This is a genomic window from Streptomyces sp. NPDC054961 (assembly GCF_053609145.1).
Genome location: NZ_JBSGWY010000046.1, coordinates 1,594 through 48,786, shown reverse-complemented (window position 1 = coordinate 48,786; position 47,193 = coordinate 1,594). Strand labels below are relative to the sequence as shown.

General features: G+C 73.1%; 35 protein-coding genes and 2 pseudogenes. 21 read left to right on the top strand and 16 right to left on the bottom strand.

The window, feature by feature from the left end; all coding sequences use genetic code 11:
* Positions 1-117: 117 nt before the first annotated feature.
* The 3 genes and pseudogenes from ACWF9Z_RS30715 to cbiE all read right to left on the bottom strand — a co-directional run.
* A pseudogene (locus tag ACWF9Z_RS30715) lies at positions 118-957 on the bottom strand (cobalt-precorrin-6A reductase); the annotation flags it as partial.
* Entirely contained in the window at positions 947-1,696 is a 750-nt protein-coding gene (cobM, locus tag ACWF9Z_RS30710; RefSeq protein WP_453607483.1) for a precorrin-4 C(11)-methyltransferase, read from the bottom strand. The gene cobM and the pseudogene ACWF9Z_RS30715, both read right to left, overlap by 11 nt.
* Positions 1,693-2,976, bottom strand: coding sequence for a precorrin-6y C5,15-methyltransferase (decarboxylating) subunit CbiE (gene cbiE, locus ACWF9Z_RS30705; RefSeq protein ID WP_453607482.1), 1,284 nt, complete (start codon positions 2,974-2,976; stop codon positions 1,693-1,695). Before cbiE ends, cobM begins: the two co-directional genes overlap by 4 nt.
* Positions 2,977-3,259: 283 nt before the next feature.
* Between cbiE and ACWF9Z_RS30700 the strand changes: the two genes are divergently transcribed.
* From ACWF9Z_RS30700 to ACWF9Z_RS30685, 4 genes and pseudogenes are all read left to right on the top strand, one after another.
* Positions 3,260-4,222 (top strand): oxidoreductase, encoded by a 963-nt coding sequence (locus tag ACWF9Z_RS30700; protein WP_453607480.1) that lies wholly within the window; start codon positions 3,260-3,262, stop codon positions 4,220-4,222.
* 194 nt (positions 4,223-4,416) lie between these two features.
* Entirely contained in the window at positions 4,417-5,889 is a 1,473-nt protein-coding gene (locus tag ACWF9Z_RS30695) for an FAD-dependent oxidoreductase (RefSeq protein WP_453607477.1), read from the top strand.
* Positions 5,890-5,898: 9 nt separating this feature from the next.
* A complete protein-coding gene (locus ACWF9Z_RS30690) occupies positions 5,899-6,276 on the top strand; it encodes a VOC family protein (protein WP_453607475.1) in 378 nt (125 codons plus the stop codon).
* Between the two features lie 110 nt (positions 6,277-6,386).
* Positions 6,387-6,644: pseudogene (locus ACWF9Z_RS30685) on the top strand (tRNA (adenosine(37)-N6)-threonylcarbamoyltransferase complex transferase subunit TsaD); the annotation flags it as partial.
* Here the strand turns inward: ACWF9Z_RS30685 and ACWF9Z_RS30680 are convergent.
* The gene (locus ACWF9Z_RS30680) at positions 6,628-8,979 is read right to left on the bottom strand and encodes an immune inhibitor A domain-containing protein (RefSeq protein ID WP_453607472.1); all 2,352 of its coding nucleotides are present in this window, start codon (positions 8,977-8,979) and stop codon (positions 6,628-6,630) included. The pseudogene ACWF9Z_RS30685 and the gene ACWF9Z_RS30680 sit on opposite strands and share 17 nt — an antisense overlap.
* Before the next feature lie 262 nt (positions 8,980-9,241).
* On the opposite strand from ACWF9Z_RS30680, the gene ACWF9Z_RS30675 reads away from it, so the two are divergent.
* Genes ACWF9Z_RS30675 through ACWF9Z_RS30665 form a run of 3 tightly spaced genes read left to right on the top strand, consistent with a single transcriptional unit; the run spans position 9,242 to position 17,756 of the window.
* Complete coding sequence (locus ACWF9Z_RS30675; RefSeq protein ID WP_453607469.1) at positions 9,242-10,540, top strand: hypothetical protein; 1,299 nt, start codon at positions 9,242-9,244, stop codon at positions 10,538-10,540.
* Positions 10,537-14,010: a VMAP-C domain-containing protein gene (locus ACWF9Z_RS30670; RefSeq protein ID WP_453607467.1), complete on the top strand. Its 3,474-nt coding sequence runs from the start codon at positions 10,537-10,539 to the stop codon at positions 14,008-14,010. The genes ACWF9Z_RS30675 and ACWF9Z_RS30670 overlap by 4 nt, the downstream gene beginning before the upstream one ends.
* Entirely contained in the window at positions 14,007-17,756 is a 3,750-nt protein-coding gene (locus tag ACWF9Z_RS30665; RefSeq protein WP_453607464.1) for an SAV_2336 N-terminal domain-related protein, read from the top strand. The genes ACWF9Z_RS30670 and ACWF9Z_RS30665 overlap by 4 nt, the downstream gene beginning before the upstream one ends.
* A gap of 3 nt (positions 17,757-17,759) precedes the next feature.
* On the opposite strand, the gene ACWF9Z_RS30660 is transcribed toward ACWF9Z_RS30665, so the two are convergent.
* The 12 genes from ACWF9Z_RS30660 to ACWF9Z_RS30605 all read right to left on the bottom strand — a co-directional run bounded on the left by ACWF9Z_RS30660 (position 17,760) and on the right by ACWF9Z_RS30605 (position 31,440).
* Positions 17,760-18,548 (bottom strand): class I SAM-dependent methyltransferase, encoded by a 789-nt coding sequence (locus ACWF9Z_RS30660; protein ID WP_453607461.1) that lies wholly within the window; start codon positions 18,546-18,548, stop codon positions 17,760-17,762.
* A gap of 207 nt (positions 18,549-18,755) precedes the next feature.
* A complete protein-coding gene (locus ACWF9Z_RS30655) occupies positions 18,756-19,544 on the bottom strand; it encodes a hypothetical protein (protein ID WP_453607459.1) in 789 nt (262 codons plus the stop codon).
* 14 nt (positions 19,545-19,558) lie between these two features.
* Complete coding sequence (locus ACWF9Z_RS30650; protein WP_453607456.1) at positions 19,559-20,821, bottom strand: VWA domain-containing protein; 1,263 nt, start codon at positions 20,819-20,821, stop codon at positions 19,559-19,561.
* Between the two features lie 77 nt (positions 20,822-20,898).
* Positions 20,899-21,738, bottom strand: coding sequence for an enoyl-CoA hydratase/isomerase family protein (locus tag ACWF9Z_RS30645; protein ID WP_453607454.1), 840 nt, complete (start codon positions 21,736-21,738; stop codon positions 20,899-20,901).
* The gene (locus ACWF9Z_RS30640) at positions 21,735-22,982 is read right to left on the bottom strand and encodes a cytochrome P450 (protein ID WP_453607451.1); all 1,248 of its coding nucleotides are present in this window, start codon (positions 22,980-22,982) and stop codon (positions 21,735-21,737) included. The genes ACWF9Z_RS30645 and ACWF9Z_RS30640 overlap by 4 nt, the downstream gene beginning before the upstream one ends.
* A 104-nt stretch (positions 22,983-23,086) precedes the next feature.
* On the bottom strand, positions 23,087-24,511 hold the full coding sequence (locus tag ACWF9Z_RS30635; protein WP_453607448.1) for a cytochrome P450: 1,425 nt from the start codon (positions 24,509-24,511) through the stop codon (positions 23,087-23,089).
* 10 nt (positions 24,512-24,521) lie between these two features.
* Complete coding sequence (locus tag ACWF9Z_RS30630; RefSeq protein ID WP_453607445.1) at positions 24,522-25,082, bottom strand: GTP-binding protein; 561 nt, start codon at positions 25,080-25,082, stop codon at positions 24,522-24,524.
* 3 nt (positions 25,083-25,085) lie between these two features.
* Positions 25,086-25,484 (bottom strand): DUF742 domain-containing protein, encoded by a 399-nt coding sequence (locus tag ACWF9Z_RS30625; protein WP_453607443.1) that lies wholly within the window; start codon positions 25,482-25,484, stop codon positions 25,086-25,088.
* On the bottom strand, positions 25,477-26,319 hold the full coding sequence (locus ACWF9Z_RS30620; protein ID WP_453607440.1) for a roadblock/LC7 domain-containing protein: 843 nt from the start codon (positions 26,317-26,319) through the stop codon (positions 25,477-25,479). The genes ACWF9Z_RS30625 and ACWF9Z_RS30620 overlap by 8 nt, the downstream gene beginning before the upstream one ends.
* A complete protein-coding gene (locus ACWF9Z_RS30615; RefSeq protein ID WP_453607437.1) occupies positions 26,316-27,515 on the bottom strand; it encodes an ATP-binding protein in 1,200 nt (399 codons plus the stop codon). The genes ACWF9Z_RS30620 and ACWF9Z_RS30615 overlap by 4 nt, the downstream gene beginning before the upstream one ends.
* 657 nt (positions 27,516-28,172) lie before the next feature.
* Complete coding sequence (gene tal / locus ACWF9Z_RS30610; protein WP_453607435.1) at positions 28,173-29,294, bottom strand: transaldolase; 1,122 nt, start codon at positions 29,292-29,294, stop codon at positions 28,173-28,175.
* A gap of 277 nt (positions 29,295-29,571) precedes the next feature.
* The gene (locus ACWF9Z_RS30605; protein WP_453607432.1) at positions 29,572-31,440 is read right to left on the bottom strand and encodes a helix-turn-helix domain-containing protein; all 1,869 of its coding nucleotides are present in this window, start codon (positions 31,438-31,440) and stop codon (positions 29,572-29,574) included.
* A gap of 389 nt (positions 31,441-31,829) precedes the next feature.
* Between ACWF9Z_RS30605 and ACWF9Z_RS30600 the strand changes: the two genes are divergently transcribed.
* From ACWF9Z_RS30600 to ACWF9Z_RS30535, 14 genes are all read left to right on the top strand, one after another.
* Entirely contained in the window at positions 31,830-32,540 is a 711-nt protein-coding gene (locus ACWF9Z_RS30600) for a methyltransferase domain-containing protein (protein ID WP_453607430.1), read from the top strand.
* 154 nt (positions 32,541-32,694) lie between these two features.
* The gene (pabB, locus tag ACWF9Z_RS30595) at positions 32,695-34,821 is read left to right on the top strand and encodes an aminodeoxychorismate synthase component I (protein ID WP_453607427.1); all 2,127 of its coding nucleotides are present in this window, start codon (positions 32,695-32,697) and stop codon (positions 34,819-34,821) included.
* Between the two features lie 239 nt (positions 34,822-35,060).
* On the top strand, positions 35,061-36,314 hold the full coding sequence (locus tag ACWF9Z_RS30590; protein WP_453607425.1) for an IS701 family transposase: 1,254 nt from the start codon (positions 35,061-35,063) through the stop codon (positions 36,312-36,314).
* Positions 36,315-36,419: 105 nt separating this feature from the next.
* Positions 36,420-37,460, top strand: coding sequence for a hypothetical protein (locus ACWF9Z_RS30585; RefSeq protein WP_453607423.1), 1,041 nt, complete (start codon positions 36,420-36,422; stop codon positions 37,458-37,460).
* A 365-nt stretch (positions 37,461-37,825) separates the two neighbouring features.
* Positions 37,826-38,344 (top strand): PhzA/PhzB family protein, encoded by a 519-nt coding sequence (locus ACWF9Z_RS30580; RefSeq protein WP_453607420.1) that lies wholly within the window; start codon positions 37,826-37,828, stop codon positions 38,342-38,344.
* A gap of 50 nt (positions 38,345-38,394) precedes the next feature.
* Positions 38,395-39,567 (top strand): 3-deoxy-7-phosphoheptulonate synthase, encoded by a 1,173-nt coding sequence (locus ACWF9Z_RS30575; RefSeq protein ID WP_356656149.1) that lies wholly within the window; start codon positions 38,395-38,397, stop codon positions 39,565-39,567.
* 32 nt (positions 39,568-39,599) lie between these two features.
* The gene (locus tag ACWF9Z_RS30570; protein ID WP_453607418.1) at positions 39,600-40,223 is read left to right on the top strand and encodes an isochorismatase family protein; all 624 of its coding nucleotides are present in this window, start codon (positions 39,600-39,602) and stop codon (positions 40,221-40,223) included.
* Positions 40,220-42,190, top strand: coding sequence for an anthranilate synthase family protein (locus tag ACWF9Z_RS30565; RefSeq protein WP_453607416.1), 1,971 nt, complete (start codon positions 40,220-40,222; stop codon positions 42,188-42,190). The genes ACWF9Z_RS30570 and ACWF9Z_RS30565 overlap by 4 nt, the downstream gene beginning before the upstream one ends.
* Positions 42,191-42,282: 92 nt before the next feature.
* Positions 42,283-43,119, top strand: coding sequence for a PhzF family phenazine biosynthesis isomerase (locus ACWF9Z_RS30560; protein ID WP_453607413.1), 837 nt, complete (start codon positions 42,283-42,285; stop codon positions 43,117-43,119).
* 114 nt (positions 43,120-43,233) lie between these two features.
* The gene (gene phzG / locus ACWF9Z_RS30555; protein WP_453607410.1) at positions 43,234-43,869 is read left to right on the top strand and encodes a phenazine biosynthesis FMN-dependent oxidase PhzG; all 636 of its coding nucleotides are present in this window, start codon (positions 43,234-43,236) and stop codon (positions 43,867-43,869) included.
* A 207-nt stretch (positions 43,870-44,076) separates the two neighbouring features.
* The gene (locus tag ACWF9Z_RS30550; RefSeq protein ID WP_453607407.1) at positions 44,077-44,457 is read left to right on the top strand and encodes a nuclear transport factor 2 family protein; all 381 of its coding nucleotides are present in this window, start codon (positions 44,077-44,079) and stop codon (positions 44,455-44,457) included.
* Positions 44,458-44,499: 42 nt separating this feature from the next.
* Positions 44,500-44,868, top strand: coding sequence for a YybH family protein (locus ACWF9Z_RS30545; RefSeq protein WP_453607405.1), 369 nt, complete (start codon positions 44,500-44,502; stop codon positions 44,866-44,868).
* Between the two features lie 47 nt (positions 44,869-44,915).
* Complete coding sequence (locus ACWF9Z_RS30540) at positions 44,916-45,728, top strand: class I SAM-dependent methyltransferase (RefSeq protein WP_453607403.1); 813 nt, start codon at positions 44,916-44,918, stop codon at positions 45,726-45,728.
* 129 nt (positions 45,729-45,857) lie between these two features.
* The gene (locus tag ACWF9Z_RS30535; protein WP_453607400.1) at positions 45,858-47,045 is read left to right on the top strand and encodes an MFS transporter; all 1,188 of its coding nucleotides are present in this window, start codon (positions 45,858-45,860) and stop codon (positions 47,043-47,045) included.
* Positions 47,046-47,193: the final 148 nt, after the last annotated feature.

The following is a 47,193-nucleotide window of genomic DNA, read 5'->3' as shown; positions in this document are numbered from 1 at the left end:
GGGTCCCGGGCCGCGCCCCCCGGCCCGGGGGGGGCCCCGGGGCCCGGGGCGGGGGGGGGGGGGGGGCCGGCGGGGGCGCCCCCCGCGGGGCGGCCCGGCGGGCAGGGGCCGGCCGCCGAGCCAGTGGCGGACCTCGGCGAGGGATCCGGTGGTGCGCACGCCCGTGGGGACCGGGGGGCGGCGGACGACGAGGACCGGGATGCCGGCCTCGCGGGCGGCGGCGAGTTTGGGGGCGGTGGCGGAGCCGCCGCTGTCCTTGGTCACCAGGAGGTCGACGCGGTGCCTCGCGAGGAGGTCCCGTTCGTCGTCGAGGGTGAACGGGCCGCGGGCGAGCAGCACTTCGAGGCGCGGCGGGGCCGGGGCGTCCGGCGGGTCCACCGAACGCACCAGGAACCAGGGCTCGGTGAGGTGCGCGAAGCTGTGCAGGCCCATCCGGCCGGTGGTCAGGAAGACGCGGGAGCCCAGGTGCGGCAGGAGGGCGGCCGCCTCGGTGAGCGAGTCGGCGAAATGCCAGTCGTCGCCGGGGCCGGGGGTCCACCCGGGGCGGCGCAGCGCCAGGAGCGGGACGCCCGAAAGGGCCGCCGCTCCGGCCGCGTTGAAGCTCATCCGCTCCGCGAACGGGTGGGTGGCGTCGACCAGGTGCGTGACCCCGTGGGCGGTGATCCAGGCGGCGAGCCCGGCGGGGCCGCCGAAGCCGCCGATCCGGGTCTCGCCGGGCGGCAGCACCGGGGAGGAGACCCGGCCGGCCAGCGAGGTGGTCACCCGGTACGGGGCCGCGGGCCGGGCGGTCAGGGCCTCCGCGAGGCGGCGCGCCTCGGTGGTGCCGCCGAGGATCAGTACGTGCGGACGGCCGGGGACGCGAACGGGGCCCTCGCCGGGGCCGGGGGTGCCGGCGGAGGAGCCCGGACCGGCGGTGTCCGCCGCGCCGGGGCCGGGACGCGGAGGGTCAGCAGGCATGCCGGTCGCGCTCGGCGGAGTACAGGTGGCTGTCGCGGAACTGCTCGGCGCCCAGGGTGCGGCCCACCAGGATGACGGCGGTGCGGACCAGCCCGGCCTCCTTCACCTGACCCGCGATGTCGGCCAGCGTGCCGCGCAGGATCAGCTCGTCGGGGCGGCTGGCCATCGCGACCACCGCCGCCGGGCACTCGGCGCCGTAGTGCGGCAGCAGCTCGTCGACGACCCGCTCGACGTAGCGCGTGGCCAGGTGCAGGACCAGCAGGGCTCCGCTGCGGCCGAGGGTGGCGAGGTCCTCGCCGGGCGGCATCGGGGTGGCCTGCTGGGCGATCCGGGTCAGGATCACGGTCTGGCCGACGGTGGGGACGGTCAGCTCCCGCTTCAGCGCGGCGGCCGCCGCGGCGAAGGCCGGGACCCCCGGGACGACCTCGTAGGGGATGCCGGCCGCGTCGAGCCGCCGCATCTGCTCGGCCACGGCGCTGAAGACGGAGGGGTCGCCGGAGTGGAGCCGCGCCACGTCCTGGCCGGCCGCGTGCGCGCGTACGCACTCGGCGACGATCTCGTCCAGGTTCAGCTGCGCGGTGTCGACCAGGCGGGCGTCCGGCGGGCATTCGGCGAGCAGTTCGCGCGGGACCAGGCTGCCCGCGTACAGGCAGACGGGGGCCGCGGCCAGGGTCCGGGCGCCGCGCACCGTGATCAGGTCGGCGGCGCCGGGGCCCGCACCGATGAAGTACACGGTCATATCGTCTGATCCACCATTTCGGACTCTGCGGGATGGGGCTTGGTAACGGACCACTGGGTGACGGGCATCGCCTGACGCCAGCCGGTGAAACCGCCGACCGGCACGGCGTGCGCGACGGCCAGTTTCACCAGTTCGCCGCCGTGGCGCCGGTAGCGGTCGGTCAGGACCGCCTCCGACTCCAGGGTGACGGTGTTGACCACGAGACGGCCGCCGGGGACCAGGGCCTCCCAGGCCGCGTCGAGCAGGCCCGGGGCGGTCAGGCCGCCGCCGATGAACACCGCGTCGGGGGCGGGCAGTCCGGCCAGGGCCCCGGGTGCGGCGCCGGTGACCACGCGCAGGCCGGGCACGCCGAGCGCCGCCGCGTTGCGGGTGATCCGCGCGGCCCGCTCGAGCACGCGCTCCACGGTCACCGCGCGGCAGGACGGGTGCGTGCGCATCCACTCGATGCCGATGGACCCGGAGCCGCCGCCGATGTCCCACAGCAGTTCGCCGGGGGCGGGCGCGAGCGCGCAGAGGGTGGCGGCGCGGACGTGGCGCTTGGTGAGCTGGCCGTCGTGCTCGTAGGCGGCGTCGGGCAGGCCGGGGGTCGCGCCGAGGCGGGGCACCTCGTCGGCGGGGTCGCGGCGGCAGTCGACGGCGACCACGTTGAGGGGGTCGCCGGGCGGGTGCGCCCAGGTCCGGGCAAGGCCCTCGTACGTGTCCTCGTGCTCGGAACCGAGCTGTTCGAGGACGCGCATCCGGCTGGGGCCGAAACCCCGCTCTCGAAGCAGAGCGGCGATCTCGTTCGCGGTCACCGCTCCGGCGCTCAGCACCAGGACCCGCCGGCCCTCGTACAGCGCGGCGGAGAGCCGGGCCACGGGGCGGCCGACGACGGTGACCACCTCGGTGTCCTCCACGGGCCAGCCGAGGCGGGCGCAGGCGTAGGACACCGACGAGGGGTGCGGCAGGACGTGCAGCGCGTCCGGACCGAGCTCCTCGGACAGTGCGCGGCCGATCCCGTAGAACATCGGGTCGCCGCTGGCCAGCACCGCGATACTGCGGCCCGCGTGTTCGGCCATCAGTTTCGGCACGGCCGGCCGCAGCGGGCTCGGCCAGGCCACCCGGGTGCCCGCGCACTCCCCGGCGGGCAGCAGGTCGAGCTGCCGGGGGCCGCCGATGAGCACCTCGGCGTCGGCCAGCGCGGCCCGCGCGGGGGCGGCGAGCCCGTTCCAGCCGTCTGCGCCGAGGCCGACGACCGACACGGGCACGGGGAGCGGTGGCGGTGGCGGTGTGGAGCTCACTGCGCGGAACCTCGGGGGAACGGGAAGCGGGTGGACCCGCAGCCTACTGGGCGGGGGCCCGCCCTCCGGGGCCAGGGTGGCCGGGGTGCCCGGCCGGCGGCGCGCCGGCCGGGAGTAGGGTGGCGGTGTGCCGTTCGAATTACCGAAGGTAACTCCGTGCGGTGTCACCCATGCGAACCCCGCGGTCCGCATGCGGCGCCCGCGGTCCGACGGCGACGTCCGCCGTCCGGACGTGGCGACGCCCGCGGTCCGCATGCGACCGACGCGATCCGAGGGAGCTGCCATGCCGGGCTGGAAGGCCGCGCACATGCCCGACCAGAGCGGCCGAACGGCCGTGGTCACCGGGGCCAACAGCGGGATCGGCTACGCCGCCGCCCGCGAGCTCGCACGGCACGGGGCCTCGGTCGTCCTGGCCTGCCGCAGCGCGGCCCGGGGGCACGCTGCGGAGGTGCGGCTGCGCACCGAAGTGCCCGGCGCCAAGGTGCAGTTCCTGCCGCTGGACCTCGCCGACCTGGCCTCCGTACGGGAGTTCGCGACCGCGTACGGGCAGCGGCGGGGCGGCGACACCCTCGATCTCCTCGTCAACAACGCCGGGGTGATGGCCCTGCCCTACGGGCGGACCGCCGACGGGTTCGAGACCCAGTTCGGGGTCAACCACCTCGGCCACTTCGCCCTCACCGGGCTGCTCCTGCCGCGCCTGCTCGCCGCCGCGCCCGGTGCCCGGATCGTCAGCCTCTCCAGCGGCTTCCACGCCCTCGGGGACGTGGACCACACGGACCTGAACGGCGAGCGCTCCTACCGGCGTTGGATCGCCTACGGCCGATCCAAGACCGCGAACCTGCTCTTCACGCACGAGCTCTCCCGGCGGCTCGCCGCCGCCGGGTCCGGGATCGTCGCGGCCGCCTCCCACCCCGGCTACGCCGCCACCAACCTGCACGTCGGCGCCACCCCGCAGGCGGGCACCACCCTCACCTCGCGGATCGCGGTCGCCGCGAACACCCTCGGCAACGTCCTCGGTAACGGCCTCATCGCGCAGTCCGCCGCCTCCGGCGCGCTGCCCACCCTGTACGCGGCCACCGCGCCCGGGGTCCGGCCGGACGATTTCATCGGGCCGCGGCTCGGCTGGCGCGGCGCGCCCGCACGCTCCTGGCGGGCGAAATGGACCCTGGACGACACGTCCGGCGAACGGCTCTGGGACGCCTCGGAAAAGCTCACGGGAGTCTCGTACACGTCGCTGTCGCGCTGAATCCCCGGGCGGACGTACTGCTCGCCGGTCCCTTCCGGCCGGCGACCGGACCGTCCCGTGCCTCCGGCCGACGCCCCGTCCACGGCCCCCGTCCGCGTGGGCGCCCCGTCATGAGCCCGTCCGCCCCCGGTGCGCCCCAGGGCGCCCCGTCCGGGCCCTGACCGGGGCGCCCCGTTCGCAGCAGACTCGGCGGAATGGACGACGACGCTACGGACAACCACCCACATACCGACGCGGAATCCGGGGACCACGCGGTGGTCCTCGGGGCGGGAATGGCCGGGCTGCTGGCCGCGCGGGTCCTCGCGCGGCGGTTCTCCCGCGTCACCGTGATCGAGCGGGACGAACTCGTGGACGCCGGGCCGGAGTTCCGGCCGGGTGTCCCGCAGTCCCGGCACGCGCACATCCTGTGGTCGCGGGGTGTCGAGCTGATCGAGCTGATGCTGCCGGGCATCACCGACAAGCTCGTGGACGCCGGGGCGAGCCTGCTGAACTCGCCCCGGGACTTCCTCTGGCTGAGCCCGGCCGACTGGTTCCACCCGCTGTCCGGGGCGAAAGTCCTCATCGCCGGCCGTGAGCTGCTCGACTGGACGGTACGCCGCGAAGTGCTGCGGGGCGGACGCATCCGGATCCGGTCCGGGACGGCGGCCGCCGGACTGGTGGCCGGCCCCGCCGGCCGCTCGGTGACCGGCGTGCGGCTGCGCGACGGCGGCACGCTGGCCGCCCGCCTGGTGGTCGACGCGACGGGGCGCACCTCCAAGGCCACGGCCTGGCTGGAGGCCCTCGGCCTCCCGGCCCCGGAGGTCACCCGGTTCGACTCCCGTCTCGGCTACTCCAGCCGCTACTTCGAGATCCCGGCCGATCCGGAGCGGCGCTGGCAGGGCCTGTACGTCCAGAGCCGCCCCGATCTGCCGCGCGGCGGCGTACTGGTGCGGGAGGGGGACCGCTGGCTGGTGACGCTCCTGGGCAACGGCCCGCACGTCCCGCCCGTCAAGGACGAGGAGTTCCTCGCCTTCGCCCGCAGCCTGCGCAGCCCCGCCCTGTACGACGCCATCCGCGACGCGACCCCGCTGTCCTCGGCCACGGCCTTCCGGAACACGGCCAACGAGTGGCGTCACTACGAGCGCCTGGAGCGCTGGCCGGACGGCTTCGTCGTGCTCGGCGACGCCGCCTGCCGGTTCAACCCCGTGTACGGGCACGGGATGACGGTCGCCGCGCTCGCCGCGGAGGCCCTCGCCAAGGAGGTGCGGACGCTCAACCCGGAGGAGATCGCCGCGGCCGCCCGCCGGATCCAGCGCCGCACCACGGCCGCGGCCGCCGTGCCCTGGCAGATCGCCACCAGCGAGGACATGCGGTACCCGGTCACGGAAGGGCCCCCGGCGGGCCGGGCCGCCCGGATCCTGCAGAGCTACATGTCGAGGGTGATGGTGGGCGCCAACTCCGACCCGGTGATCTCCGCCCGGTTCTTCGGAGTGCTGTCGCTGACCACCCCGCCGTCCACGCTCCTCGCTCCCGCCACCGTGATCCGGGTCCTGTCCAAGTGGCGGCTGCCGACCGTCCCGGACGCCGCCGCCTATCCGGCCCACCACGGGCCACCGGGCGGCACCGGCGCCGGGGCGGCGGAGCCCGGACGGTCCGGGCGGACCGACGTCCCGGAGGCGCGGCACTAGGATCTGCGCATGATCGCTGAGATGCAGTGCGTGGTGCTGGACTGCCCCGACCCGACCGCGCTGGCCGCGTTCTACCAGTCCGTGCTGGGCGGTGAGGTCAACCGGCCGGACCGGCGCTGGTCGACCGGCGCGCGCTGGGCGACCCTGCACACCCCCACCGGCTCGGTGCTCGCCTTCCAGCGCGCCGAGGACCACCGGCCGCCCCGGTGGCCGGACCCGGAGCGCCCCCAGCAGCTCCACCTCGACTTCGTCGTCGCCGACCTGGACCTGGCCCACGGCCAGGTGCTGGCCGCCGGGGCGAGCCTGCTGGACGAGAGCCGGGCCGCCGAGGGCTGGCGGATCTACGCCGATCCGGCCGGCCACCCCTTCTGCCTGGTCTGCGACTGACGGTCCGCGACGGGCGGTCGGCGACCACCGGGGACACCGGGGAGGACACGGACCGGTACCCCTATTGCGACAGAGTTGCAATAAGGGGGAAGGGGTGGCGGCGGCGTGGGGTCTGCGGGGTGGCCGCGAACTCCCGCGTGCGGGAGCTCGCGGAGCGTCGCCGCGCCTCCGCCGGGATCCGGCCGCGGGTGCCCGCGATGACGCTGTGCACCGACAACGGGGCGATGACCGCCGCCGTCGGCGACCTCCCGGTGCGGGCGGGCGTGGAGCCGGCCCCGTACGAGCTGACCACCGACCCGTCCGCACCCCTGGAGTACGCCGCCCTCAACCCCCGTGCTCAGCTGGGGGCGTTCACCGCGACGGGCTGACCTGGACCGTGGTCACCGCCCCGCCCGCGGCCTCCTTCGCGACCGTGATCCGGGTCCCGGTGTCCGGCACCTTGACCCCGAGCTGCGGCAGTCGCGCGTCCCAGTAGGAACCGTGGCGGTCGTCGAAGACCGGTACCCCCGGCCGCGCCGGGATCACCACCGGGGTGCCCGCCTTGTGCAGGACGACCCGGTCGCTCCTGCCGAGCGAGAAGGGGGCGTCGAAGGTCTGCGCCCGCGCGTTCAGCACGGTCCCGTCGGCGTACGTCAGCGGCGCCGGACGGGCGTCGACGGGCAGCAGCAGCCCGCCGCCCGGGTGCGCCTTGGTGGTGTTGTCGCTGTACGCCGTGTCCCAGAGCCAGATGAGGACGCCCTGCTGGTAGGGGAAGAACTCCACGGTGTCGCCGGTGAACCCGAAGTTGTACGGACCCGTCTTCAGCATGCTGCCGTAGCCGGTATAGCGGCGGTTCTCCACGAAGTAGGCGCGCGGGTGCTGCTCGCTGCCCGTACGTCCCTGCGTGTGCGACCACTTGACCGCCGTCCAGCCGTTGGTGCCGCTCTGCTCCGCTCCGTCGCGCAGCAGCTCCCGGCCGTCGCCGGCCGTGATGCGGATGTCGTCGAAGGAGACGCCCTTGCCGTGGGTGTTGCTGTCGGAGGTCACGCGCAGGCGCAACTGCACGGTCTTCCCGGCGAACTGCTCCAGCGGAACCGACAACCGCGCCCAGCCCGCCGAGGTGCCGGTGATGCCCTTCGGGCCGGTCGGCGCGTCGTTCACCGTGCCGGGCAGGGCCGCCCACACGGCTCCACCGTCCGTGGAGGCCTCCACCGTCAGGTAGTCGAAGTCCTGCTCGACGTCGTACCAGACACGGGCGTCGAGCCGGGCCCCGTCGCCGCTCGCGGCCGGGGCCGCGGTCCCCGTGAGGTCGACCGTCCGGGACAGGGTGTTGTCCATGAAGTCACCGGTGCCGCTCCACCACTGACTGCCGCCCTCGTAGGGATCGGCGAGCTCGGTCGTGGTCACCGACGGCGGCAGGTGCACCAGCAGGGCCTGTGGGTCCTCGGTGTTGTACCCCGACACCCCGAGCGTCGCACGGGTCGTCCGGCCCGCGTCCGCCTCCGTGTACTGGAGCCAGCCCAGCTGCAGTTTGCTCCACGGGTCGAGGTCGCCGGGGAACTCGCCGGTCGTGTTGCGGCCCTTGCCCAGATAGGAGGCCGCGGACATCAGCGACCAGAAGTTGACGCTGTTGTCCCCGTCCGAGCTGTACAGGTCCGGCAGTCCCAGATCGTGCCCGAACTCGTGCGCGAAGAGGCCGGCGCCGCTGTTCTCCCCGCCCGTCAGGTAGTCGCCGGCCCACAGGCCGGTGTCGCCGACCGGGGTGCCGCCCGCCTTGTTGCCCGCGGGCCCCGCGCTTCCCGCCTGGTTCCAGTACGCGAACCAGCGGTGCGCCCACACGGCGTCCTTGCCCTGGGCTCCGCCGCCCCAGGTCTGGTCCTTGCCCGCGTGCACCACGACGAGGTGGTCGAGGTAGCCGTCCGGCTCGTCGAAGTTGCCGTCGTGGTCGGCGTCGTAGCGGTCCCACACGTCGTACTCGGCGAGCTGCGCCTTGATCTGCTCGGACGTGCGGCCCTTCGCGCGCTCGGAGTCGTACCAGGCGGTCGTCGCGTCCCGGATCATGTCCCAGTTGGTCCGGCACTGGCCGGGCTCGGAACAGTTGTCGGTGCCGTAACGGGCTTCGTTCCAGGGAAGTTTGACCCAGTCGGTCACCGTGCCGTCCATGTCGTAGCGACCGGAGGACTGGAGCCGGTAGTAGGCGCGCATGGACGCGGACTGCGGGTCGGTGGAGAAGAACTGCTTCTGGTAGGAGGCCCGGTCGAAGTCCTTGCGCCACAGGGTGTGGTTGTCGTCCTTCGCCGGCTTGCCGATGGCGTTGTGCAGCGGGCCCGGGGTGCCGCCGAAACGCGGCTTGCCCTCGAACTCGGTGGTGTTGTCGACCTGGTCGCCGAACTCGGCGAGGATCACGAAGACCTTGTCCTTGCGCTCCTGTGCCAGCTCGACGTACCGCTTGCCGACCTTGGCCTGACGCGGGAGCGTCCCGTCGGCCTCGGCCCGCAGGCCGTCGGGCCGGCCGGCCGCGACCTCCTCGAGGGCCTGGCGGCGCAGGGCCTGCCGCTGGAGTTCCAGGGGAGCGGGCGGAGGGGCCGCGGCCTGTTCGGCCCGCAGCTGCCCGGCCGGGGGAGGGGGCGGGGGTGCGGCGGCGGCGAAGGCGGGGCCGGTGAGTACCGGGGCGGCGAGCAGGGCGAGGGATATCGCCGCTCCTACCGCAGCGAGTCTGCGCAACGTGGCTGACCTCTCTGGGGGTTCGGATCGAAGCGCGAGTAATATTTCACATGTGACAGGTGATTTATAGATGGGGTGCGGATCCCGCTGTCCGAGACGGGAGGGGCGCGGCCCGGGCGGCCCGGCGCCGGGTCCGGCGATGGATCGACCTCGGCCGATTTCCGGATGCGCACGGTCCTAACTCGTCGTTCCGAGGGCCCCGTTCACCCCGCGGCGCTATCGTGCCGGGCGGGGGACGACTGTGCGAGGGGGCGGAACCGCCATGCGATTTCTGTTTGTGCACGGCACGGGGGTGCGACAGGAGCGGCACGACACGCTCTTCGCGCTGGTGCGGGACCGGCTGACCGCCCGGTTCCCCGACGCGGCCGTGGACTCCTGCTTCTGGGGCGAGCGGTTCGGGGCCACCCTGAGCGCTCACGGCCGGTCCGTCCCCGGACTGAAGGCGCCCGGCGGAGCCCCGGGCCCCGGGGACGACGAGGCCGCCGAATGGGGGCTGCTGCTCGCCGACCCGCTGTGTGAGCTGCGGGTCCTCGCCGAAGCCGGCTGGGACACCGGTGCGGACGGGGCGGACGGCGTGGACGGCGCGGACGATCCCTTCGCGATGCCCGGGGTGCAGCCCGCCGGGGTCCGGGTACTGGAACTGCTGGCCGGCCTCCCGGACGCCCCCGGGGCACCCGGGCCCGGTCCGCGCGCCCCCGGGTCCGACGCGCTCGGCGGCGGTGAGCAGGCCGCACTGCTGCGCGGCACCGGCCTCGCCGCCGGGTTCCCCGCCGCCCTGGAGTTCGTCGCCGGCTCCGCCGAAGCCGCTCGCGCCGGTGCCCGCGCCACCGAACAGCCGCAGGCCCGGGAGCTGGCCACCGCCCTCGCCCGCGCGGTGACCGCCGCCGCGCTCGCCCCGGCCGGAGCCGAGGCCGACTGCACCGGCGCCGAACGCGACCGGCTCGTCGAACTGCTCACCGCCCGCCTCGGCGGCGACGCCCGGGTGCCCGGCGCCCGGGCCGCCGCGGTCCTCGGCCGGCTCGCGATGCGCGTCACCACCCAGCCGCTGCTCAACGCCTGGCGCGGCTCCCTGACCGTCGGAGCCACCCCGGCCCTCGGCGACATCCTCCGCTACCAGGCCCGCGGGGCCGGCCTCCGCACCTTCCTGCACGAACGGATCACCGCCGGGGACGGGCCGACCGTGCTCATCGGCCACAGCCTCGGCGGCATCGCCCTCGTGGACCTCCTCGCGCTCGGGGCCGCCCGCGGCGAGCCCGTCCCCGGGGCCGCGCTGCTCGTCACCGTGGGCTCGCAGGCCCCCTTCCTCCACGAACTGGGCGCGCTGACCGGGATCGCCCCCGGCGCGAAGCTCCCGTACGCCTTCCCGCGCTGGCTCAACGTCTACGACCGCCAGGACGTGCTCTCGTACCTGGCCGAGCCCGTCTTCCCCGGCGACCCGCGCGTCAGCGACCACGAGATCGGCAGCCGCCAGCCGTTCCCGGCCTGCCACAGCGCCTACTGGAAACAGGACTCCCTCTACGCGCTCATCGAACAGGCGGTGTCCGAAGCGGAGATCGCGTGACCCCCCTCGACTTCCTCCCCCCGAGCCTGGGGCCGCGGCGCACCTTCGCGCTCGTCGCCGGGGTCGAGAGCTACGCCGTCAGCCACCGCTGGAACCTGCACGGCCCGGCCCGCGACGCTCTGCGCTTCGCCCGCTGGCTGACCGGGCCCGCGATGGTGCCGCCGGGCCACGTACGGCTGTTGCTGTCCCCGCTGGACGATCCGGACACCCTCGACTGGTCGGCCTCGCCGGGACTGGAAGCCCTGCGCACCACGCACCGGCCGGCCACCGAGGAGAACGTGAAGGCGGCCCTCCTCGACGAACTCCCGGCGTGCGACGGCGACCTGCTCTGGATCTTCTGGGCCGGGCACGGCTACATCGAGCCGCGCGGCGGTGAGCTCATGCTGCCCTGCGCCGACGCCAGCCCCGGACAGATCCGCCACCTCAACCTCGACTCCGCGCTGCGCTGGTGGCGCACCGACCTCGTCAAGCACCGCAGGTTCCCGCTCCAGGCGGCGCTCGTGGACGCGTGCCGGGTCGACGCGCCCCGCGACGCCCGCTGGAACTTCGGCACCAACGACTACGGCGGCGGCGTCACCGTCCCCGGACGCAAGCAGTTCCGGCTCTTCGCCTCCCGGGAGGGCGAGGCCGCGCAGAACGACGCCGAACGCGGCGCGGGCCGGTTCACCGAAGCGCTCCTCGACGAACTCGGCGAGAACTCGGTGCGCGAGGCCGTCGTCGGGCTCGCCGACACGGCCCGCTCCGTCCACCGCACCTTCCGGGAGCTGCGCGAGCGCGGCGAGGGCTGGCAGCTCCCGCAGTTCGTCGTCGACCGGGACTGGGACGCCTGCTCGTTCCTCGACGACGACCTGACCGGGGCCGCGCTGCCGCGGGCGGCCCGTCTCGACCAGGCCGCCTGGGACGGGCTCGGCGACCTCTTCGAGGGCCGTGAGCTGCCGCGCTGTGCCTACGAGGCCTACGCGTGGGCGTTCCGGACCACCGGCTGCGCGCCTCCCCTCCAGGGCGGCCTGCCGGGCGACAGCCTGCTCGAAGTGGTCCAGGACCTCGACGAGCGCCACGGCGGTCCGGGCGGGATGCCGCTCGCGGTGCCCTTCGTACGGTTCCTCGGCGAGCGGGCCGCGGCGGCCGACGCGCGCTGGGCCGCCCGGCTGCGCGACTGGGTGCGCGACACCCGGGAGCGCCTCGCCCTGCCCCCGCTGCGGCCGCCGCCCCCGACGCCGCGCAGGACGGCCCTGCACGTGCGGCTCGAGTCCCCGCCGGGCGGTGAGGACGGCTTCCTGGCCCGGATGTGGCTGCGCCGGGACTCGACCGAGCACATCTGGGAGTCGGAGGGCGAGCCGGTCCGGCTGGACGCGATACGGGCCGAACTCGTACGCCAGCTGGGCAGCGTGGGCCGGGCGACGGGAGATCCTTCCGGGCACGCCGAGGCGGGCCGGCCCTCGGGCGCGGTGGAGCTGATCGAGTTCCACGTGCCGTACGAACTGCTCGACCTGGACTTCGACCAGTGGCCGGTCCCGCGCGGCCCGGGCGGGCGGACCCGGGCCCTGGGGCTGGTCTACCAGGTGGTGGTGCGCTGCCCGCAGGAGCGCGAGGACACCGCCGCGGAGTGGCGGGACAAGTGGCGCTGGCTGTGGTCCCAGGGCGGACGGCACGCCGACGCCGTCCGGGTGGTGACCGACGCCGACGTGGACGACGGGCTCGGCATGGAGCTGGGGGCGGGGCCGGCGCCCGCCTGCGTACTGGCGCACACGCCGGCCGGGGCGCGGACGGGAGCGGTGGTGGAAGCGGTGCTGGAGGGAGGGGTTCCCGTGGCGGTGTGGCGGCGCGCGGGTGGCCGCCGCGAGGACGCGGCGGCTCCGGGCGCGCAGGCCGGCCGGCTCGGCCCGCGCGCGCGGCGGCGGGCGCCGCGGCCCGGCCGCGCCCCGCCCGCGCCGGGCCCCCGCGGGCCGGCCGCCCGGCCCCCCGGGGGGCCCCCCCGGCCGGGGCCCGGACACGCCTCCCGACCTCCTCGCGCTGCTCGCGCCGGCCGGCGAGGACGGCCGCCCCGACCCCGGCGCGCTCGACGTGCTCGCGCTGCCGGCGCGCGTGCGGGAGGTGCGCCGGGCGGCCGCCCTGGCGGCCGCGGGCGCCCCGCCCGGCGAGGATCAACGAGCGCCGGGGGAAGACCGGTTGGTTCTCTTGTGGGACGATCCCGACGACACGCTCACCCTCCGGTCCCTGGCTTGAATCGAATGCCGATGCCCCTGCGGACGCCGGCCCCGGTTCCCGGCCCGGACACCGGCCCCGATCCCCACCCCGACGCCGGTCCCGACGGGGGCCCGGCGACCGACCGCGACGACCGACCGCGCTATTCGACGATGGAGGCAGAGGCAGTGGCGAAGGACTGGTGGCTGTACCACGGGACCGGCGAGGCCGCCGAGCGCCGGACCAGGCTGGAGGCCGGACCGCCACCGCCCTGGCGCGATTTCACCGGCATCCCGGACCCGGGGTACGCACCCCCCGGCTGCGAGGGACCGGCCTGGGAGCGCACCTGGCGGCGGGGCGAGGGCTACGTACCCGACGACGCGGAGAAGGACGTGGTCAACACGGCCCTGCACCTGCGCAGGCCGCTCCTCATCACGGGCAAGCCGGGCGTCGGGAAATCGACGCTCGCCTCCAGCATCGCCGCCGACCTGGGCCTGGGCCCCGTACTGCACTGGCCGATCACCAGCCGGACCGTCCTGCGCGACGGCCTGTACCTGTACGACGCGATCGGCCGGCTCCAGGAGGCGGGCCTCGAACAGCTGCGCACCGCGGGCTCCGTGCCCCCCGGGGCGGGGCCCCAGGGGCTCCCGGCCCCCGCCGGCGCACACGGCCCGGGCAACGCCCCCGGCGGCCCGTCCATCGCCCGCTACCTGCGCCTCGGGCCGCTCGGCACGGCCCTCCTGCCCCAGGACCGCCCGCGGGTCCTGCTCGTCGACGAGATCGACAAGAGCGACATCGACCTGCCCGGCGACCTCCTCACCGTCTTCGAGGACGGCGGCTTCGACATCCCCGAACTCGCCCGGCTCGCGAAGGAGGAGCCGACCGTGGCCATCGGCACCGACGACGACCCGGACGCCGCCGTCCGGATCACCCAGGGCCGCGTCCAGTGCCGGCACTTCCCCATCGTGGTCCTCACCAGCAACGGCGAACGCGATTTCCCGCCCGCCTTCCTGCGCCGCTGCGTCCGCCTCCACATGGAGCCGCCCGGGCTCGACAAACTCGCCCGCATCGTGCGCGGCCGGCTCGGCGTGGACATCGAACAGGGCGACGAGGAATACCGCGAGCTGGTCAAGAGCTTCCTCGACCGCGCCGACGACGGGGACCTCGCCACCGACCAGCTCCTCAACGCCATCCAGCTCCGCCTGGTCGGAGCGTGGTCGGCCCCCGACGACCGGGACCGCTTCCTCGCCACCGTCATGCACCACCTCACCGGGCCCTCGACGTGATCGACAAGCTCCTCGCGGCCTTCGCCGAAGGCGCCGAGGAGGGCGGCCCGCGCACCGGGGTGGGGGCGGAGGAGATCGCCGACATCCTGTGGCTCGCGACCCGCGTGGACGCGATGGCGGACCGCCCGGCGGCCGCCGACCCGCCACCACGGGTGCCGGAACCGCCCCTCGGCCCCGAACCGGCGGGGGCCGCGCCGGAGACGCCCGGCATCGCCCGCGAACCGGGGGAGTCCGGCGTCGAGTTCTTCCCGGCGCCGGGACCCGGGTCCACCGGGCCGGCGGACCCGGCCTCCGGCCCCGCGGACCCGGAGGGCAAGGCCGGGGGCGCCGCCCCCGCACCGCCGCGGCGCCGGGGTACGCCCCTGCGCCTGCCGCGCGCCGCCTCCCTCGACGACCCGCTCGCCCTGATGCGCTCCCTGCGCCCCGTCGGCCGCCGCAACATCGGCGGCCCGGGGGAGGAGCTGGACGAGCAGCTCACCGTGGAACGCAGCATCGAGCGGATGGTGCTGACCCCCGTGCTGCGGCCCGCCGAGAGCCGCTGGCTGGACGTGGCCCTGGTCGTCGACGGGCACCACTCGATGCTGCTCTGGTCCGACCTGGTGGAGGAGGTCCGCGGGGTCCTGGTCCGCAGCGGGGTCTTCCGCGACGTGCGGACCTGGCAGCTCACGGGCACCGGCCCCGGGGGCACCCCCATGGTCACGCGCGGCCGCGGCACCCCGCCCCGCAACCCCCTGGAGCTGGCCGACCCGGCGGGCCGCCGGCTGATCCTCGTCCTCTCCGACACGGTGGCGGGCGGCTGGCGCGAAGCGCCCCTGCGCGGCGTGCTCCGGCAGTGGTCGGCGCACAACGCCGTGGCCGTGCTCAACGTCCTGCCCGAGCGGCTCTGGTCGCGCGGCGCCGTCCGACCGGTCCCCTTCGCCGTCCGCGCGGAGCGGCCCGCGGCGGCCACCCGGTCCTGGCAGCGGGTCCCGATGGTCCGGCGGGCCCGCGGCGGCGGAGCCGTGATCCCGGTGGTCGGCATCGCCTCGGGCAGCCTGGCCCGGCTGGTGCGCGTGGTGTCGGGCGACGGCCGCTGGCGGCGCCTGGCCTGCCTGCGGCTGGACGCGGAGCCCGCGCACGGGACGGCGTACGGGGCGCCGTACGAGATCCCCGGTCCGCAGGGCCCCTTCCCGGACCCCCTCGACGCGGTGGAACGCTTCCGAGCGAACGCCTCCCCGACCGCCCAGCGCCTCGCCGCGCACCTGGCCGCCGTACCCCTCACGCTGCCCGTGATGACCCTCGTGCGCCGCTCCCTGCTGCGGGACTCCGAGCACAGCCACCTCGCGGAGGTGGCGCTCGGCGGGCTGTTCGCGCCCTGGGGCGCCGAACAGCTGTCGGACCAGGCGGAGTTCCACTTCCTGCCGGGCGTACGGGAGGCGCTGCTCGGCTCGCAGCTGCGCGGGGACGTGGCCGCCGTACGGGAGCTGGTGCGCCGCCGGGTCTGGGAGTACATGGCCCGGCACCGCGGCACCGGACGGGACTTCACGGCGATCCGGGTCGCGGACGGCACGGAGGGCCGCCGCGAAGTGGCCGACGGGGCCATGCCGTTCGCGGCGGCCGGGCGCCCGGACCCGGGGCTCGGCGAGCAGGTGGTGCGGGTCCGCTTCGAGCCGATGCGCGAACCGCAGGCGGTCGGCGTGCTGCTGTCGCCCCGGATGGTCCTCACGGTCGGGGAGGGGAGGGGGCGCAACGCCGTCGGCTGGGTCCGGTCCGGATACCGCGAAGTGGCCTGCCGTTCCGTGTGGTGGGACGAGGCCGTGCCCACGGTGTTCCTGCTGCTGGCCGACGAGGACCTGGTGGATCCGGGCCCGTGGCTGCCGGCGCAGTGGGCCGAGGCCACGGGGAAGCGCGTCCGGCTGCGGGTGGACGGCTCGACCGACGAGGGCGAGCGGATCGCGCTGACCGGCGAGGTCCTCCCGTACGAGGGCGAGCGCAACGGCGAGCTCGTCCGGCTCTCCGCCGAGACGGAGGCCTGGACCCACTACGTGGGCGCTCCGGTCTCGCGCGAGGGGCGGCTGGCGGGCATCGTGCACACCGTCATGCCCGACCGGATCGTGTTCCTGTCCGGGCAGGCACTGATCGAACAGCCGGGATTCCGCGAGGTGATGACGGACCACGTGCGCGCGCGGGCCGAGGACTCCGGCGTCTGTCTGGCGATCCGGCCCGAGATCGCCGTGGGGCCGATCGGCCGGACCCTGCTGCCCGAGCTCGCCGTGCTCGTCGCGGGGGCGACGACGGACATCGGGGTGCCCGGGGCGGCGTCCTCCACGGACGACGGCGCCGTCCTGCTCGTCACGGTGTCGGCGCCGGGCGCCCTGGGCAAGGCCGGACGGCTCCTGGCCGAACTCCCCGGGGTACTGGCGCGGTTGCGCGGCGGATCCGGCGACTGGGACTTCGGTCTCGCGGTGGCCCTGGCCCGGGGGGAGTTCACGGTCGGGGACCGGGCGGTGCGCGGGCCGGCGGTGGACGAGGCCCGGCGGCTGGCCCGTCACGGCGCGGTCGCGGAGCGGCTCAGGCGGCCGGACGCGCTGGGCGCCGTCCTCACGGTGCAGGGCGAGTCCCTGCGCGGAATCGGCGGGCTGGGACACCTGGCCGTGGAGCCGCTGGAGCCGGAGCGGGAGCCCGAGCCGGCGTACGAGCCGGACGGGGAACCGGGTCCGCAGTCCGCTCCGGCACCGGAGCCGGGGTTCGGACCGTCGGGCTGGATCTGCCTCGACGGCCCCGTCGAGGTGGCGCGGGCGCTGGTGGACGCCGAGTTGCGCAACGACGAGCCGGCCGTCGACTGGGCGCAGTGCGGCTACGGGGCCACGGCCGCCGATCCGGCCGGATGCATCGGGATCCGGCTGCCGGGCCGACACGGCTGCCTGGCGCACGTGAGCACGGCCGAACAGAACGAGTACGTGCGGGGGCTCAGTCCCGGCTCGGACGTGGACCTGCGCGGCACCACCTTCGCGAACCGTCTCCTCGCCCGCGTGCTGGGCAAACTGCGCGACCCGCTGACCGAGCACGTCCGGATGGGGGCCGCGGTGTTCGACCGCGCGCGCTTCACCGACGAATGGAGCACGGTGGGGGCCGAGTTCGAGGGCCGCGTCTCCTTCGACCGGGCCGTCTTCGACACCCCGGCGCGCTTCGAGACCTCCCGTTTCAAGGGCACGGCCTCCTTCGGCCGGACCGTGTTCCGGCACGGCTGCGCCTTCGACGGGAGCACCTTCGACCGCGGAGTGTGCTTCAGCAGGGTGGACTTCGGCGGCACCGCGGGGTTCCGGGACACCCTGTTCGCCCGCGACCTCGACATGGCCTGGGCCGAGCTGTGGCAGCGGACGCTCATGAGCCGGATGCGGGTCCGGGGGGCGGCGAACTTCGCGAGCACCGTGTTCCACGGCCGGAGCACGTGGAGCGGGACCGCCTTCCTCGGGCCGGCCTCGTTCGCGTCCACCGTGTGGGGAGACGCCCTGCTCTTCGACGGGGCCCGCTTCGAGGACCGGGCCTCCTTCGACGACGCGACCTTCGACTCCCCGGCCGTGTTCACGGCCACCGTCTTCGCGGACGGGGCGACCTTCGACCGCGTCGACTTCGCCGAGTCCGCCGAGTTCACGGAGGTGTCCTTCGCCGACCCCGCCCGCCTCCCCGAGGCGTGGCGGGCCCTGCTGGCCTCGCAGACGGGCTCCGTCACCTTCAGGACCCCGCCCGCGACCCCCGCCGGGTGAGTCCTATCCGGCTCCGGGATCCGCGCCGTCCCTGCGCAGCAGGAAGAAGAGGCTGGGCCCGAAGTTGACCGCGGCCAGCGGGCTCTGGATCCGCTGCTCGACGGCCAGCAGGCGGTCCTCGCCCAGTCGCCGCTTCAGCCGGCCGCTGCGCATGTTGGACACGGACAGCTTCTCCTCGACCCGCAGGCCGGCCTCCGCGAACTGCCCCACGACGGTGTCCGGATGGTGGTTCACGAACGGGATGCCGCCTTCGGCCGCCTTCGCCGCGGAGCGGATGTCCACTGGCCGGCGCGGGATGCCGCGCAGCCGCTTGGCGTAGCGCAGCTTGTTCAGCATGTGAGCGGAGTTGGCCACCTCGATCAGGGCCCGGCCGCCGGGCTTCACCACGCGCGCTATCTCCCGCAGCGTGGGTCCGGGGTCGGGCAGGTGGTGCATGACGCGGATCATGGAGACGAGGTCGGCCGACCCGTCCTCCAGCGGGATGTCCCCGGGGCGCATGAGGTGCGCCGTGACGCCGGGATGGCCGGCGAAGAGCCGGTGCGCGATGCCGACGTGCTTGGAACTCGGGTCGAACATCATGACCCGGTCCGCGTACTCCCTGAGGACCGGGCTCAGCCGGCCGAATCCGCCGCCCACTTCGCAGATGAGTCCGTACCGGGCGCCGCCACGCCCGATCAGCCGCTTCACGGCGGCGATCTCCGCCGCGTGTTCGTAGTCGCGCCCCTCCCAGTAGCCGACGTAGTCCTCGGACTCGTCGTCGTACTGGTTTCCCCGTGCCGCGTCGCCGTCCATGCTGTCCGCCCCCCCCGGATCGACATCTGGGGGCATCATCCCGGCGGAGCCCGGTGGAGGGAACGGCTCCGGTCAGTGGTGCCTGCACGGACGCCCGGGTGCGGGGCTGGTCGGCCCGGCACCCGGGAATCCCGCACCCCGGCCTCCGGGAACCGCGGGCGGGGTGCGTGTGCGGATGCGTGCGCGTGCGTGCGTGTGCCGCCGGGGTCAGGCGGTGGGCGGCACCCCTCGCGGGCGTCCCGCGCCCCGGGTCAGGCGGTGGCCGCCGATCCCCGCGATGGCGGCGAGCACCCCGCCGGCCGCCGTCCAGAGCCAGCGGTCGGACCACCAGCCACCGGACCAGCCGTCGGCCGGCTCGATGCCGGACGCCGTGCCGGAACCGGGCACGAGCGGCGTGGCGAGGGCGTTGCCGGCCGCGTACGCGCCGCCGGCCTCCTTCGCCGCCGCCCGCAGCCGCGTCCGTACCGGCTGGCCGAGGTCCTCCGGTGCGAGGTCGGTGACCGTGAGCCGGACGTAATAGGCACCCGGCAGCGGGTCGTTGCCCCACTGGTCGCCGCCGGAGCGGACCGGGCGCAGGGTGCAGGACAGTTCGACGGTGGCGGCGTCCTTGGCCGCCGTACCGGTCTGCCGGCCGTACATGCAGGGCTGGCGGCGGCGCAGACCGTCGTAGACGTCGAGCTGCCAGGTGGAGGAGGCGTGCCGGCCGGCCGCGGCGGGCAGGGTGACCGAGGCCTCGACGGTGGCGCGCTGCCCGGTGTCCAGGGGGAGCACCCAGTACAGGTAGTCACCGGTGGAGGCGTCGGCGGTGGCCTCCTGGCCCAGCCGGACCGGTGTGGCGGTACGGAATGCCGTGCCGGCCTCGGTCGGCGCCGCCGGGCTGCCGCTCGGGCTGCCGCTCGGGTTCGGCGAGGGCGAGGCCGCGACACCGAGCAGCGCACCGCCCACCAGCAGCCCGGCGCCCGTCAGGCGCCACCCGCGCCCGCGTCCACGTCTCATTGCCACAACACCCATCAGTTGGTCCTCCAGACCGCGATGCGCCAGCGGGTGATCCAGCCCCACACCAGGCCGGCGAGGAAGCCGGTGAGCACGAGCACACCGAGCAGCCACCAGCCGCGCCCGAGACCGAAGGCGGCCACGTCGCTCGCCCCGTCCGGACCGTCCACCACGTCGACGGTCAGCTCGATCGGCATGCCGGGGGTCGTCTTGACCGAGGCGGGAGCCGAGAAGGAGTTGCTGACCTGGAGACACACGGTCTCCGCCGGCTGGTCCTCGTCCCCGTCGCGCGCCTTGGGGTAGCGCAGCCCGGAGGAGATCAGGTCGGTGCGACCGTCACCCGCCTCCTGGCCGCGTACGATCTCCCGCCCGCTCGCCGTCGTGGCGCGCAGCAGGACCCCGTAGTCGAGGTTGACGGCCCGGTCGGCCCCGATGCTCACCGAGGCGCGCAGTTCCTGGCCGGGCTTGACGGCCACCCGGTACCAGCGGTGCTCCCCGAAGCTCTCGCGGTCGGTGTAGAGGCCCGGCTTCAGCTCCGGGGCGCCCTGGCACTGCTTGGCGCCTTCGGTGGCCACCGGATTGACCACGGGCGTGGCCGCCCGGTCGACCAACTGCTTGACCCTACCGGACAGTTCGGCGGTGTGCTGCACCGAGGTGTACGTACCGCCCGTGGCCTCGGCGATGCAGATCAGCTGGTTGCGGGTCTTCGCGTCGGGCACCAGCCCGAGCGTGTCGATGACCAGGTGGATCCCCTTGGCCGCGATGTCCCGCGCCACTTCGCACGGGTCGAGCGGGGCGCAGGTGTCCTCGCCGTCGGTGATGAGCACGATCCGGCGGGTGGCGTCACCGCCCTTGAGGTCGTCGGCGGCCCCGAGCAGGGCCGGCCCGATGGGAGTCCACCCGGTGGGGGCGAGGGTCGCCACCGCGGTCTTGGCCTCGGTCCGGTTCAACGGCCCGACCGGATACAGCTGTCTGGTGTCCTTGCAGCCCTGGTTCTTGTCGTCGCCGGGGTAGTTGGCGCCGAGGGTCCGTATGCCGAGCAGGACATCGTCGGGCACGGCGTCCAGCACCTCGTTGAACGCCTGTTTCGCGGCGGACATCCGAGACTGCCCGTCGATGTCCTGGGCGCGCATCGAGCCGCTCACGTCCAGGACCAGCTCGACCTTGGGAGCTTCCTTCGCCACCGGCTCACCGGCGGCGGCGCTTGCCGGGAACAACCCGGCGGCCAGGGTGACAAGCACACCGCACGCGCCGGCGGCCACCCATCTTCTAGTGATCATCGCCGGATCGTATTGAGATTCCCCCCACCCGCCAAACCGCCCGCCTCACGGTCCCCCGGTCATAGCAGAGCGTGACGTCACGGGGTGTTCCTCCCCGTCGCGCTCTGGTGGAGGGTGGCTGCCAGGAGGTGGGAGTCGAGCAGGGAGACGTCGGCCGTCCTGTCGGCCCGCGCGTAGCCGGCCATCATCCTCTTGGTCAGGACGAGTGCCTCGGGCGAGCGCCGGACGAGGGGCCTGGTCCAGGACTCGATCACCTTGTCCAACTGGTCGAGCGGGGCGGTCCGGTGGAGGAGACCGATGCGCTGCGCCGTGTCGGCGTCGAAGACGTCGCAGGTGAGCATGAGCTCGCGGATCCTGGAGGTGCCGGCCTCGGAGACCAGGCGTCCCATCGCGCCTCCCCACGCCGGGGGCAGCCCCAGGCCGACCTCCGGCATGCGAAAGCGGCTGGTGTCGGCGCCGGCGCGCAGATCACAGAAGGAGGCGAGGGCCAGACCGGCGCCGATGACCCGCCCGTGCAACCGGGCGATGGTGACCGCGTGCGTGTTCTCCAGGGCCTGGCACAGGCGGTGCGCCTTGTCGGCGATGCGCCGCAGGCCGATGCCGGACGGATCGGCGGCCAGGGCCTCCTGGTACTCGTTGCGGTCGGCGCCGAGGCAGAAGTCCGTACCCAGTGACGAGAGCGTCAGGATCCGGACGTCGGGTCTCTCGTGGAGGTCGTCGAGCAGGGCGAGGAGGTCGTCGAGGACCGCGGCGTCCAACGTGTCCTCCTGCCCCCAGGGGTTGAGGCGGACGTGCAGGACGGGGCCGTCCTGCTCGGCGCGTATCGCCTTGGGAGCGGTCCGGGCGTACGCGGGGACGTACGTGGGGGCGTACGCGGGGACGGGGGTGGGGGTGGGGACGGGGGCCGGTTCGGTCATGCGAGTGCTACGTCCAGGTTCAGCAGGCGCCGGAACGCCACGCGGGGCGCCATCGACGGGGGGCGTACGAGGGTGAGGCGGGGAAGGCGCCGGATCAGTTGGCGGAGAAGGGTCTGGGCTTCGAGGCGGGCCAGCGGCGCGCCGAGGCAGTAGTGGATGCCCCCGCTGAACGCGAGGTGGTCGGCCGGGCGCGCGGGGTCGAACCGGTCCGGGTCGCCGTGTCTGGCCGGGTCCCGGTGCGCCGCTCCGATCATGAGGTGGACCATCTCGTCGCGGCGGATCTCGATGCCTCCCAGCAGGGAGTCCTGCGAGGCGACCCGGCTGATCACGTGGGTGGGCGGGTCGTAGCGGAGCGTCTCCTCCACGAACCCGGGGACCAGGTCGGGGTTGTCGGCGATCATGTCCCAGCGTTCCGGGCTCTCGACGAGCCGGAGCGTCATCGTCGAGAGGAGGGTCGCGGTGGTCTCCAGGGCGGCCAGCAGGACGAAGAGCACCAGGAAGTAGACGGCCTCGTCGGCCTTGTCCCGGTCGGGCTCGATCGCGTCCCACGTCCGGATCCACCGGGTGATGGGGTCGTCACCGGGGCGGGAGCGCCGCTCGCGCACCAGGTCCATGAAGTAGGTCCGCAGCTCCGCCGTGGCCGCGTCGGACAGGGCCAGCTGGCTGGCCGACGGCAGCAGCTCCTGCGTGAAGACCTGGTCGTGCGTCAAGTGCCGGAGCCTCGGCCAGTCGGCCTGCGGCAGTTCCAGCCAGTCACCTATGGTGGCTACCGGCAGCTCCTCGCAGACCAGCTCCGAGAAGTCCGCCTCGCCGGTGCGTATTCGCTCCGTGAAGGCGTCGAGCAGCCGATCCGCGGTCCGGCTCACGTTGCGGCCGATGTGCTCCACGGTGGACCGGTCGAACGTGCCCGCCGCCCGCCGCACCCTGGTGTGGTCCGGGGTGTTGAGCGCGGCGAGGGTGTTGCTCATCTCGCGGGAGGAGGGCGCGTTCCAGCGTGTCCCGGGCCCCTGGCGCTCCCGCCATTGTCTGTCGGGCTCCAGCCATTGTCGGCTGCGCAGGACCTGGTCGCAGGCGGCGAAGCCCGTCACGGCGAAGCCGCCCCAGGGGGCGGGCACGACGTCGCCCCGCGAGAGGAGTTCCGCGTATATCGGGAAGGGGTCGGCCTGCCCTCTGGCCGTCCGCAGACGGGAGAAGAGGGAGGCGGACGCCCGGCGGTCGTACGACGGAGTTGTGGCAACCCCCATGATGGCGGCTCCTTTCTGAGGACCAGCCGCCATGCATACCCACGTGATCGTTAGGGCATCCACTACCACTGAGTACTCAGGAGGTTACGAGAATCACACTTGCCTCACTCGCCCCTGGTCCACGCCAGGAAGCGGCTGAACAGACCGCCCTTGGGCTGCGACGCGCCACCGGCGCTCGTGTGCGAGGTTCCCGCGCCGGAGGGCGTGGAGGCGGCCATCTGCTGCTGGGGCATCTGGCCCGGGTGCGACCCGGCGGACCCGGCAGGCCCCGCCGATGCGGCGGATCCGGCGGACCCGGCCGACCCGGCCGCCTGGGGAACGGCCCGCGGGGTGAAGCGGATCGGGAGGGTGACCAGCGTGCGGCTCCACGGGCTCGGCGCCCAGGTGAGCGACTTGAACGGGACGCGCAGCTCGACGTCGAGAAGCTGGTTGAGCAGGGCCTCGACGGCCGTCACGGCGATCATGAAGGCCGGGTCCTTGGCGGGGCAGGCGTGCGGGCCCGCTCCGAACGCCAGGTGCGCCTTGGCGCTGAGCTGCTCGCGGTGTTCGGTCAGCTTCGGGTCGGTGTTGGCCGCCGCGAACGAGATGAGGACCGGGTCGTTGGCCCGGATCAGCCGGCCGCCGAGCTCGACGTCGTGCGTCGGGTAGTGGGCGGCGTAGTTGGCGATCGGCGCGTAGTTCCAGAGGGTCTGGGAGACCGCGTCCTCGACCGGGAGGCCGACCTGCCAGTCCTCTCCGAGGTACAGGGCGCTGCTGGTGCCGATGGCCGCGGCCAGCGGGGCGGTGCCGCCGGAGAGCAGGGTGACCAGCTGGTGCAGCACCTCCTCGTCGCTCAGCTGGGCCGGGTGCTCCATCAGGCGCGTCGTCAGGTCGGCCGTCGGGCGGCGCCGCTTGAGGGCGATCAGCTCGGTGAGCGCCCCGCCGAGCACCTCGTCGGCCCCGGGCGTTCCCTCGAAGATGCCGCTGATGCCGGCGATCACGCGGTCGCCGATCTCGGGCGGGCAGCCGAAGAGCTCGCTGAAGACCAGGAGCGGCAGCGGCTGGGCGTACTCGGCCATCAGCTCCGCCTGGCCGCGGATGTCGGTGCTGAACTGGCTGATCAGATAGTTGGCCGACTGCTGCGTCTGCCGGATGAGCTGGTGCTCGTTGACCGTGGCGAGACTGTCGGTGACGGCGCGGCGCAGACGGGCGTGCGCCGCACCGTCACTGAAGAGCGCGTTGGGGCGGTAGCCCATCATGGGCAGTGCCGGGCTGTCGGCCGGGACGCGCCCTTCGTTGAGGGCGTTCCAGCGGCGGGAGTCGCGCACGAAGGAAGCCGGGTTCTGCAGGACGTACAGGGCGGCGTCGTAGCTGGTGACGAGCTCGGCCTGGACGTCGGGGGCGATGTCCACGGGCGCGCTGTGGCCGAAGGGGCGCAGCTGTGCGTAGTGGCTGTCGGGGTCGGCTCCGAACGAGGGACCGTACATCTGGACGTTCCCGTGCGCGGGGCAGCCGGGGGGTATCGCCTGCGATTCACGAGGCTGTTGCATTCCTGCGCTCCTAGCCGAGTTGGGACATGAGGTGTTTCACGAGGGTGATGAGGGCCCGCGCCGAGGAGTTCTCGTCCCGTACGTCGCACTCCACGACCGGGGTCTCGGCGGTGAGGTTCAGGGCCTCGCGGACCTCTTCGAGCGGGTAGTCCGTGGTGCCCTCGAAGTGGTTCACGGCGATGGCGTACGTCAGGCCGAAACGTTCGACGAGGTCCAGGACGGGGAAGGACTCGTGCAGTCGCTCCGGGTCGACCAGGACCAGCGCGCCCAGAGCGCCCCGGGAGAGTTCCTCCCACATCTCCTTGAAGCGCTCCTGGCCGGGCGTTCCGAAGAGGTAGAGCACCAGGGTGTCGCTCAGGGTGAGCCGGCCGAAGTCCATGGCGACCGTGGTGGTCTTCTTGTCGGGCGTGCCCGACAGGTCATCGAAGCCCAGGCTGGCCTCGGTGATCTCCTCCTCGGTCCGCAGGGGCTCGATCTCGGAGAGGCTGCCGATACAGGTGGTCTTGCCGACCCCGAAATGCCCCACTACGAGGATCTTCACCGCGTGGGAGACATCTGGATCCAGGTACACGCGTTACGCTCCGAATCGATTCTTCAGGCCCTCGAGCACGGCGCTGACCAGTTCTCTGTCGACACGTTCGGCGCGCGGTATCGGGCTCCTCGCGAGGATGAGACTGTCCTCCTCCAACTGCGCCAGCAGGATGCGGACGATGCCCAGGGGCAGGTGCGTGTGCCCCGCTACCTCGGCCACCGACAGGAACCCGTTCGCGACCAGGTCCATGACCTGTCCCGCCTCCGGGGACAGCGTGCGCGCCGCGACCTGTCCGTGCTCCGCCGCCACGGCCGCCGTCACGAGCGTCGTGTGCTCGTACTCGTGGTCCGGGGGCAGCGCCCGTCCGTTCGTGATCACGAAGAGGGGGACTAACGGCGACGTCAGTTCCAGCTCTTCGTCCTGCTCGGGCCCGTCAGGCATGGCCTGTCCCCTTCCCCGGTGTCGCCGCCGCGGTCAGTCTGGGAACCACCTCGTGCAGACGCGTGGTGAACTCTTCGATGTCGCAGTCGTGTTCGGCGGCCGCGGCCAGCAAGGCGTCGGGACCGGCCGCCATCAGGAAGATCCAGCCGTGCTGGAACTCGATGACCGTCTGACGCCACAGCGCGTCCTCGTGGACCCCCGCGAACTGGGAGGTGACCCGGCTGTAGGCGTGGATGCCCGTCATGGCCGCGGAGATCGTGTCCGCGAGGTCGCGGCTCATCCCGTTGGTCGCCCCGCGGGGCAGGCCGTCCGATCCCAGCAGCACCGCGTGGCGGGCGCCCTTGACCTCGGACACCACCTGGTCGAGCTCGCCGAGGACGAATCCCGCGTCACCGTAGCCCTGCTGCCGCGGGGCGCCGCCCCGCGCGCCTCCGGCCTCCTCCGCGCTCACCCTCGGCGGCGAGGTGAGGTTCTTGCCCAGCCGGGCGACGAGGCGGTGCATGCGGAAGGAGATCTGCTGCATGTCCACGTCGGGCGCGGCCGCGGCGGCGAGGTAGGAGCCCTGCCCGGCCCCGATCAGGAAGCTCCAGCCGTGGGAGAACTCGATGATGGTCTGGTTCCACTGCCGGTCCTCCTCCGGCCCGGCGAAGTGGGCCGTCGCCCGGCTGAGCGACTGCATCCCGGCCATGGCGGCGGAAATGGTGCGTACATCCTTCTCGGCCAGGCCTTCCGTAGCGCCGCGGGGAAGGCCGTCAGCGGACAGCAGGACGGCGTGCCGTGCACGGGGCACGTTGTGCACGATGTCCTCGAGCATCCACGACAGGTCTGCGGTCATGCCTCTTCGGGCCCTTCGAACGAGATGGCGTCAAGGTCGCGGCCGGAGAGCGTGCCGCGCTGGAAGGCGCCCAGGCTGCGCCCGGAGGCGCGGCCCGTCTCCCCCGGTGTCCGCGGCGCCGGCGAGGCGGTGCCGGGATCCGGGACGCTCGCGATGGGCGCTTGGCGTTCGCCCCGCTTGGGCAGACCGTGCATCGTGCGCGAGGTCGCGCTCTGGGGCCGGCTCTCGGGCCGGCTCTCGGGGGCGCGCCGGATCTCGCTGACGGGAGCCTCCTGGGCGGACGGTATCTCCTCCATGGTCCACAGCTCCTCGGGCAAGAGGACGACGGCCCTGACGCCGCCGTACCGGGAGACTCCGGTGACGTCCACCCTGAAGCCGTGCTGACGCGCGATCAGGCCGACGACCGGGAAGCCGAACTTCGGCTGCGTCCCGAGCTGCGACAGTTGGGGGGCGACTTCTCCGGAGAGCAGTGCGGTCGCCCGCTGCCGGTCCTCGTCGTTCATGCTGACACCGGCGTCGTCGATGACGATGCACAGGTTGTTCTGGATGCGCTGGAACGTCACTTCGATCGGCGCGTCGTGCTGCGAGAAGCTGGCGGCGTTGTCGAGCAGCTCCGCCACGGCGAGGGCGACGGGCGCGACGGCGGACGCCTTCAGCGCGAGACCGGTCTGCTGCATGATGGCGACGCGGTGGAAGTTGCGGATCTGTCCCTGGGCGCTGCGCACCACGTCGTAGACGCTGGCGGGCCTGTTGCGGCGGCCGAGCGGCGCACCGCACATGACGGCGATGCCCTGAGCCTTGCGCGCCATCTGGGCGTTGGCGTGGTTGACGTCCAGCAGGTCGCTGAGCACGGTGTGCCCGCCGTACTTGCGCTGGATGCCGTCCAGCAGCGTCGTCTGCTCGGCCGCGAGGCTCTGCAGGAAGCTGGCGGCGGCCTTGAGGACGGCCTTGGTGTTCTCCTCCGCCGCTTCCTTGGCTTGGCGGAGCGTGGCGTCCTGCTCGTACCAGAACCGCTGCAGCTCGGCGCGCGACGCCTGCAGTTGGCTGTCCGTCGCGAGGAGCTGGTGCCTCAGTTCGGCCTCGGTCTGCTGCTTCTTCGCCCCCAGCGCTCTGGTGCGGGCGACGAGTGCCACGACCGCGACAACGGCTATCGCCGCCACCGCAACCAGGCACCACACAAGTGCGTCTCGATTCATGGAAACCTTCCCGGCGCATGGGATGCGGACGGCTGCAGATACACCTCACGAGGGCCCGCAACACAGCTGGTCGGCACGGTTCACCTGCTGTGACGCGGGGAGCGTGCCGCCGATAGCAAATCAGCATCTGCGTCAAACGGAACAAGATCACAGATGCCGGGATGTTATCACCGGATCTTCAGCTTCCCGGACGCCCGTCACGGCTCCGCATACGCCCAACCCAGCTGTCATGAGAGCGGGTTGACATGGCCTTTCGATCCTGCATCCGCCGTCCGTCGCCCCGCTCGTCACCGATCCGTTAATCAGGTCTTCACGAGAGGAGTGACAATCTCTCACATCGATCTGAGGCGTCGTCAACCGGAGCGGACCTCTGAAGGATCTAACGGCTGGGAAGTGCCGTCGAGTTCATGGGCGACGGTGCGCGTAAGGGTTTGCCCCTGTTCGTGGACATCTTCCGGGGATCGGCCGGGGGATCGACCGGGCGGATCCGAGAGGGATTCGAGGGGGATCCGAGGGGGAGACGTCCTGCCTGGGCGGCGGCGCGGCGGCTCGGCCCGGTCCGGCTTCGTGGGGGGCTCGGTGCGCCCGGCGGCCCCGGCCCCGGCCCGGCCGGGGCCGGGCCGAGGGGGTGCGGCACCCGGGGAGGTGCCGGTCTCGTCAGAGCCCCGCGGTGCGGGGCTGCTCCAGCGCGGTGGCGACCACGTCCAGGAGGCGCTCCCACCAGGCGATCGACCGTTTGTGAAAGGCCTCTTCGAGTCCGCTCAGAATGTCCGGCAGCGCGACGCCCACGTCCGCCAGGGCGTCCAGATCCTCGTCGCACGGCGCCGGCGCCCCGCTCGTCCCGTCCTGCTGGACGCGGCCGTGGTCGGCGATCGCCCAGAGCAGCTGCTCCGAAACGGCGCTGACCGTGTCCGGGGCGAACAGGCCGTCCGCGTAGTGGGTGTCCCGGTAGCCCGAGTCGCTCGCCGCCAGCGCGGCCCACACGAGCTGCTGACGCCTGGCCCCTTGCTGGGCGCACGGCTGCCAGGACTCGCCCGCGTACGTCTCCCGGTGCCGCGCGAGGACGGCGTGGGCGAGGGCCAGGGCCGTCCGGCCCCGCAGGGCCAGGGCCCGGTCCGTGCCTATGGCGGCGAGCAGCGGGTCCACCGCGCCGTCGACGGGGCTGACGTGGAAGGACGCCACGGAGTGGATGCGGGACAGCGGGTGGCCCGCCTGCGAGGCCAGCGTCAGACCGGCGAGGTGCGCGTCGGTGACCTGCTGGTAGCGCTCGGCCGAGAAGATCGAGGTCGCGTGCACGCCGATGCCCTCGGCCAGGCAGGCGGTCATCGCCCACAGGCCGGTGTCGGTGGCCGGAATCTTCACCAGCAGATTGGGCCGGTCGACCTTCCGCCACAGGCCGCGGGCCGAGTCCAGGATCTCCTCGCGGCCGTGCGCGAGCCGCGGGTCCATGTCGACCGACACGAGCCCGGTGGTGCGGTGGCGCAACAGATGGGTCGGCAGCAGTACGTCGCAGGCGCTCTGGATGTCACGCACCACCAGCTCCGACACGGCCCGGCCCACGTCGGACTCGTGACCGGCCAGGTCGCGCAGTTGTTCCGTGTAGAAGGAGCCCTTGGCCACCGCGTGGTGGAGCAACTCCAGGTCCGTCGTGGCCCCGGACACCCGCCAGTCGCGCACCAGGGCGGCGAGGGCGTCGCTGCCCAGCAGGAAGCGGCTGATTCCGTCGAGCCAGAAGGAAACACCGCCCTCGTTCAGCTGCGCCAGCCGTACCGCCGTCATCGCGTTCCCCCACGGTGGGTGGGGAGGCGGAGGGAGGAGGTCCGCACGACGGGCGGTTCAGTGGGTTGTAGCGGCGCGGTCACCGTTCGCTCAGTGCTCCTTTGGACGGGAAGTGAGGGGTTCGGAGTGCCCCCTACGACTTCATCCCGACCTTCGCCCAAGGTGTGGAAGACCAGAAGGGTGCGGTCAGGACTTCGTCAAGTATGCGGTGATTTCGCGTCACTTGGCCGCTGTTGCTGGCAGGAGACCTGCGGTGCGCCCGGCGGCCGGGGGCCCGTCACCGCGAGGACGCGGACCGGGGCCGGGTACCACCGAGGGCCGCCTCCCGCTGCTGCCGCAGGACCCCCCGTGCCCGCAGGAGCCGCAGCGCGAGCTGCACCTCCACCGCGCGCTCGCCCTTCTGCCAGCCGGCACCGAGCAGGCCGGTGACCCGCTCGATCCGACGGGCCACCGTGTTGGCGTGGATGTACAGGGCCTCGGCCGCGTGGGTGGGGCTCTGACCGGCGGCGAAGTACGCCTCCACGGTACCGATCAGGTCGGCCCCGCGCTCGGCGTCCTGCTCCAGCAGGGGGCCGATGGCCGAGGCCACGAACCCGTCCACGTCGCGGTCGTCGGAGAGCAGCAGCCCGAGGAAGCCGAGGTCCGCCATGGACGCCGCGGTGCCCGATTCGCCCAGGACGGTCAGGGCGTCGAGGGAGCGCTGCGCCTCGAGGTGCAGCCTGGACACCGAGGAGAGTCCGGTGGCGGGTCCGGCGGCGCCGACCGTGGGCGGCTGGGCCATCGAGGGCGACAGCTCGTCGGACACGGCGCGCGCGGCGGCCGAGGCGTCGGAGCCCGGCAGCAGCAGCACGATCCGGCCGTCGCGCACCGTCTTGAGCCCCCGGCACCGGTGGCTGTACGAGGAGGCCCATACGACGGCCTTGCCGTGCTCGCCGCCCTCGGGCCGGACCACCACGATGACGTACGGCTCCTCCAGGTCCACGTGGAGCCGCTGGGCGCGCGAGGCGAGCCGGTGCGGCGCCCGCAGCGGCACGGCGAGGAGTTCGTCGAAGAACTCGTCACGGACCGGACCGGCCGCGACCGCCGTGCTGCGCTGGATCACCAGCAGCGTGGCCACGGCCTGCCCGGTGAAGCGGAGGAACCGCCGCGCGTCGGCGTCGGGCTCGGTGTCGGACCGCAGGACGACGATGCCCAGGTTCTCGGCTCCGGCGCTGACCGGCGACGCCCAGCGGCCGGGGGAGAGGAGGATGGGGCCGCCCGCGGCCTGCGCTTCCAGCACGGCCCGGTCCGTCACCGCCTCCCTGAGCCCGTCCACGTCGCCCGCCGAGGCCAGGATCTGCCCGTAGGCGTCGCTCACCACAAGCCCCGCGCCCAGGGTCCGGGCCGCCGCGCCCGTGAGCTGCTGGAGATCGCTTCCGTCGAGGACCATCGAGGTGAGCCGGGACTGGGAGTCCCCCAGATCGGTCAGGCGGGCCACGGTGAGGCGGGACCGCGCGCCGAGGGACTCCAGCTCGGCGATCTGCGTCCGGGTGCGGTCGAGGAGTTCGACCTTCTCTAAGGCGACCGAGGCGAAGTCCGCGAGCGAGCGCATCACGCTGATCTCATCCGGCGTGAAGTGCCGCACCACCCGGTTCGCCCCGTAGAGCACGCCGATGATGTCGCTCTCGCGGTGGATGGGCACCGCCATGATCGCGGAGAGTCCCTCCGCCCGGACGACGTCGTCCACCTCGGGCCAGTGCGGGATGCGGTCGTCGTTGAGGTAGTCGGTGCTCCAGAACGGTGCGCCCGAGGTGAGGACCAGGTCGCTCAGACCGCGCTTCTTGCGCACCACGAGGCCCACGTTGAGCGCCGTCGTGTCGCCGTCCGAGCTGTGGACGTAGGAGTTGTCGTCGGCGTCGCGCAGACTGATGTAGGCCATGTCGAAGCCGAGCAGCCTGCGGGCCCGGCTGGTGACGACCTTCAGAAGGGCGTCGGGACTGGAAGGGACCGTCATGTCGTGGACGGTGTTCACGAGTCCGGTCATGAAGGTCTCCCGGCGCCGGCCCTGACTCACCGATGCCTGGACGTCGAGCGCCAGATGCGTCGCCCGCTGGAGCTCGGACATCTGGTCCGGCGGCAGGGACTGCTGCTGGGCGCTCCGGAGCATTTCGTGGAACCGGGACGGGGGGGAATCCTGTGCCAACAGTTCCAGAACGGCGAGCGCCGGGACACTGATGGGCTCCTCGCCCTTCACTCTGGCTTCCCCCTCCAAGACCGCCGACAGCCGCGCGGCTTGAACTTATGTGGCCTCTCGGAGCAGGTCAAGCGGCTTACCTCGGGTTCACGCTACGACGTGTGGCTGCAACATCACCCGACGGCGACGCGGTGTTGCGGCACCACCTTCTGCCGGTCCGCAGACTCGGCAACGATCACCGGAGGGGGCGGCAACGGGCTTCTTCCGGGGTGGCGGTGCACGCGCGGCGTGCAGCGGGAATCAGGGGCGGGATGTCGGCGATCAAGAACTACGAGCGCTCTCTGGAAAGGAGCAGAGCCTCCTTGCACCATGGGGAGAGGCCGCGGACCTTCGCCCTGGCGGGCGCCGAATGGCACCTCCTGGAAGGGGTGTTCGCCCCGCCCTTCTCCGCCTCGACCGGCATGGCCATGGAACTGCTCGGCCTCGCCGGACCGGACCCGGCGCCGTGGAGCGGCTCGTTCCTCGAAGTGGGCTCCGGCACCGGCGTCATCGGCGTGTCCGCCGCGCTGGCGGGCTGCGACCGGGTCACCGCCCTCGACATCAGCGAACAGGCGGTACGGAACACCGCCATGAACGCGGCACACCACGACGTGGCGGACCGGGTGCGCGCCGTGCACAGCGACCTGTTCGACGCACTCGCGCCGGAGGACCGCCACGACACCGTCTACTGGCATTCGAACTTCGTCCTGGCCCCACCGGACTACCGCTACGCCTCGGTGCACGAGCGCGCCTACGTCGACCCCGGGTACCAGGCCCACCGGCGGTACCTCGCCGAGTGCCTGTCCTATGTGACGCCCGGTGGACGGGCCCTGCTGCAGTTCAGCGAGCGCGGCGACCTCGAGACGCTGGAGACGATGGCCGCGGGGTGTGACCGCAGACTGCGGGAGCTGCGCAGCGGGACGGTGCGGGAAGGCGCGGAGACCGTCGAGTACGCGCTGCTGGAGATCACCGACGCCGCGACGGGGCGGCACGGCGCACCGGGCCCGCCGTCCCCGGCCACCGGGGCTCACTGAGCCCGCGGCCCCCGACCCCCGACCCCCGGCCCCCGGGGCCCGCCGCCCCGGCCACCGGGGCCCACCGCGCCCGACCCGCCTCACCGCCGAGGCGGCCCACCGAGCCGATCGCCGTCCCCGGGCGATCGCCATCCCCCCATGCGAGAGAACAACCGTGCGGACTCTGCTGATAGACAACTACGACTCCTTCACCTTCAACCTGTACCACTACCTGGCCCGGGTCAACGGAACCGAGCCCGTGGTGATCCGGAACGACGATCCCCGGTGGGACCCGGCGATGCTCGCCGGGTTCGACAACGTCGTCCTGTCGCCCGGCCCCGGACACCCCGGCCGTCCGGCCGACTTCGGCATCTGCCGGGAGGTCATCGAGCACGGCGACCTGCCGGCCCTCGGCATCTGCCTCGGTCACCAGGGGCTGGCGCTGACACACGGCGGCACCGTCTCCCGGGCTTCCGAGCCCAGACACGGCCGCACCTCGACGGTGCGGCACACGGGCACCGGCCTGTTCCGCGGGCTGCCCGCGTCCTTCGAGGTGGTGCGCTACCACTCGCTCGTCGTCACAGACCTGCCGGACGACATGGAGGCGGTGGCGTGGACGGACGACGGCACCCTGATGGGGCACCGGCACCGGAGCCGCCCGCAGTGGGGAGTGCAGTTCCACCCCGAGTCGATCCTCACCCAGTACGGGCACGAACTGCTCGCCAACTTCCGTGACATGACCGAGGAGTGGCAGACCGGACGCTCCGCACGGCGGGGCCCCGCGCCGCGGACCGCCGTCGAAGCCGCCCCGCGTGCCGAAGCCCGCGCACCCGGGGCCGCCGCCGCGCCCGGACTCCGCCGTCTGCAGGTGCTGACCTCGCGGCTGCCGACCCGCTGGGACGACGAGGTCGTCCACCAACGGCTCTTCGGCGCCGCCGAGAACGCCTTCTGGCTGGACAGCAGCCGGCCCGACGCGGAGGCCGGCCGGTTCTCCGTGATGGGCGCGGCCGGCGGCCCGCTCGCCCGCGTGGCGAAGGCCGACGTGTGGAGCCGCACGGTCACGGTCACCTCGGCCGCGGGACTGGAGATCGTCTCGGGTGAGTTCCTCGACTGGCTCGACCGCGACCTGCGCGGCACGAGCACCGAACTTCCCGAGCTGCCCTTCTCGTTCACCCTGGGCTGGGTCGGCTACCTCGGATACGAACTGAAGGCGGAGTGCGGCGGCGAACCGGTGCACCAGGTGGAGGACGCCGACGCCGCCATGGTGTTCGCCGACCGTGCCGTGGTCCTGGACCACCTCACCGGCCTGACGTACCTGCTGGCCCTGGTGGAAGACGACGAGGAGGACGACGCCCGCGCCTGGCTGACCGCCACCGCGGCGGAGCTGGAGTCGCTCGTGGGCGTACCCGTCGAGGAGGAGCCCCCGTCGGCGCCGGCCGCCGGCGGGATCCGGCTGCGCCACGAGCGCGACAGCTATCTGCGCCTGATCGACGCCTGCCAGGAGGAGATCGCCGCCGGGGAGACCTACGAGATCTGCCTGACGAACATGGCCGAGGCCGACGGCCCCGTCGACCCGTGGGAGGGCTACCGCGCGCTGCGCCGTTTCAGCCCCACCCCCTACGCCGCGCTGCTGCGCTTCGGTGAGCTGTCCGTGCTGAGCACGTCCCCCGAGCGGTTCCTGCGGCTGAGCGCGGAGGGGGTCGCCGAGTCCATGCCGATCAAGGGCACCCGCCCGCGCGGGGCCACCGTGCTGGAGGACGCCGCGATCATCGAGGGGCTGCGGACGAGCGAGAAGGACCGGGCCGAGAACCTGATGATCGTCGACCTGGTGCGCAACGATCTCGGCCGGCACGCCGAGACCGGCTCCGTCGAGGTCAGCGGGCTCTTCGAGGTGGAGACGTACGCCACGGTCCATCAACTGGTCAGTACCGTCCGGGCCAGGCTGCGGAGCGACCGCAGCGCCGTGGACCTGGTGCGGGCCGCCTTCCCCGCCGGCTCGATGACGGGCGCGCCGAAGATCCGCACCATGCAGATCATCGACCGGCTGGAAGCCGGACCGCGGGGCGTCTACTCGGGGGCCATCGGCTACTTCTCGCTGTCCGGCGCCGTCGACCTGAGCGTGGCGATCCGCACCGCGGTGGTCACGCCCGGGCGCGTCCGCTACGGCGTGGGCGGGGCCGTCGTGGCGCTGTCGGACGCGGAGGGCGAGTTCGAGGAGACCGCGGTCAAGGCGGCCCCGCTGCTGATGCTCACCGGTGCCCAGTTCCCGGGCCGGCGCGGTACGGACGCGGTGCACGGCTGAAGCGGGCGTGCCCCGGGCACCCGTGCGCCGTCCCGGGCACCCGTTGCGCCCGCGTCCCGGGTGGTCCCGGCACCCCCGTTCCCGTCCCCCGGGCGGGCAAAAGGGGACGGCGGGGCCCCCGGGTGGTGGGAACACCACCCGGGGGAGCGGTGAGGGAGCCGCCCCACCTCGCCCGGGGACACCGGATTCGGCCATGCTCGAAGTCGATCGAGGGATGACAGCATCAGAGGGGGAGACCCGTGAGTGTGACCGTCAGCGAAGGCAGCGCGGTACGCGCGCCGTCCTGGTCCGCCTACCGGCCCGGCGGCCTGCCGGACCTGCGCGAGTCGGTGGCCCGCGCACTGGGCGAGGTGCTGTTCACCTCGTTCGCGCGCCGGGACCAGCGCCGCAAGGGCGAGCAGTACCTGCACGGGCTGCTCCGGACGCAGGGCCGCAAGTCCATCCGCAACATCGCCGCCCAGGTGGGCGGTTCGGCCACCGAACAGAGCCTGCACCACTTCATCAGCAGCTCCACCTGGGACTGGCAGCCGGTGCGCGAGGCGCTGGCGGAATACCTCACGCGGTCCGCCGCACCGCAGGCCTGGGTGGTGCATCCGCTGGCCATCTCCAAGGCGGGCGACCAGTCGGTGGGCGTGGACTACGGCGTGGACCCCTGCACCGGAGTCTTCCGCGGCCAGCGCGCCTTCGGAGTCTGGCACGCCGGCGAGACCTTCAGCGCCCCGGTCAACTGGCGGCTGTTCCTGCCCGATCTCTGGCTCGGCGACGAGGAGCGGCGACGCCAGGCGGAGATCCCCGACGAGATGGGGCGGGAGAGCCTCGAGCAGTGCGCGACGACCGCCGTCCTGGAGATGCTGGGGTCCTGGCGGGTGCCCGCCCGCCCGGTCGTCCTCAACACCCACATCAACCGGATCGCCGCCACCATGGGCCGGTTCACGGCCGCCGGGGTGCCGGTGATCGCACGGATCCGGGGCACCGCCCAGCTCATGATGGGCGACCCCGCGCTGCCCGGGTACGACGGAGGTCTCATGGAGGCCCAGCGGATCCTCGCGGGCGTGCGCGGCCTGCGCCGCCCGGTGAGGGACGGCGGTCAGGACGGCGACACGCTGGCCGCCGCGGTCCGGGTGGCCTGCGCGGGTGAACTGCCGGCCCACCGCAGGGCCGGCGCCGCCGACGCCTTCGGCGGCCTCACGCTGATCGGGGAGTGGCGCGGGACGCAGGGTCCGCCCACCGCCCTGTGGGTCACGAACGCGACGTCGGCCCCCGCCGAGGTGCTGCTCAGGCTCACCAGGCTCGGCGGAAGGGCCTGCCAGGACTTCGCGGGAGCGGGCGAGGACGTCGGCCTCAAGGACTTCGAGGGGCGTTCCTTCCGCGGCTGGCACCGCCACATCACCCTCGCCTCCGCCGCGCACGCCGTGGCGGCCCTGGCGGGGAGGGATGCCGGCCGTCCGGCGGCACGTGGGCCGCGGGGACTTGACGGACTCCGGGCCACCTGACGTAGTCGCCGCCGCGGCGTTGGCGACGCCCCGCGCATCCCGCACGATTCAAGCCACAGAGCGCTGGGCCGAGACGATGTGCGAGGCCCGAAGGGGGAGTGCAACGTGACATCCACCGTCAGTACGGATGGTGGCGTCCCGTCGGATGCGACGGGCGTCGAGAGAGTCTCCATCGACCTGCTGGGGCCGTCCGACTCACCCCGTGGCGGGGCCTGCGACGAGAGCCACGTCCTCGCCCTGGTCGGCTCCGGACGGGAGTTCGAAGCCCTTCTGGTGCACCGGCCGACGATGCGCGTCATCGACGGCATGCACCGCCTGTCCGCCGCCCGGCTGCGGGGACACGACACCGTCGCGGTCCGCTTCTTCGACGGCAGCGCCGCGGACGCGTACGTACTGTCCGTGCAGTTGAACGTCCGGCACGGCCTGCCGCTGTCGCGGGCCGAGCGCCGTACCGCGGCCGAGCGCATCCTGCGCACCCACCCCCACTGGTCCGACCGTGCCATCGCGGAGCGCACCGGCCTGAGCGGAAAGACGGTGGGCAAGCTGCGCGGGAGTGTGAGTGCGGAGATTCCTCAGCCACACACCCGGGTCGGCCGCGACGGCACCGCGCGTCCACTGAGCAGCCTCGAGGGCCGGCTGCGCGCGGCGCACCTGATCGCCACCGACCCCACCGCCTCGCTGCGTGAACTCGCCCGCAGGTCAGGGCTCTCCACCGCGACGGTACGCGACGTACGCGACCGGCTGCGGCGCGGCGAGGCCCCTGTCCCCGAGCGCGGGCGCGGCGCCGACGGACCGCGCCGGGAGGCCCCGGTGACCGGGCCGGCCGCCGGGACCCGGGCCGCACCCCGGGCACGGCCCGGCGCGCGGCCCGGTGAGGGCGGGGGAGAGGCCCGCCCCGACCGGGTGGCCGCGGCCGTGCGCAACCTGCTCAAGGACCCCTCCCTGAAGGGCAGCGAACCAGGACGGCAGCTGCTGCGCGCACTGCTCGCCACGGAGCTCACCCTGCTCCAGTGGCAGCGGATCGCGGCCGTCCTGCCCGAACACTGCGCCCCGCTGGTGCGTACCGTCGCCGCGCAGCGCGCCGCCGCGTGGAAGGCCCTGGCGGACGCGGCGGCACCACGCCGTGAAGGCCGCATGATCGCCTGACCCTGCCCTGCCCTGCCCTGCCCTGCCCTTCGCCTTTCTCCCTCATTTTCCCTTCCCCTCTCCCCTCCCTTCCTTTCCTTTCCTGCGCCGCGTACCGGAGAGACCCCTGACACGGGTCTCTCCGGCGTGTTCGCATTCCCGTGCGGTACCCCACGGGATATCCGCCGCAGAATTTCCTTCCGCGCACGGCGGCCGTTGATTAGGCTGGCTCGAGTCCGATTCGGAAACTGCTGTGCCGGGCCCCGTGCGCGGGCATCATTCGGCACCCTCTCCGAGGCAATCACCCCACGTCGGCCCGCACGCCGCCGACGTGTTCCCGGCATGCCTCAGGCAGCCGTCAGTCATTCACAGAGAAGGGGACATCCGTGTCCGAAACCCTGTCCGAGACCGGTTCCGAGACCGTTTCCGAAATCGCCGCCGGATTCACCGACGCGGCCGAACTGCGCCGGAAGCACCGGGCCGTCGTCGAGCAGTACATGCACACCAGGGGCGAGGACCGCCTGCGGCGTCACGAGCTCTTCACCGAGGACGGCAGCGGCGGTCTGTGGACCACCGACACCGGGGCCCCGATCGTCATCAGCGGGCGCGACCGACTCGCCGAGCACGCCGTGTGGTCGCTGAAGTGCTTCCCGGACTGGGAGTGGTACAACATCCGCGTCTTCGAGACGGACGACCCGAACCGCTTCTGGGTCGAATGTGACGGACACGGCCTCATCCGTTTTCCCGGCTACCCCGAGGGCTACTACGAAAACCACTTCCTGCACTCGTTCGAGCTGGCGGACGGAAAGATCAAGCAGAATCGCGAATTCATGAATCCCTTCGAGCAGCTGCGCGCTCTCGGAATTCCGGTGCCGGAAATCAAGCGTGAGGGAATACCCACCTGACGGGTCCTCCGCAGTCGAGAGCCCCGTTCCTCCCACCCAAGGAGAACAGCATGGAAAACGCCCTGCACGCCGATCAGTCCCGGGTCGCGCTCCAGCAGCCCCAATGGAGTGACCCGCTCCAGGTCCAACGGGTCCGCAGGACCCTGGAGGCCCGGCCCCCGCTCGCCAGGGCCGAGGACATCCGTACGCTGCGTTCTCTCCTCGGCCGGGTCGCCACCGGTGACGCCATGATGGTGCAGGCCGGTGACTGCGCCGAGGACGTCAACGAGCACACGCCCGGCTACGTGGCGCGCAAAGCGGCCGTCCTCGACCTGCTGGCGGGCACCCTGCGGATAGCGACGCACAGGCCGGTCGTGCGGGTGGGCCGGATCGCGGGCCAGTTCGCCAAACCGCGCTCCAGCCCCACCGAGTGGATCGGCGGAGTGGAACTCCCCTCCTACCGCGGCGACATGGTGAACGGCCCCGAGCCGGACGCCGAGAACCGGCGCCCGGACCCGCTGCGCATCCTGGCCGGCTACATGGCCGCCAACGACATCGTGGAAAACCTCGGATGGAAGACCCGTACCGAGGGCCAGGGCATCGAAGCGCCGGTGTGGACCAGCCACGAGGCCCTGCTGCTCGACTACGAACTGCCGATGCTGCGTCGGGACGGGAGCGGCGGTACCTACCTCGGCTCCACCCACCTGCCGTGGATCGGGGAGCGCACCCGACAGGTGGACGGCGCCCATGTCGCCCTGCTCGCCGACGTGTTCAACCCGGTGGCCTGCAAGGTCGGGCCCGGCATGACGCCGGAGGAACTCCTCGCCCTGTGCGAGCGGCTCGACCCCGCCAGGGACCCCGGCCGGCTCACCCTGATCGCCCGGATGGGAGCGGGCCTGGTCGCCGACCGGCTGCCTCCGCTCGTCGAGGCGGTCCGCGCGGCGGGCCACCCGGTGATCTGGCTGACCGATCCGATGCACGGCAACACGGTCACGGCCCCCGACGGCAACAAGACCCGCATGCTCGCGACGATCGTGCGTGAGGTGCGCGGCTTCCAGCAGGCCGTGCTCGCCGGCGGCGGGGTCGCCGGCGGCCTGCACCTGGAGACCACCCCGGACGACGTCACCGAGTGCGCCACCGACGAGGCCGCCCTCGCCCGGGTCGGCGAGAAGTACACCAGCCGCTGCGACCCGCGCCTCAACCCGGGTCAGGCCGTCCACGTGGTGTCGGCCTGGAACGGCTGACACCTTCCCCTCAGGAACTGGAGGCCAGGGCCATGCCCGGCATACCGCCCATCGAACCCTACGCGCTGCCCACCGCGGGCGACCTCCCCGCCAACACCGCCCGCTGGACCGTCGACCCGAAGCGCGCGGTCCTCCTGGTCCACGACATGCAGCGGTTCTTCCTCAAGCCCTTCCCGTCCCCCCTGCGCGAAGAACTCGTCGCCAACGCCGCCCTGTTGCGGCAGTGGAGCGCCGCGCACGACGTCCCGGTGGCCTACACGGCCCAACCCGGCGGCATGGACGACGCGCAGCGCGGACTCCTCAAGGACTTCTGGGGTCCGGGCATGCGCACCGACCCCGCCGACCGGGAAGTCGTCGACGAACTGGCCCCGGGACCGGACGACTGGCTGCTCACCAAATGGCGTTACAGCGCCTTCTTCCGCTCCGACCTGCTGGAACGCATGCGCGCCGCCGGACGCGACCAGCTGATCGTCTGCGGCGTCTACGCACACGTCGGGGTCCTGATGTCGGCGGTCGAGGCGTTCACCAACGACATCCAGCCGTTCCTGGTGGCCGACGCCGTCGCCGACTTCTCGGCCGAGTACCACGGCCTGGCCGTCCGGTACGCCGCCGAGCGGTGCGCCACCGTGCTCACCGCCAAGGAGGTCCTCGCATGAGCGCGCGGCCGGCGCCGTCGCGCGGAAGCGGCTCCACCGCGCCGGGACTCCTCGACCGGATACTGGGCGAGGAGCCGGGCCCGTTCGCGGTGCTGCACCGCCCCGAGACGACCGGACCCGCGTACCTGGACGTCCTGGTCGGCGAGGTCGCGCAGCCGGATTCCCTGGCCGGGATCCCGCTGCCCGAGGGCCTGCCGCAGGGCGGGGGAGTCCGGCACGACGTGCTCGCCGTCGTCCCGTACCGGCAGATCGCGGAGCGCGGATTCGCCGCCCCCGACGACGGCGCGCCGCTGATCGCGCTGACGGTCACCGGCCAGGAGACCGTACGGGTGGAGGACGCGGTGGCGCGGATTCCCGACGTACCGACGGAACTGCGCGATCCGCACTTCGACGTGAGCGACGAGGAGTACGCCGACACCGTGCGCAGCGTCCTCGCCGACGCCATCGGCACGGGCGAGGGCGCCAACTTCGTCGTCAAGCGGTCCTTCGTCGCCGACATCAGCGACTACGGACACCATCGGGCCCTGGCGCTCTTCCGCCGGCTGCTCGCCCGGGAGACCGGCGCCTACTGGACGTTCGTCATCCACACCGGCGACCGCACCTTCGTCGGCGCCTCGCCCGAGCGGCACGTCAGCGTCCGCGACGGGGTCGCCGTCATGAACCCGATCAGCGGCACCTACCGCTACCCCCTGTCCGGCCCCGAACTGCCCGGGATCATGGACTTCCTCGCCGACCGCAAGGAGACCGACGAGCTCTACATGGTCGTCGACGAGGAACTGAAGATGATGGCTCAGATCTGCCCCGAGGGCGGCCGGGTCATCGGCCCGTACCTCAAGGAACTGGGCAGCGTCGCGCACACCGAGTACTTCATCGAGGGACACACCGACCGGGACGTCCGCGAGGTCCTGCGCGAGACGCTGTTCGCCCCGACCGTCACCGGGAGCCCGCTGGAGAGCGCCTGCCGGGTCATCGAACGGTACGAACCGCAGGGCCGCGGCTACTACAGCGGGATCGCCGCCCTGATGAGCCGGGACGAGTACGGCACCCGGCAACTGGACTCGGCGATCCTGATCCGCACCGCGGACATCTCGGCCGCGGGCCGCCTGAGCGTCGGGGTCGGCGCCACGCTGGTGCGCCACTCGGACCCCGTCGCGGAGGCCGCCGAGACCCGGGCCAAGGCCGCGGGTCTGATCGCCGCCCTTCAGGCGCCCGCCGTCAGCCGCTTCGCGGAACACCCCACGGTCCGCGCCGCCCTGGGCAGCAGGAACGACGCCATCGCCGACTTCTGGCTGAGCGACGTCGGCCAGCGGCTGCGCCCGGCGAGCGACCTCGCCGGCCGCCGGGTCCTGATCGTCGACGCCGAGGACACCTTCACCGCCATGATCGCCGGGCAGCTCCGTTCGCTGGGCTTCGCGGTGACCGTGCGGCGCTTCGACGAGAGCTACTCCTTCCACGGCTACGACCTGGTGGTCATGGGGCCGGGGCCGGGCGACCCCACCGCCGGCGGCGACCCGAGGATGCGGCACCTGCGGGCGGCGGTCGACACCCTGTTGCGCGAGCGGCTGCCCTTCCTCGCCGTCTGCCTCAGCCACCAGACGCTCAGCCTGCGGCTGGGCCTGCGCGTGCACCGCAAGGACGTCCCCAGCCAGGGCCTGCAGAAGGCCATCGACCTGTTCGGGAACTCCGAACGGGTCGGCTTCTACAACACGTTCGCCGCCGTGAGCGACGACGATCTGGTCGAGGTCGAGGGGGTCGGCACCGTCGAGGTGAGCCGGGACCGGGACACCGGAGAGGTGCACGCCCTGCGGGGACCCCACTTCGCGTCCATGCAGTTCCACGCCGAGTCCGTGCTCACCCGCAACGGCCCGGGCATCGTGGCGCGCGCGGTGCGCGACGTGCTGGCCCCGGCCGGTGCGGCCGGACTCCCGGCCCCGTCCGGACAGCCGAAACCGCGCGTCACCGTCTGACGCGCCGGACCGCCTCCGTGCGGTACCGCCCGGCCCCCACCCGGCCGGGCCCAGAGGACCATTCGCACTCCGCTCAAGGGGAGAGAGACCCGATGCACAGGTATGCCGTAGTGGACGCGTTCGCCGAGGAGCCCCTGCGCGGCAACCCCGTCGCCGTCTTCTTCGATGCGGACGACATCCCCGGCGAGCGCATGCAGCAGATCGCCCGGGAGATGCACCTGTCGGAGACCACGTTCGTGCTCGCACCGCGGCACGGAGGAGACGCCCGCATCCGCATCTTCACGCCCGTCAACGAACTGCCGTTCGCCGGGCACCCGTTGCTGGGGACCGCCATCGCGATGGGCGCCGAGACCGTTCAGGACGAGCTCCTGCTGGAAACCCAGATGGGGACCATCCCCTTCGCACTGGACCGCGAGGACGCGGTGGTGGTCTCCGCGCGGATGCGACAGCCCATCCCCACCTGGGAGTTGTTCGACCGCGCGGACGAACTCCTGGCGGCCGTCGGCGTGCGGGAGTCCACCCTGCCGGTGGAGATCTACCGCAACGGTCCCCGGCACGTGTTCGTGGGGCTCGAGAGCGTCGAGGCGCTGTCCCGGCTCCACCCCGACCACCGGGCGCTCTCCGCGTTCGAGGACCTGGCGGTCAACTGCTTCGCGGGGGAGGGAACGCACTGGCGCACCCGGATGTTCTCGCCCGCGTACGGCGTGGTGGAGGACGCGGCCACCGGCTCGGCCGCCGGACCGCTCGCCCTGCACCTCGGCCGCCACGGACTGATCGCCCCCGGGCAGCCGGTGCAGATCCTGCAGGGCGTGGAGATCGGCCGCCCTTCCCTGATGCTGGCCCGGGCCGAGGGGGCGGGAGAGCGCTTCGTCTCCGTCGAGGTCGGCGGCAGCGGAGCCCTGTTCGCGCGGGGCACCGCGCTCGTCTGACCGCAGCGCCCGCGCCCGCACCCGTTGCCCGCACCCGCACCCGCACCCGGACCCGCACCCCCGCCCGCACCCACGTCATCACGGCCACGACACCGCACGACCCCGGAGGCAGCAATGAGTTCAACCCGGTCGGAAACGCTCACCGGCACCGTCGAGATCAGCTTTCCCGAGTACGACGCACCGCCCCCGAGCCCCGTGGGGATCGTCCGTGACTGGTGGGACACCGCCGCGCGCCTCGGGGTACGGGAGCCGAAGGCGCTGGCGCTCGCCACCGCCGACGAGAGGGGACGCCCGTCGACCCGGATCGTCGCGGTGAACGAGATATCCGACGAGGGCCTCGTCTTCGCCACGCACGTCAACAGCCAGAAGGGCCGCGAGATCAACGGCAACCCCTGGGCTTCGGGTGTCCTGTACTGGCGCGAGACCAGTCAGCAGATCAGCGTCAGCGGTGCGGTGGAGGTCCTCGGCGAGGACACGGCCGACGCCAAGTGGCTGGAGCGCCCCCTCTTCACGCACGCCGCGTCGGTGACCTCGCGGCAGAGCGAGGAACTGCTCGACATGGCCGCGTTCCAGGCCGAGGTGGCACGGCTCGCGGACGCCGGACCGCTGCCGCGGCCGGCGACGTACGTGGCCTGCCTGCTGCGGTTCGACAGCGTGGAGTTCTGGGCCAACGGCGAGAACCGCGTGCACCAGCGCCTGCGGTACGACAGGAACGGCGACGGGTACACGGTGCGACGCCTCCAGCCCTGACCTCCGGGCCCAGGGCTCCCCGGGCTCTCCGGGCTCCCGTACGAGCGTGCCGATGGGTGCCGCTCCGCTGTCCGGCGGAGCGGCACCCTTTGCGTTGCCGAACGCCACCGGGCTCCCGCGCGGCCCCGCCGAGGCCCTCGAGGATGACTTGACATAGTGCGGTGCGGCCCATCGCCAGGCATCGTCCGCATGCGCAGAATTCACTGAGTGAACGAAGAGTCCGAGGAAACAGGGAAAGCCGGACCGGGCGATGCCGAACAGATAGCGGCGGCCTATATCGCAGCGTGGCGAGCAAAGGAATTCGACGCCTTGAGGTCGCTCTTGGCGGAAGAGTTCTCGTACGCGGGGCCGCTGGCGACTCTCGACGATCCGGACCAGTGCAGAGACTCGCTGGAGCGCATGTCTCCGGTGACGACGGAGCTCGTGGTGGAACGGGTCTTCGCGTCGGAATCCGATGTCGTCACCTGGTTCACCCTGCACACCAGTATCGCCCAGCCCACTCCCGTCGCGAACTGGATCCACGTCGAGGACGGAAAGATCAACAGAATTCGAGCGGTCTACGACCCGCGCGCTCTGATCTCCGGCTGACCTCCGACCGAATGCCCGACTGCTATGAGGATGCGAGTCCCGATGACCACAGAGCGTGAGAGAGCACACGAGCCCGAAGAGCTGGCCCGGCTGTGGGTGGAACGCGCCAACGAGGCCGACGCCGAGGGCATGGCCGCCCTCTACGAGCCGGACGCCGTCATGGCCTTCCCGATCGGCCAGGAGCACCACGGCCGCGACGCCATACAGAAGGCGTTCGAGGGGATGCTGGCGAAGTTCTCGTACTTCCCGATGGAGAAGTCGCTGCCCACGCTGCGGCTGGGCGACATCGCCCTGACGTCGAGCGTCCCGCAGGACAACAGCCGGGGCCGCTACCAGGTGGCGCGGCGGCAGCCCGACGGCAGCTGGCTGCGGGTCCTGCACTCGTCCGGCTACTTCGGCGAACCCAGCTGACCCTCCACCAGCGCCGGCTGGCACCCCCAAGGAAAGGAAGCAGTGCGATGAGCGCAAGCGTTGTGCCTGCCGATGCCTACACGACAGGCCTGCTGAGCAAGGACCTGCCCACGGAACTGGAGCGGCTCCAACTCCTGGAGAAGACCTACGACCCGGGCACCGTGCGGGCCCTGGGCCGACTGCCGATGCGGCCGGACTGGCGGTGCCTGGAACTGGGCGCCGGCGCGGGCTCCATCGCCTACTGGCTCGCCGACCGGGTGCCCGACGGTTCCGTGCTCGCGCTGGACATCGACCCCCGGTTCATCGACGGCGGCCGCGCGCCCCACCTGGAGGTGCGGGGGTCCGACCTGACCACCGACGACTTTCCGGCCGGTTCCTTCGACCTGATCCACGCCCGCGCGGTGTTCATGCACCTGCCGCGGCGCGAGGAGATCGTCGAACGGGTGATGCGCTGGCTGGCACCCGGTGGCTGGCTGGTCCTCGAGGACGTGCACTTCCTGCCCGCGGCCGACTCCGCGTACCCCGCGTGGCGGCAGGTCCACGGCGCCTACCTGACGGCGCTCGCCGCCCAGGGCATCGACCTGTCCTGGGCGCGGCGCATTCCGGCACGGCTGGAAGCCGCCGGCTGCGACTCCGTGGGCGTCTCCGTCACCCCGGGCGGTCTCGGCGTGGACGCGGTGCAGGACCGGCTCCTGGCCACCCGGCTCGTCCAGAGCGGCCCGCGGCTGGTCGACGCGGGCTTGGTGACCGCCGAACAGGTGGAAGCCGCGCAGGCCCTGGTCGCCAGTGAGCCGGCGCCGGACGTCTCGACGTTCGTGTATTCCGCCTGGGGCAGGAAACCTCCCCGCTCCGCCCACTGATGTGTTCCCCTCCCGCCCGGCGCCCGCGCGGACGCCGGAGCATCTCCCCGAAGTGATCCCCCTGACGGCGGTGTGAAAGTCATGAGTTCCACTCGATCAAAAGCAATCACGGACGATTCCGTCCCTCTGGTGGCGAAGAAGGCATCGGCCACGGCCATCGCCTGGCTCGCGTTCACGACCATGTTCGTGATCGGGACCGATACCTTCCTCGTCGCCCCGATGCTGCCCGTACTCTCCCGCAGTTTCGACGTCTCCACGAGCATGTCCGGCTGGATGGTGAGTGCCTACGCCCTCGGATTCGCTCTCTTCGCGCTGGTGGCGGGCCCCCTTTCGGACGGCAGGAACCGGCGTAGCGTGCTCCTCCTCGGCTTCGCCGGATTCGCAGTCGCCACGGCTCTGTGCGGAGTGGCGCCGAACTTCTGGGGCATGATCGTCTTCCGGGTGCTCGCCGGCATGTCGGCCGCCCTGGTCACCCCCCAGCTGTGGGCGTCCATCCCGGTCCTGGTGCCCGCCGACGCCATCGTGAAGACCATGGGCCTGGCGGGCGCCGGCATGTCCATCTCGCAGGTCGTCGGCGTCCCGGTCGGCGGCTGGCTGGCGGCCAGCTCCTGGCACGTGCCGTTCTTCGCGGTCGCCGGTCTCTCGGCCGTCGTCTGGATCGTGCTGTTCCGGGTCTTCCCGTCGGTGCCCGCAGCACCGTCGGCCGGAGGCGGCTTCTTCTCGGTGTACGCCGGGCTGTTCCGCTCCCGCACCTTCACCTGGTACCTCGTGGGGTATCTCGCCTACCAGACCGGCGTGTTCGAGACCATCTCGTTCATCGGGTCCTGGCTCTCCCGGGACTTCGGGCTCGGTGTCACCGCGATCAGCTCCGCGATGATGGCGCTGGGTGTGGGCATGGCGATCACCTCGATCTTCGGCAGCCACCTCATCAAGCGGCTGGGCGAGCAACGCACGCTCGCCTACGCCTTCGTGGCGCTCATCCTCATCTACGGCGCCGTGCCGTTCGCCCCCAACCTGGCGACCGCGATCACCGGGCTGGCCCTCGGCTCCGTCGTACTCGGCCTGAACTACCCGATTTTCATGGCCATGTTGCTCTCGACCACCACCGCGGCGCGCGGCACGGTGTCCTCACTGGCCACGACGGCGCTGTACCTCGGGACCATGATCGGAGGCTTCGTGGGCGGCTCCCTGCTCACCACGTTCGACGGCTTCCACGGGGTCTCCGGATTCACGGTGGCGTGCCTCGTGATCGCCGCGCTCATCTTCGCGGGAACCGGAGCCTTCCGGGCCGAGAAGCCGGAGCCCGCGCAGGCCTGACCGGGGCCCGCCGGATCGGCGGGAGCCCCGCGCCGCGGCCGCACCGCGCGGTTGAACGCCGGGGGGGGGGGGGGGGGAGGGCCACAGCCCCCCCCAAGAGGGGCGGGGGCGCCCCGGGCGCGTGATACGACCCCCCCCCACACGGGGA

What these genes read in the sequence shown, in the direction of transcription:
- ACWF9Z_RS30615 (WP_453607437.1), bottom strand. Translation starts at nt 27,515, where the DNA reads ATGAATCGAGACGCACTTGTGTGGTGCCTGGTTGCGGTGGCGGCGATA.
- ACWF9Z_RS30620 (WP_453607440.1), bottom strand. Translation starts at nt 26,319, where the DNA reads ATGACCGCAGACCTGTCGTGGATGCTCGAGGACATCGTGCACAACGTG.
- ACWF9Z_RS30650 (WP_453607456.1), bottom strand. Translation starts at nt 20,821, where the DNA reads ATGATCACTAGAAGATGGGTGGCCGCCGGCGCGTGCGGTGTGCTTGTC.
- ACWF9Z_RS30695 (WP_453607477.1), top strand. Translation starts at nt 4,417, where the DNA reads ATGGACGACGACGCTACGGACAACCACCCACATACCGACGCGGAATCC.
- ACWF9Z_RS30565 (WP_453607416.1), top strand. Translation starts at nt 40,220, where the DNA reads ATGAGCGCGCGGCCGGCGCCGTCGCGCGGAAGCGGCTCCACCGCGCCG.
- ACWF9Z_RS30675 (WP_453607469.1), top strand. Translation starts at nt 9,242, where the DNA reads ATGCGATTTCTGTTTGTGCACGGCACGGGGGTGCGACAGGAGCGGCAC.
- ACWF9Z_RS30690 (WP_453607475.1), top strand. Translation starts at nt 5,899, where the DNA reads ATGATCGCTGAGATGCAGTGCGTGGTGCTGGACTGCCCCGACCCGACC.
- ACWF9Z_RS30540 (WP_453607403.1), top strand. Translation starts at nt 44,916, where the DNA reads ATGAGCGCAAGCGTTGTGCCTGCCGATGCCTACACGACAGGCCTGCTG.
- ACWF9Z_RS30625 (WP_453607443.1), bottom strand. Translation starts at nt 25,484, where the DNA reads ATGCCTGACGGGCCCGAGCAGGACGAAGAGCTGGAACTGACGTCGCCG.
- ACWF9Z_RS30640 (WP_453607451.1), bottom strand. Translation starts at nt 22,982, where the DNA reads ATGGGGGTTGCCACAACTCCGTCGTACGACCGCCGGGCGTCCGCCTCC.
- ACWF9Z_RS30605 (WP_453607432.1), bottom strand. Translation starts at nt 31,440, where the DNA reads ATGCTCCGGAGCGCCCAGCAGCAGTCCCTGCCGCCGGACCAGATGTCC.
- ACWF9Z_RS30660 (WP_453607461.1), bottom strand. Translation starts at nt 18,548, where the DNA reads ATGGACGGCGACGCGGCACGGGGAAACCAGTACGACGACGAGTCCGAG.
- ACWF9Z_RS30655 (WP_453607459.1), bottom strand. Translation starts at nt 19,544, where the DNA reads ATGAGACGTGGACGCGGGCGCGGGTGGCGCCTGACGGGCGCCGGGCTG.
- cobM (WP_453607483.1), bottom strand. Translation starts at nt 1,696, where the DNA reads ATGACCGTGTACTTCATCGGTGCGGGCCCCGGCGCCGCCGACCTGATC.
- ACWF9Z_RS30545 (WP_453607405.1), top strand. Translation starts at nt 44,500, where the DNA reads ATGACCACAGAGCGTGAGAGAGCACACGAGCCCGAAGAGCTGGCCCGG.
- ACWF9Z_RS30575 (WP_356656149.1), top strand. Translation starts at nt 38,395, where the DNA reads ATGGAAAACGCCCTGCACGCCGATCAGTCCCGGGTCGCGCTCCAGCAG.
- tal (WP_453607435.1), bottom strand. Translation starts at nt 29,294, where the DNA reads ATGACGGCGGTACGGCTGGCGCAGCTGAACGAGGGCGGTGTTTCCTTC.
- ACWF9Z_RS30700 (WP_453607480.1), top strand. Translation starts at nt 3,260, where the DNA reads ATGCCGGGCTGGAAGGCCGCGCACATGCCCGACCAGAGCGGCCGAACG.
- ACWF9Z_RS30635 (WP_453607448.1), bottom strand. Translation starts at nt 24,511, where the DNA reads ATGCAACAGCCTCGTGAATCGCAGGCGATACCCCCCGGCTGCCCCGCG.
- ACWF9Z_RS30645 (WP_453607454.1), bottom strand. Translation starts at nt 21,738, where the DNA reads ATGACCGAACCGGCCCCCGTCCCCACCCCCACCCCCGTCCCCGCGTAC.
- phzG (WP_453607410.1), top strand. Translation starts at nt 43,234, where the DNA reads ATGAGTTCAACCCGGTCGGAAACGCTCACCGGCACCGTCGAGATCAGC.
- ACWF9Z_RS30560 (WP_453607413.1), top strand. Translation starts at nt 42,283, where the DNA reads ATGCACAGGTATGCCGTAGTGGACGCGTTCGCCGAGGAGCCCCTGCGC.
- ACWF9Z_RS30570 (WP_453607418.1), top strand. Translation starts at nt 39,600, where the DNA reads ATGCCCGGCATACCGCCCATCGAACCCTACGCGCTGCCCACCGCGGGC.